This window comes from Shewanella maritima, from assembly GCF_043643735.1.
Taxonomy (GTDB): domain Bacteria; phylum Pseudomonadota; class Gammaproteobacteria; order Enterobacterales; family Shewanellaceae; genus Shewanella; species Shewanella maritima_A.
The window spans coordinates 57,672-115,342 of sequence record NZ_JBHZSM010000010.1; the positions used below are offsets into that span (position 1 = coordinate 57,672).

General features: G+C 42.1%; 46 protein-coding genes (2 of these 46 cut by a window edge). 22 read left to right on the forward strand and 24 right to left on the reverse strand.

Features of this window, described 5'->3' with window-relative positions:
- On the reverse strand, nt 1-642 hold the 5' portion of the coding sequence (locus tag ACHUGF_RS11965) for a S1 family peptidase (RefSeq protein ID WP_394131469.1). It extends 579 nt beyond the left edge of the window; 642 of the gene's 1,221 nt are visible here — the first part of the coding sequence; its start codon is at nt 640-642; its stop codon lies off the left edge, out of view.
- A 481-nt stretch (nt 643-1,123) separates the two neighbouring features.
- On the opposite strand from ACHUGF_RS11965, the gene ACHUGF_RS11970 reads away from it, so the two are divergent.
- The 4 genes from ACHUGF_RS11970 to ACHUGF_RS11985 all read left to right on the forward strand — a co-directional run bounded on the left by ACHUGF_RS11970 (nt 1,124) and on the right by ACHUGF_RS11985 (nt 4,924).
- Nucleotides 1,124-1,870, forward strand: a complete 747-nt coding sequence (locus tag ACHUGF_RS11970) for an MBL fold metallo-hydrolase (RefSeq protein WP_394131470.1) — start codon at nt 1,124-1,126, stop codon at nt 1,868-1,870.
- 176 nt (nt 1,871-2,046) lie between these two features.
- A protein-coding gene (locus ACHUGF_RS11975) for an IS3 family transposase (protein WP_394131472.1) occupies nt 2,047-3,188 on the forward strand; the annotation gives its coding sequence in 2 pieces (ribosomal slippage) (nt 2,047-2,308 and nt 2,308-3,188; 1,143 coding nt in all).
- A 717-nt stretch (nt 3,189-3,905) separates the two neighbouring features.
- Entirely contained in the window at nt 3,906-4,313 is a 408-nt protein-coding gene (locus ACHUGF_RS11980; RefSeq protein ID WP_394131474.1) for a tetratricopeptide repeat protein, read from the forward strand.
- A gap of 38 nt (nt 4,314-4,351) precedes the next feature.
- Nucleotides 4,352-4,924: a hypothetical protein gene (locus ACHUGF_RS11985; RefSeq protein ID WP_394131476.1), complete on the forward strand. Its 573-nt coding sequence runs from the start codon at nt 4,352-4,354 to the stop codon at nt 4,922-4,924.
- A gap of 106 nt (nt 4,925-5,030) precedes the next feature.
- Here ACHUGF_RS11985 and lysS read toward each other — a convergent pair whose 3' ends face one another.
- Nucleotides 5,031-6,533, reverse strand: a complete 1,503-nt coding sequence (lysS, locus tag ACHUGF_RS11990) for a lysine--tRNA ligase (protein ID WP_394131477.1) — start codon at nt 6,531-6,533, stop codon at nt 5,031-5,033.
- Nucleotides 6,534-6,545: 12 nt separating this feature from the next.
- Nucleotides 6,546-7,644, reverse strand: a protein-coding gene (gene prfB / locus ACHUGF_RS11995) for a peptide chain release factor 2 (protein WP_394131479.1) whose coding sequence is annotated in 2 segments (ribosomal slippage) — nt 6,546-7,568 and nt 7,570-7,644 — 1,098 coding nt in all. Because the reading frame shifts where the segments join, the coding sequence is not laid out codon by codon here.
- Between the two features lie 194 nt (nt 7,645-7,838).
- Here prfB and ACHUGF_RS12000 point away from each other — a divergent pair.
- Nucleotides 7,839-8,843: a pentapeptide repeat-containing protein gene (locus tag ACHUGF_RS12000; protein ID WP_394131480.1), complete on the forward strand. Its 1,005-nt coding sequence runs from the start codon at nt 7,839-7,841 to the stop codon at nt 8,841-8,843.
- A 66-nt stretch (nt 8,844-8,909) separates the two neighbouring features.
- Here ACHUGF_RS12000 and ACHUGF_RS12005 read toward each other — a convergent pair whose 3' ends face one another.
- Nucleotides 8,910-10,574, reverse strand: a complete 1,665-nt coding sequence (locus tag ACHUGF_RS12005) for a methyl-accepting chemotaxis protein (protein WP_394131582.1) — start codon at nt 10,572-10,574, stop codon at nt 8,910-8,912.
- 451 nt (nt 10,575-11,025) lie between these two features.
- Here ACHUGF_RS12005 and fdhF point away from each other — a divergent pair, with 451 nt between their 5' ends.
- The 3 genes from fdhF to ACHUGF_RS12020 all read left to right on the forward strand — a co-directional run bounded on the left by fdhF (nt 11,026) and on the right by ACHUGF_RS12020 (nt 19,039).
- Nucleotides 11,026-15,234 carry a formate dehydrogenase subunit alpha gene (fdhF, locus tag ACHUGF_RS12010; RefSeq protein ID WP_394131482.1) on the forward strand — a complete coding sequence of 1,403 codons (4,209 nt, stop codon included), beginning with the start codon at nt 11,026-11,028 and terminating at the stop codon, nt 15,232-15,234.
- A 370-nt stretch (nt 15,235-15,604) separates the two neighbouring features.
- On the forward strand, nt 15,605-16,762 hold the full coding sequence (gene bshA, locus ACHUGF_RS12015) for an N-acetyl-alpha-D-glucosaminyl L-malate synthase BshA (protein ID WP_394131484.1): 1,158 nt from the start codon (nt 15,605-15,607) through the stop codon (nt 16,760-16,762).
- A gap of 63 nt (nt 16,763-16,825) precedes the next feature.
- Nucleotides 16,826-19,039, forward strand: a complete 2,214-nt coding sequence (locus ACHUGF_RS12020) for a cation:dicarboxylate symporter family transporter (RefSeq protein ID WP_394131486.1) — start codon at nt 16,826-16,828, stop codon at nt 19,037-19,039.
- Nucleotides 19,040-19,106: 67 nt separating this feature from the next.
- On the opposite strand, the gene chrA is transcribed toward ACHUGF_RS12020, so the two are convergent.
- Nucleotides 19,107-20,273, reverse strand: a complete 1,167-nt coding sequence (gene chrA, locus ACHUGF_RS12025) for a chromate efflux transporter (RefSeq protein WP_394131487.1) — start codon at nt 20,271-20,273, stop codon at nt 19,107-19,109.
- A 141-nt stretch (nt 20,274-20,414) separates the two neighbouring features.
- The gene (ohrR, locus tag ACHUGF_RS12030) at nt 20,415-20,852 is read right to left on the reverse strand and encodes a transcriptional regulator OhrR (RefSeq protein ID WP_394131489.1); all 438 of its coding nucleotides are present in this window, start codon (nt 20,850-20,852) and stop codon (nt 20,415-20,417) included.
- 179 nt (nt 20,853-21,031) lie between these two features.
- Here ohrR and ACHUGF_RS12035 point away from each other — a divergent pair, with 179 nt between their 5' ends.
- On the forward strand, nt 21,032-21,217 hold the full coding sequence (locus tag ACHUGF_RS12035; protein WP_394131490.1) for a cytoplasmic protein: 186 nt from the start codon (nt 21,032-21,034) through the stop codon (nt 21,215-21,217).
- A 205-nt stretch (nt 21,218-21,422) separates the two neighbouring features.
- Here ACHUGF_RS12035 and ACHUGF_RS12040 read toward each other — a convergent pair whose 3' ends face one another.
- Together ACHUGF_RS12040 and ACHUGF_RS12045 are read right to left on the reverse strand one after the other, a co-directional pair.
- On the reverse strand, nt 21,423-21,809 hold the full coding sequence (locus tag ACHUGF_RS12040) for a glycine zipper family protein (protein ID WP_394131492.1): 387 nt from the start codon (nt 21,807-21,809) through the stop codon (nt 21,423-21,425).
- A 114-nt stretch (nt 21,810-21,923) separates the two neighbouring features.
- Nucleotides 21,924-22,625, reverse strand: a complete 702-nt coding sequence (locus ACHUGF_RS12045; RefSeq protein WP_394131494.1) for a DUF3581 domain-containing protein — start codon at nt 22,623-22,625, stop codon at nt 21,924-21,926.
- Between the two features lie 318 nt (nt 22,626-22,943).
- Here ACHUGF_RS12045 and ACHUGF_RS12050 point away from each other — a divergent pair, with 318 nt between their 5' ends.
- Nucleotides 22,944-25,127, forward strand: coding sequence for a TonB-dependent receptor family protein (locus ACHUGF_RS12050; protein ID WP_394131495.1), 2,184 nt, complete (start codon nt 22,944-22,946; stop codon nt 25,125-25,127).
- Nucleotides 25,128-25,273: 146 nt separating this feature from the next.
- On the opposite strand, the gene ACHUGF_RS12055 is transcribed toward ACHUGF_RS12050, so the two are convergent.
- On the reverse strand, nt 25,274-26,755 hold the full coding sequence (locus ACHUGF_RS12055) for a CYTH domain-containing protein (protein WP_394131496.1): 1,482 nt from the start codon (nt 26,753-26,755) through the stop codon (nt 25,274-25,276).
- Between the two features lie 233 nt (nt 26,756-26,988).
- On the opposite strand from ACHUGF_RS12055, the gene ACHUGF_RS12060 reads away from it, so the two are divergent.
- From ACHUGF_RS12060 to ACHUGF_RS12080, 5 genes are all read left to right on the forward strand, one after another.
- On the forward strand, nt 26,989-27,669 hold the full coding sequence (locus ACHUGF_RS12060; protein ID WP_394131497.1) for a TIGR00153 family protein: 681 nt from the start codon (nt 26,989-26,991) through the stop codon (nt 27,667-27,669).
- A gap of 24 nt (nt 27,670-27,693) precedes the next feature.
- On the forward strand, nt 27,694-28,962 hold the full coding sequence (locus tag ACHUGF_RS12065) for an inorganic phosphate transporter (RefSeq protein WP_394131499.1): 1,269 nt from the start codon (nt 27,694-27,696) through the stop codon (nt 28,960-28,962).
- A gap of 140 nt (nt 28,963-29,102) precedes the next feature.
- Nucleotides 29,103-29,681 (forward strand): TIGR04211 family SH3 domain-containing protein, encoded by a 579-nt coding sequence (locus ACHUGF_RS12070; RefSeq protein ID WP_394131500.1) that lies wholly within the window; start codon nt 29,103-29,105, stop codon nt 29,679-29,681.
- A 518-nt stretch (nt 29,682-30,199) separates the two neighbouring features.
- Nucleotides 30,200-33,394 (forward strand): bifunctional proline dehydrogenase/L-glutamate gamma-semialdehyde dehydrogenase PutA, encoded by a 3,195-nt coding sequence (putA, locus tag ACHUGF_RS12075; protein ID WP_394131502.1) that lies wholly within the window; start codon nt 30,200-30,202, stop codon nt 33,392-33,394.
- 320 nt (nt 33,395-33,714) lie between these two features.
- A complete protein-coding gene (locus ACHUGF_RS12080) occupies nt 33,715-34,494 on the forward strand; it encodes a substrate-binding periplasmic protein (RefSeq protein ID WP_394131504.1) in 780 nt (259 codons plus the stop codon).
- A gap of 429 nt (nt 34,495-34,923) precedes the next feature.
- Here ACHUGF_RS12080 and ACHUGF_RS12085 read toward each other — a convergent pair whose 3' ends face one another.
- The gene (locus ACHUGF_RS12085) at nt 34,924-36,537 is read right to left on the reverse strand and encodes a methyl-accepting chemotaxis protein (protein ID WP_394131506.1); all 1,614 of its coding nucleotides are present in this window, start codon (nt 36,535-36,537) and stop codon (nt 34,924-34,926) included.
- Nucleotides 36,538-36,864: 327 nt separating this feature from the next.
- Entirely contained in the window at nt 36,865-37,266 is a 402-nt protein-coding gene (locus tag ACHUGF_RS12090) for a VanZ family protein (protein WP_394131508.1), read from the reverse strand.
- 300 nt (nt 37,267-37,566) lie between these two features.
- On the opposite strand from ACHUGF_RS12090, the gene ACHUGF_RS12095 reads away from it, so the two are divergent.
- From ACHUGF_RS12095 to ACHUGF_RS12110, 4 genes are all read left to right on the forward strand, one after another.
- Entirely contained in the window at nt 37,567-38,910 is a 1,344-nt protein-coding gene (locus tag ACHUGF_RS12095; protein ID WP_394131510.1) for a Na+/H+ antiporter NhaC family protein, read from the forward strand.
- Between the two features lie 154 nt (nt 38,911-39,064).
- On the forward strand, nt 39,065-39,712 hold the full coding sequence (locus ACHUGF_RS12100; RefSeq protein ID WP_394131511.1) for a hypothetical protein: 648 nt from the start codon (nt 39,065-39,067) through the stop codon (nt 39,710-39,712).
- Between the two features lie 32 nt (nt 39,713-39,744).
- Entirely contained in the window at nt 39,745-40,461 is a 717-nt protein-coding gene (locus ACHUGF_RS12105) for a pseudouridine synthase (protein ID WP_394131513.1), read from the forward strand.
- A gap of 162 nt (nt 40,462-40,623) precedes the next feature.
- Nucleotides 40,624-41,244 carry a DsbA family protein gene (locus tag ACHUGF_RS12110; protein ID WP_394131514.1) on the forward strand — a complete coding sequence of 207 codons (621 nt, stop codon included), beginning with the start codon at nt 40,624-40,626 and terminating at the stop codon, nt 41,242-41,244.
- A gap of 441 nt (nt 41,245-41,685) precedes the next feature.
- Here ACHUGF_RS12110 and ACHUGF_RS12115 read toward each other — a convergent pair whose 3' ends face one another.
- The 8 genes from ACHUGF_RS12115 to ACHUGF_RS12150 form a co-directional block, all read right to left on the reverse strand.
- Complete coding sequence (locus ACHUGF_RS12115; protein ID WP_394131516.1) at nt 41,686-43,842, reverse strand: S46 family peptidase; 2,157 nt, start codon at nt 43,840-43,842, stop codon at nt 41,686-41,688.
- A gap of 296 nt (nt 43,843-44,138) precedes the next feature.
- Entirely contained in the window at nt 44,139-45,344 is a 1,206-nt protein-coding gene (locus ACHUGF_RS12120; protein ID WP_394131518.1) for an aromatic amino acid transport family protein, read from the reverse strand.
- Between the two features lie 344 nt (nt 45,345-45,688).
- Entirely contained in the window at nt 45,689-47,152 is a 1,464-nt protein-coding gene (gene katB / locus ACHUGF_RS12125) for a catalase KatB (RefSeq protein WP_394131520.1), read from the reverse strand.
- Nucleotides 47,153-47,609: 457 nt separating this feature from the next.
- Nucleotides 47,610-47,861 carry a hypothetical protein gene (locus tag ACHUGF_RS12130; protein ID WP_394131521.1) on the reverse strand — a complete coding sequence of 84 codons (252 nt, stop codon included), beginning with the start codon at nt 47,859-47,861 and terminating at the stop codon, nt 47,610-47,612.
- Nucleotides 47,862-47,936: 75 nt separating this feature from the next.
- Entirely contained in the window at nt 47,937-48,200 is a 264-nt protein-coding gene (locus ACHUGF_RS12135) for a YgjV family protein (RefSeq protein WP_394131523.1), read from the reverse strand.
- A 38-nt stretch (nt 48,201-48,238) separates the two neighbouring features.
- Nucleotides 48,239-48,676: a PaaI family thioesterase gene (locus tag ACHUGF_RS12140; protein WP_394131525.1), complete on the reverse strand. Its 438-nt coding sequence runs from the start codon at nt 48,674-48,676 to the stop codon at nt 48,239-48,241.
- A gap of 159 nt (nt 48,677-48,835) precedes the next feature.
- Nucleotides 48,836-49,504 carry a helix-turn-helix transcriptional regulator gene (locus tag ACHUGF_RS12145; RefSeq protein ID WP_394131527.1) on the reverse strand — a complete coding sequence of 223 codons (669 nt, stop codon included), beginning with the start codon at nt 49,502-49,504 and terminating at the stop codon, nt 48,836-48,838.
- Nucleotides 49,505-49,735: 231 nt separating this feature from the next.
- Entirely contained in the window at nt 49,736-50,332 is a 597-nt protein-coding gene (locus tag ACHUGF_RS12150) for a DUF2238 domain-containing protein (protein WP_394131528.1), read from the reverse strand.
- Nucleotides 50,333-50,482: 150 nt separating this feature from the next.
- On the opposite strand from ACHUGF_RS12150, the gene serA reads away from it, so the two are divergent.
- Nucleotides 50,483-51,715 (forward strand): phosphoglycerate dehydrogenase, encoded by a 1,233-nt coding sequence (serA, locus tag ACHUGF_RS12155; RefSeq protein WP_394131530.1) that lies wholly within the window; start codon nt 50,483-50,485, stop codon nt 51,713-51,715.
- 373 nt (nt 51,716-52,088) lie between these two features.
- Nucleotides 52,089-53,051 (forward strand): tRNA-modifying protein YgfZ, encoded by a 963-nt coding sequence (gene ygfZ, locus ACHUGF_RS12160; RefSeq protein ID WP_394131532.1) that lies wholly within the window; start codon nt 52,089-52,091, stop codon nt 53,049-53,051.
- A 134-nt stretch (nt 53,052-53,185) separates the two neighbouring features.
- Here the strand turns inward: ygfZ and ACHUGF_RS12165 are convergent, their stop codons facing one another.
- Nucleotides 53,186-53,905 carry an SDR family oxidoreductase gene (locus ACHUGF_RS12165; RefSeq protein WP_394131533.1) on the reverse strand — a complete coding sequence of 240 codons (720 nt, stop codon included), beginning with the start codon at nt 53,903-53,905 and terminating at the stop codon, nt 53,186-53,188.
- 152 nt (nt 53,906-54,057) lie between these two features.
- Between ACHUGF_RS12165 and ACHUGF_RS12170 the strand changes: the two genes are divergently transcribed.
- Nucleotides 54,058-54,960, forward strand: coding sequence for a LysR family transcriptional regulator (locus tag ACHUGF_RS12170; RefSeq protein WP_394131534.1), 903 nt, complete (start codon nt 54,058-54,060; stop codon nt 54,958-54,960).
- 111 nt (nt 54,961-55,071) lie between these two features.
- Here ACHUGF_RS12170 and ACHUGF_RS12175 read toward each other — a convergent pair whose 3' ends face one another.
- The 4 genes from ACHUGF_RS12175 to ACHUGF_RS12190 all read right to left on the reverse strand — a co-directional run.
- Nucleotides 55,072-55,941, reverse strand: coding sequence for a hypothetical protein (locus tag ACHUGF_RS12175; RefSeq protein ID WP_394131536.1), 870 nt, complete (start codon nt 55,939-55,941; stop codon nt 55,072-55,074).
- A gap of 300 nt (nt 55,942-56,241) precedes the next feature.
- On the reverse strand, nt 56,242-56,391 hold the full coding sequence (locus tag ACHUGF_RS12180; protein ID WP_394131538.1) for a hypothetical protein: 150 nt from the start codon (nt 56,389-56,391) through the stop codon (nt 56,242-56,244).
- Nucleotides 56,392-56,403: 12 nt separating this feature from the next.
- Nucleotides 56,404-56,751 carry an SEL1-like repeat protein gene (locus ACHUGF_RS12185; protein ID WP_394131539.1) on the reverse strand — a complete coding sequence of 116 codons (348 nt, stop codon included), beginning with the start codon at nt 56,749-56,751 and terminating at the stop codon, nt 56,404-56,406.
- 655 nt (nt 56,752-57,406) lie between these two features.
- Nucleotides 57,407-57,671 carry the 3' portion of a hypothetical protein gene (locus ACHUGF_RS12190; RefSeq protein WP_394131541.1) on the reverse strand. 152 nt of this gene lie beyond the right edge of the window, so 265 of the gene's 417 nt are visible here — the last part of the coding sequence; the start codon falls outside the window, past its right edge; the stop codon is at nt 57,407-57,409.

The window sequence follows — 57,671 nt, forward strand, 5'->3', positions numbered from 1 at the left end:
TTGACCATTTGCATTGATATAAAAGCCTGTTCCACTGCTCACCGGCTTTTCAAGATTGGCTAGCTGACGAGCATCGACTGTGTCCATCATTAAGTTGGCGGCATATTTTTCAGCCGTTGGCTTTAGCTTATTTAAGATATCCACCAGCATTAACTGAGTGGCACGCAAACTGGCGTTATAAAACGCTGTGCCATCAGAGATATTGCCTAAATTAGTATCGTACTTTTTCTCGCCTTTACGGATTTCTTGCTGATTAGCATCAAACACACGGTAAGTGATGGTCATTTCAGCTTCGCCACGATTGAACGACCATTTAGGGTCGATATCAATCAGCAGCCCCACCGTTGCATCACTGGTCAAATCTAATGGCTTCGCATCAGGGAAGTAGGCCTGCATGGCATTGTGCACCCCGTCTTTTACACCTTTGCCAGGGTCGACCCAGATATTCCACTGCTCTAAATAGAATCTGTGCTCTGTTGCAGCATTGGGTAAGTAGTAAGCCACTTGAGTCGTATTAGGTAGTTCGACTGACTTGCTGACGGCAACGCCTCTTGGGAGTTTGTTCGCTTTAATTTTTGTACTTTGACAACCGGTTACCGCTAAACAAAGTGATAGCGCAACCAATATGGCTGGTAGTTTCATGTTGTTCCCTTAACATTTTGTGGTAAGAGTCTAAGCTCTTTCTTATCACAACGCTTATTAGAAGATTACTGCGCATTTAGCGTGCTAATGTCTGCTAAAAACCTAAAAGTGAATGCTAATTACCGCACTCATGACCGTAATCGCCTATAAAACGTCCGAATCAATCTATCATCTAAGCACCTAACATCAAACACATTTGTTACAGAAATATAAAATTAACTAGAACTTTCTTACTAGGTTAAAATAGCGACGAGTGTGAACAAGCAGCCCTGTGTATTTGATTAAAGTTACTTGCATTGATAGCCGAACAGGCAACTGAGCGTATTCCGCCCAGAAAAAGAGTAATACAGTCTAGGAAACAGCTGCCAAAATACCCAGTTAACATCACGATGGGTAGGTCTGTTGGCGGTATTTAACTGAGTACAAATATTAACCACAACTTGTTACAATGCTGAAAATAATCAACAAAAATAGCTAATTAATGCAATTACTACACATGACTGGTTATATCCAGTCTATCTACTTTGCCGTGTATGACGATAAGATTTTATTGCTAGATGGCTGCTGTAAAGCCGATGTGGATAACATCTATCACTTCATTACTAATGAATTGCAACGCCCAATATCGCAACTCAAAGCAGTTGTCGTAACGCACATGCACCCGGATCATGCTGGCGCGGCTAATATTTTGAAAAAGCGCTATGGCTGCAAAATTATTACGGGTGCTGCACAAGGTCATTGGTACAGTGGCATTGATGGCATGTTGATGTATGTCACTGATATTTTACTTACTAAGTGGGTCGCGAGTCGCTTAAAAAAACCGAGAAAAAACATTTGGTATTGGCCACGTTTACAAGCTGACCATCTGCTCAATGATGGTGATATCATCCCCGACTTTGAACAATGGCAGGTGATCTCAACCCAAGGGCATACAGACAGGGATATTTCATTATTCTACCAACCATCAAAAACCGTGTATGTGGCCGATTTAGCCGTCAAAGTAAAGAATAAGTTTATTCCGCCCTTTCCAGTGTTTTACCCAAACAGATATAAAAACTCTCTCAGTAAGATAGAGCAACTGCGTCCCAAGAAGGTGATCTTGGCTCATGGTGGTGAAGTCATAATCACTCATGATGATTACCTACATCTTGTTAGCTTGGCGCCTAAAACACCCGCGACCCACTGGCGGGCAAGTAAGGCTAAATTAGCGAAATTGTTTAAGTCTTGAGGGAGTAGGTTTGCAAACTCCGTTTGGATTAACATCGTGGCGCTTCGCCCACACCCGACCAAGAGGGGAACAACAGCAATCCCCTCTTGGATCTCCCTGCCGCCCATATTGTGGCTTAATAAACCTGTACACCGATATGAGGTAAACTCTCCTTAATATGGAACGGTGTAAAAGTAATGAAGACTCAACCAACTTACTCAACAGAATTTAAGATTGATGCAGCTAACCTTGTCATTAATCAAGGCTATACCATTCGTGAAGCCTGTCAGGCTACCGGTGTAGGCCCAACAGCGATGAGGCGTTGGGTTATCCAACTAAAGCAAGAATTTGAAGGAATTACTCCAACAGCTAATGCTATGACTCCAGAGCAAAAGCGCATTCAAGAGCTTGAAGCTCAAATTAAGAAAATTGAATGGGAGAAAGACATCCTAAAAAAGGCTACCGCTCTCTTAATGCAAGACAGCATCAAACGATAGCATTAATTGAATCGTTATCGAGAGAGCAAAACAGTGTTAAACCACTTTGTGACTTATTTGAAGTTCCGAGAAGCAGCTATCATTACCACCTAAAACACCGTGAATTAATAAAACCAGAGCGTGAGTTATTGCTCAAAAAAGCGATTGATATACATAGTGATAGTCGCGGTTCTGCAGGAGCTAGAACGATAGCTGGTCAACTTAATCAACTGGGTGAAAATGTTGGTCGTTATAAGGCCGCAAGTTTAATGAGAGATGCAGGGCTTAGCAGTAGCCAGCCCAGAAAACATCGTTATAAGGTTGCAAATGACGGATCTAAAATTGCACCTAATTTATTAAAGCGACAGTTTAACGTTGAAGCCATAAACCAGGTTTGGTGTGGCGATGTAACTTACGTTTGGTCAGGGACAAAGTGGCTCTATCTAGCTGTTGTAATGGATTTATACGCCAGAAAGATAGTCGGCTGGGCGTGCTCAGATAGTCCAAATACTGATTTAACTTGTGCAGCTTTAAGAATGGCATTTGAACAGCGAGGACGTCCTAAAAATCTGATATTTCACTCAGACCAAGGATGTCATTACAGCAGCCTGCAATATCGACAAATGTTGTGGAAATATCAAATCACTCAAAGCATGAGCCGAAGAGGGAATTGCTGGGATAACGCGGTGATAGAGCGATTTTTTAGAAGCTTTAAAACAGAGTGGATGCCTAAATATGGCTATAACAGTTTTAAGGAAGCTGAGTTTGACTGCATCAACTATATCTTGAAACACTACAATACAAAACGGGGTCATAGTTATAATAACTACATGACACCAACAGCAGCCGAGATGGCCGCGTAAATACGCCCCCCCTGTTGGTGTACAGTTTTAGTTGACCACATCACCATCGCGAAATTTTCTGGAAAACGAAAGATTTCCATATGGGAATGATCCAGCTTTTTTACTTCATTTGCAGACTGCTTCGGCCAGCTCTTTATTGTTAAGAATGAAAATGCTAACGCTTCCGACGGGCCATCGCTTGTATAAGGATATACTGATGTCACGATTGCATGGATGCCACAGAGTGACCATGGCCCCGAAAGCTAGACTGACATCCATGTCAGCCTCACGTCATTTTCTCTGCGGCCTCAATTCAATGAGAACATTCAAATAAATATCTGAACAGAGCTAATGCGTCTGCAGGCTACCTATTCTCCGTTTGAAGTGTCCTGAAACAATAAGAAAGTTTGCGTGAGCTCGACATGGATGTCGAGATAGCCTCAGATGAGCCATGGATGGCGATTATGAGGCGTTAGTAAACTTTCTTAAATTGCTGAGGGATTAACACTTCAATGGAGCGCTGCGGGATTGTTAAGGGGGACAAGCGCTTTCCCCCTTGGCTCTGGTGTGGGCGAAGCGCCACGACTTGAAAAATCATAGGCTGCATCAATCTGTATCAATTTGAATTAATACAAGTTTAAATAGCCACTTTTATTGCAAGCACAAAAAATACACATTAAATTAACTATTTGTAAGTTGTAAAATCAAAATTAACTCAACAAGGAACCGAGTAATTTCATGGAAGTATCAGATTTCACACTACTAAATGAATCGATCAACAATTTAACCTCTCGTATTACATGGCTTGCTGCCGTTTTCTGGGCTGCCTTTATTTCTATTTTCGGCTTTTCTATATATATGTTTTTTACTGTAAAATTGTCTGATGAGTTGTCAGATTTTAGAGACGCTGACACTTTTTTGGAACAAGCAAAATACGAAAAGTTATTTAAAATCAGCCGTAGAGTTCTATCTCATCGCCCTAACAATGTACAGGCAAATTGGTACATTGCACTCTGTTATTACCACAAATCAAATTACAGTAAAGCAACTGAATATTTTCAAAAAACTCAAAAGGCTAACCCAAATTGGTCTGAACAAGTAAAGCCATATTTAGATTTCATCGAATCGTTAAATGAAGAAAAATAAACTTTGTAACTCATAAAATTATAATAAAGGTATTCAGAATGGAAAAACTACTCATAGCAATAATCGCCGTTATGCTTTTAGGGTGCTCTGCAGCAGGTGTTCCCTATACATCAAACCCAAATACTAAATTAAGCTATGCGTATCAATTAAAGAATACTGAAGGTCGTGGACTAGCTGCTGAAAAATTAGGTCTTGAAGCATTAAGTAGCTTTAAAGCCCAAAATGATAATTATGGCGTTGCTGAAGCCCATATATTTTTAGGTCTTTTTTATAAGAATTCCGCTTATCGCTACCATAAAGAGTTCTATATATCACAAGGGGAATACGACCCAACCGCATCAAAGTCGATTAGTCATTTACAAAAAGCTAAAGATGCTTTCATACTTGAAGGTGATTATTGGGGAGTATCAAAAGCCCTATTCGTAATGGGAAACTCATATGCCAGCGATAATGATTACATCAATTCTTGTAAGTATTTTAAAGAGTCACTTAAGGTATACAAAAGTGATAAGAATATATTCACCGGAAGAGTTCACCCACATAACCCTAAATATGAATCATTTGAATCAATGGTAACTGAGTTCAAAGATTATGCTTGTCAAAAAATTTAATTAAAAAAACAACTTAACTATTGTAAATGCAACAAAAAACCAGCCTCTCGGCTGGTTTTTGGTTTCTTACTCTAAAGCAAAATTAAGCCAACGGCTTAATCAACAATTACCCTTGTGGTCGCATTGCTGGGAACAAGATCACGTCACGTATCGTGTGGGTGTTAGTGAATAACATCACTAAACGATCGATACCAATACCTTGACCTGCTGTAGGTGGTAAACCGTGCTCTAGTGCAGTGATGTAGTCTGCATCGTAAAACATGGCTTCGTCATCACCTGCATCTTTTGCATCAACTTGCGCTTTAAAGCGGTTGTCTTGATCTTGTGCATCGTTAAGCTCAGAGAAACCATTAGCCACTTCACGGCCGCCGATGAAGAACTCAAAGCGGTCGGTGATGAAGTGGTTTTCATCGTTACGACGTGCCAGTGGCGAAATGTCAGCTGGGTAACCGGTAATGAACGTAGGTTGCATTAACTGTGGCTCAGCGGTTTCACCAAAGATTTCTTCAAGTAGTTGACCACAAGTCCAGAACTTCTCGATTGTCATGCCTAGGCTCTTAGCCAAGTTACGCATGAACTCAACGTCTTTCACTTCTTCATAAGTCATCGACTGAATGGTTTCGTTGTCTGGGTTGTACTGCTTAATCGCATCTAACATGCTCATACGTGCATATGGGCCGCCAAAATCAACGGTGTGCTCGCCGTATGGCAGTTGTGGTGAACCACAAAGCTCAGTTGCGATTGAACTTAGCATTTCTTCTGTTAAGTCCATTAGGTCGTTGTAATCAGCGTACGCCATATAGAATTCCATCATAGTGAATTCTGGGTTATGACGTGGCGATAAACCTTCGTTACGGAAGTTACGGTTCACTTCAAATACACGCTCAAAACCACCTACAACAAGACGTTTTAGGTAAAGCTCTGGCGCAATACGTAAGTACATTTCGATGTCTAACGCATTGTGATGTGTAATAAATGGACGAGCTGAAGCGCCACCTGGGATGCTGTGCATCATTGGAGTTTCAACTTCCATGAACTCTTTTTTCACCATGAAGTTACGAATAGCAGTAACGACTTTAGAGCGCATGATGAAGGCTTCACGTGAGTCTTCGTTAACGATTAAATCAACGTAGCGCTGACGGTAGCGCGTTTCTTGATCTGATAGACCGTGGAATTTTTCTGGTAGTGGACGCAATGCTTTTGTTAGCAATTGGTACTCTTCCATATTCACGTATAAATCGCCTTTACCTGAAAGGTGAAGTTGACCAGTTACGCCGACGATGTCACCAATGTCTAAACCTTGATACGTCGCTTTTAAATCTTTTTGAACGTCTTTTGCGGCATAAGCTTGAATGCGGCCAGATACGTCTTGAATAACCAAGAATGGACCACGCTTAGCCATCACACGGCCAGCGATTGAACGCTGGATGTTCATGCCTTCTAGCTCTTCTTTCGAGTAGTGGCCGTATTCTTTTTGAATATCAGCAGCCTTGTGTTTTCGATCGAAGCTGTTCGGGTGACCATTTGCTGGGCAGTTTTCGCGGATGTGATCTAATTTCGCGCGACGTTCTGCAATTAACTTGTTTTCGTCTTGGGTTTGTTCAGTCATCTTCTTCTCTCGTTAAAGGCCAGATTTCAGGCTAGCTTCAATAAACTTGTCCAAGTCGCCATCTAAGACGCTTTGGGTATTTCGGTTTTCAACGCCAGTACGCAAATCTTTAATGCGGGCGTCATCTAATACGTATGAACGGATTTGGCTACCCCAGCCAATATCAGACTTAGCATCCTCTGCCGCTTGCTTATCAGCATTTTGCTTCAGCATTTCGAGTTCATACAGCTTAGCTTTAAGTTGTTTCATTGCCGAGTCACGGTTCTTATGTTGCGAACGATCGTTTTGGCACTGCACCACAGTATTTGTTGGTAAGTGAGTAATACGAATAGCTGACTCGGTTTTATTCACGTGCTGACCACCCGCACCCGACGCACGGTAGGTGTCGATACGCAGATCAGCAGGATTGATATCAATCTCAATTGAGTCGTCAATTTCTGGGTAAACGAATACCGAACAAAATGACGTATGACGCTTGCCTGATGAATCAAATGGCGACTTACGCACTAAACGGTGAACACCGGTTTCGGTACGTAGAGAGCCAAAGGCATATTCACCACTAAACTTCACTGTCGCGCCTTTAATGCCGGCAACATCGCCGTCTGTCACTTCAATGAGTTCGGGCTTGTAATCATGTGCTTCCCCCCAACGCAAGTACATTCGCAGTACCATATTAGCCCAATCTTGGGCTTCGGTGCCGCCAGAGCCTGACTGAATATCAAGGTAACAGTCAGCTGCATCATTCGGGCCTGAGAACATACGACGGAACTCAAGTTCCTCAAGACGTTTTTCTAAATCGTCCAATTCACTGCTGGCATCGTTGAAAGTATCTTCGTCATCTTCTTCAACGGCAAGCTCGAGTAATCCTTCAATATCTTCAAGGCCGTTGTCCATATCATCAATGGTTTTCACAACAGCTTCCAATGAAGCGCGTTCTTTACCTAATGCTTGCGCATTATTTGGGTCGTTCCACACTTCAGCACTTTCTAACTCGCGGGTGACTTCTTCTAAACGCTCACTTTTGGCAGCGTAGTCAAAGATACCCCCGAAGAAGTTCGGTGCGCTCGGCAAGTTCCTTGATTTTGAATTTTACGGGATTAACTTCAAACATGAATTTTCAACTTAAATTAGCGATAAACAATACAATTAACCGCGCATTTTACCCCATGACTGTCAGTAAACATAGGGCGTGATGGGGTTTTCTGCACAATATTTTTAACCAGCAAAGCACTCTGCTTTCCCTTGGCTATACTGATACAGATAAAGCGAGAAAAATCACTGCCCTATGCGAGGTTAGAGACCGCCTTGACTGAATCAGAACACCCAGATAATACTCAGCCAGCCACTTGCTGCTATCACGAAGATGAAGGCTTTTCATGTCATGAAGTCGCTCTCGCCTCTGGCTTATGCTACTGGCACGACCCACGTGTTGTAAAAAACAAACCAGATGACAAAGCCAAACTAGAAGCCTTTGCCCGAAGCGGCGGCATGTTACGTGGTATCAGTTTAAAAAATGCTGACCTTGAGGGTATCGATTTGGTCAAGCATCACTCCAAAACTGGCTTTGATATGAGCCACGCCGAGCTATACCGCGCCAACTTGCAAGGCGCACATATGTTCAACCTCAATCTTGAGCATGCCAGTTTGATGAAAGCCGATTTACGTGAAGCCAACATTCATTGCGCCAATCTAGGCAATACCAATTTACTAGGGGTTAAGCTCAACGGTGCCAGAATTGAGAATATCTATACTGGCAAACGGCTCAAACAAGAGCGTATGGCGCTGCACGCTGAAAAGGTAGGCGAAATGGAAATTGCGCTGGATTACTATGAGCAATCTGAGGAAATCTACCGTAATTTACGTAAAACTGCTGACCGTGAAGGCTTGTTTGCTATGGCAGGGCATTTTATTCGTAAAGAGTTGGTGATGCGCCGTCATCAAATGCGCCGCTGGTCGTGGGAACGTATGATCTCTAAATCCATCGACTTATTTTGTGGTTATGGCGAAGCACCGTTGCGGGTAATTGGGTTTTCAATGGCGCTGATTTTCGTCTGTGCGGTATGTTACTTCTTTACTGGACTCAGTTACGACGGTAATGAACATGTATTCAGTTTGAGCCAAAGCTTTAGCCAAAATGTCATGCTGTTTCTTAACTGTATTTACTATTCAGTGGTCACCTTTACCACTTTAGGTTATGGCGATTTTACCCCTGTGGGTGTGTCGCGGGCGATAGCGGCAATTGAAGCCTTTACTGGCAGCTTTACCATTGCGTTGTTCGTGGTGGTATTTGTCAAAAAAATGAACCGCTAAGAAGCGGTTCATTTATTAAAGTCTCATTTATTAAAAGCTCATCTATTAAAAGAGCGGCATAGGCTGTTAAATTTTAAACTGGGATACCAGCTTACCGAGCTCTTCACCATCTTTGGCCACTTCCTGACTGACACCCGACGCCTCTTCACTGGCTTGCAGTAAATGACAGACAATTTCTTGTACCGAGTTAATGTTACGGTTAATTTCTTCTGTCACTGAGTTTTGCTCGGTTGCCGCTGTGGCAATTTGTGTACTCATATCATTAATACTTGTCACAGAAGATGTTACCGCCCCCAGACTCTCAGAAATCGCTTTTGATGATTCAACTGAGCTAATACAGCTTTGCTGACTTTGCTCCATTTCATCAACTGCGTTGGCCACTAACTTATGCAGCTCAGCTAGCATTTCATTAATTTCAACCGTACTGGTTTGCGTACGAGAGGCCAATGAACGGACTTCATCAGCAACTACCGCAAAGCCTCGACCTTGTTCACCCGCACGGGCGGCCTCAATAGCGGCGTTCAATGCAAGCAAATTGGTTTGCTCGGCAATACCGCCAATCACTGTCAATACAGAGTTAATTTTCTTCGACTGTTCACTCAGTAATTTAATGTTGGTAGCTGCACTGTCAATTTGCTGCATGAGCTGTGAAATTTCAGTCAGCGATGTATCAACACACGCCTGTGCTTCGGTGACATTGCCACTGGCGACATCTGTCGCATCTGCCACCATATTAGTATTTTGTGCCACTTCATTTGCCGTTGCAGACATTTCAGTAATCGCGGTGACAATCTGGTCAATTTCACTGTTGTGATTATTGAGCTGGTGAGACATATCCACCGTTTGACCATTAATGGTTTCAGCCGCACCTTTTACTTTGAACGTAGCTGATGACACATCACTGATAAGCCCGTGCAGCTTATCGACAAATTGGTTGAAAGCTAAACCCAACTGGGCAATCTCATCTTTGCCGGTCACAGTTAAACGTTTAGTTAAATCACCTTCACCTTTGGCAATATCATGTAAAGACTCAGCCATATTCTGTATAGGTTGCACCATTTTGTGCGAGGTAAATACCACTAGCATACCAGTCACGATAGCCAATATGACGGCTAGCAATAGAAACATTGCCACCTTTTCAGCCATTGCATCATGTTTGTACTGACGGTATTCATTGATTGACGATTCGATATCATCAATATACGCACCTGTACCCAGCATCCAGTTAGAATTGGGGATCATCACGGCATAACCGAGTTTTTCAACTAAATCGTTTGTACCAGGTTTACGGTAGAAATAGGTAAAGTTACCTTTGCCCGATTTGGCTGCATCTAATAAACCGACCACAATTTTGGTGCCATTAGGGTCAGCCATATCAATTTTATTTTGCCCTTCGAGTGACTGGTTAACCCCATGAAAAATACTCAAACCGGTATCATCATAAATATAAAAGTAACCGGCACTCCCAAAGCGCAATTTACGCAGTGCAGCTTTGAAATCACCGTTTTCGCCCAAACTGTGTTGGTATTCATATACTGCGGTGGCAATTTCTAACTGCTCTTTCATTTGATTGTTGCGTTCAGCAATCAACTCAGAGCGAAAATGCTGAATGTCCTCTTCCAGCGCACTACTTTCGGTAAAGTAAAAGATACTCAGCATGACAGCCAAAATGAAACTGAGTGGAATGAGCGCTAAGCCTAATAACTTATTACGCAGGGACAAGTTTGACATCATATTAAAACTCTCTCTCGATTCTTGTTATGCATCAATTATAGTTACAAAATAAGCCCCTGACCGATACATATGTAACTTTTTGGTTAACACCTCATGAGCTAGATCAAATAAGCCTCAATTTCCATCTCTATATTGATGTTTATCACTCTGATAATTACAGCCACTTTCAGAAATATTTTGCTCAATTAGTCGCTTTGCTTCATGTACAGATAATTCCGAACAAACAATTCGAGACAGAGCTCAAACAAAATAATTTTTTGAGACATCACAACAAACGCCTCCCCTTGAATATTAGCAAGTGCACATTTATGAAGCACGATGTGAGCCATGCAACAAAACCCAGCGGCATATGCCCCAGTTAATGTAGATCTGACAAAAATCGGTATATTTTATATGCCTAATAAAAGGTGTATCGGCACCCATAAGCATTACTCTACAAGGCCAAGCGATGATTACACTCAATATTGACGGCAAGACTGTCCAAGCAAATGCTGGGCAAAACCTACTGCAAGTGGCACAACAAGCTGGAATTGATATTCCTTGTTTATGCGATCCTAAGCTGCATGCAGACATTGACCACGATGATAAGATCTGTGGCCTCACCACAGTCGATATTGAAAATCATGATGGCAGTTATCGAAAAACACATGCCTGTAGCACACAGGTGAGTGATGGTATGACTGTTATCAGCCAAAATGCTGAACTGAGCCAAATTAGAAAACAGGCACTGAACCATATTCTTGCCGACCATTTTGCTGATTGCGAAGCACCCTGCCAACAAGCTTGCCCTGCTGGGGTCGACATCCAAAGTTACTTATTTCATATCTCACAGGGTAATCACACTGAAGCCGTAAAAGTGATTAAACAAACGCTCCCTTTACCATTATCGATTGGCCGCGTTTGCCCTGCATTTTGCGAAACTGAGTGCCGCCGCGGTTTAGTGGATGAGCCTGTCGCGATTAGACAACTTAAACGTCACGCTGCAGATTTAGATCTCAATGATGAGCAAAGTTATCAAGTCGAACGACAACCAGCGACTGGTAAGAAAGTTGCCATTATAGGTAGTGGCCCTGCAGGGTTAAGCGCGGGTTATTTTCTTTCAAACCAAGGTCATGAAGTCCGCATTATAGAATCCATGCCTAAAGCTGGCGGCTGGCTTAGATACGGTATTCCCGAGTATCGACTACCTAAAGATATTCTTGATAAAGAAATCGACTTACTCACTCATAACGGCTTACAAATAGACACCAATGTTCGCCTTGGTGATGATATACATTTAAAACAACTCACCGATGAATATGATGCAGTGTGTCTCGCCATTGGGGCACAAAAAGCCGTGCCAATGAATTATCCAGGTAGCGATTTAGCCGGTTGTTACCTAGGCGTAGATTACTTAAGAGATTATTGCACCGAAAAAAGCTTTACGATTGGCAAAAAAGTGGCCGTGATTGGTGGCGGTAATACTGCGATTGATTGTGCCAGAACAGCGGTGCGTGAAGGTCATGATGTGACGATTATTTATCGTCGTACTCGAGACGCCATGCCTGCTGAGCCTTATGAAATCCATGAGGCCGAAGTAGAAGGTGTAAAATTCCACTTCTTAACTAACCCTGTGCAAAATATCAGTAATCAGCATGGTCAAGTCGTAGCAATTGAGCTGGCAAAAATGGCATTAGGTGAGCCCGACGCCTCTGGCAGACGCTCGCCCAAACCGACTGGCGAAACCTTTACTGAAAGCTTTGATACTGTGATTGCGGCTGTATCACAAACACCTGACATGGACTTTTTACAGCACCCAGATAGCCACCTTACCAGTGGTGATATTGCGCTTTCACGTTGGAATACCTTTATTGGTTGTGAACATACCATGTCTGCAGGTGTTGAAAAGCTATTCGTCATTGGTGATTCGCGCACTGGCCCAGCAACGGCTGTCGCGGCCATTGGTGATGGTCGCAAAGCTGCCATCGCCATTGATAAGCAATTAACCCAAGGCTTGGTTTGCGAATTAACGCCGGCGGAATTTAATGCCACCAAAGCCCATAAAACTGCACAACTATCAGCCGAGCTTTACCCTAACGTTACCTCTGAGCCGCGTTACAAGGCTGCGGAACTCACCGCTATTCAACGCCAGCTTAATTTTGATGAAGTCGAGCAAGGCTTTAGCGATCAAGATGCCATGAAAGAAGCTGCCCGCTGTCTGGAGTGCGCTTGTCAGGCTAATACCGATTGTAAGCTGCGTGATTATGCCACCGAGTATCGGGTAGACAGCAAAACACTTGAGCCTCAGTCAATGCGTAAATTTGCAGTCGATAAAACCAGCCCATTTATTCAGTTTGATGCCAATCGCTGCATCAGTTGCGGTAAATGTGTCGATATTTGTGGTCAACGTAGTGGTCATAATGTGATTCAGTTTGAACAGCACAGCTTTCAAGCCCTGCCAGATACCAGCTCAAATACACGCAACGCACCGAGAGTAGGCTTTAATGTCACCATGGCCGACAGTGACTGCGTGCAATGCGGTAACTGTGTTCAGGTGTGCCCAACTGGCGCATTAGTGGATGCCCGCGATAAACGTCAAGGCGCGACAGAAACACTCAATACCACATCCACTATTTGCACATATTGCGGTGTGGGTTGTCGTATTAATGTCAGTGTCTCACCCAGTACTGGCAAGATTAGTCATGTAGAAGGCAACAAAGATTCAGAAGTCAATGAAGGCATGTTGTGTGTCAAAGGTCGATTTGGCTATGACTTTATCCAAAGTGACCAACGATTAACCACGCCACTTATTCGTAAAGATGGTCAACTGGTTGCTTGTTCTTGGGATGAAGCTATCAACACCATTGCAGTCCGTTTCAATGACATAAAACAGCAACAAGGTAACCATGCTATTGCGGCGTTGTCTTCAGCTAAAGCAACAAACGAAGACAACTTTGTCATGCAAAAGTTTGTTCGCACTGTGCTAGGCAGCAACAATGTCGATCATTGTGCGCGCCTTTGTCATTCCAGTACGGTTTCAGCACTGCAGCAAAGCATTGGTAGCGGCGCAATGACAGGCAATATTCCCGGAATTAAAGATTCAGATCTGATATTCATTTTGGGTTCTGATACCTGCAATGCCCATCCGATTATCGCCTCTAAAATCAAACAGGCGCTGCAACACCATGACGCACGTTTAATCGTAGCCGACCCTAAACGCGTCTCTATCGCTGATGAAGCCGAACTATATGTCGCCCAAAAACCGGGCAGTGATGTCACTTTAATCAATGCCATTATGGCTGAGATCATTCGCAATGATTGGCATGATAAGCACTACATTACTGAGCATACACAGGGATTTGATGCCGTTATCAATACGGTCATGCAACCACAATATAGCCTCAATGAAGCAGCAAAAGTCAGCGGCGTGAGTGCTGATGATATTGCTCATATGGCTAAACTCATTGGCACCGCGGAAAAAACAGCCATTTATTACGCCATGGGTATTACCCAACACACCTCTGGTCATGACAATGTTACCGCTATTTCTAACCTGCAATTGTTATGTGGCAATCTTGGTAAATCAGGTGCAGGCATTAACCCATTGCGTGGTCAAAGTAATGTACAAGGTGCCTGCGATATGGGCGCTTTACCTAACTATTACACGGGATACCAAAAAGTCACCGATGCCAGTGTACAGGCAAAGTTCGAGCAACACTGGCAAACTCAATTATCTGAACACATAGGTTTAGCTGCGACAGAAGTGATGCATGCTATCACTGACAAAAAAGTCCACGGCCTGTATGTGATGGGTGAAAACCCAGTGCTGAGCGATCCTGATCAAGCCCATGTTATTGAAGCATTTGAGCAACTTCCCTTTTTAGTGGTGCAAGACATCTTTATGACGGAAACGGCGCAATATGCTGATGTTGTATTACCCGCAGCTTCCTTTGCAGAAAAACACGGCCACTTTACCAATACTGAGCGTCGTGTACAGCGACTCGAACCAGTGTTAGCGCCACCAGCATCAGCTAAGCAAGATTGGCAAATCATTCAATCAATTGCCAACGCAATGGGCAGTGATTGGCACTATCAATCTGAGCGCGATATTTGTGATGAGATCAATCAACTGACACCACAGTATCATGGAATAACATGGGATAGGCTTAGCCCTGATGCTAATGGGCAAGCCCATAAAGGCATTCAATGGCCTTGCGTGAATGAACAAGATGCCGGCTCAGCAGTATTGCATCAAGATAAACCATTAAATGGTAAAGCACTTTTTACTGCCGTTGAGCATCGTCAATCCGCGGAGGGTACCTGCGATCAATACCCATTGGTATTATCAACCGGTCGCTTACTAGAGCAATTTCATACCGGCACCCTAAGCCGTAAAACAGAAGGCTTAAATGAGTTAGGCGCACCTAGAGTGATGATGTCAGTATTTGATGCCGAAAGACTGGGTGTCACTAATGGCGATAAACTCAAATTGAGTTCTCGCAGAGGTGAAATAGAAATTAACGCGTTTGTGACTAAACGTGCCCAAGCTGGAGTTCTATTCTTGCCATTCCACTTTGCTGAAGCCGCCGCGAACAAACTCACGATTAACGCGGTTGACCCCGTGGCGAAAATTCCTGAGTTTAAAGTCTGTGCGGTGAATGCAGAGCGCGTCGCTTAACTCACCGATAAACAACGCGCACTATTACAAGTCATACAAGCCTAACAAGTTTATTTGTTAGGCTTTTTTTACGCCAATTTTCTATTGTACCCCATACATTTACCACCTTGAGCCTAATACCCATTGGGGTATATAAGTGAGCCTATTATGCTAACGGGTATAACTGTCATATAAACCCGTTAGAGTCATAAATTTGAGAGAAAAAGTTATCTTTGGCGAAGCGGCTAACTTTTTTGCTGTGGCAAATAATGCATTGAAACCGATGAAAAATTGGCAAATCCCCCAAAGTTAACCTAAAAATAACTGTAGTTTTTTAAACAACCACCTCGTCTTTTTATAGCGTTGCAATTTGTAAGGATACTCGTGCACTATGATGAGCAAGTTAAGAATAGGAATTGTATGTCATCCCAGTATTGGAGGCTCAGGTTTGGTGGCAACCCAGCTCGGCTTAGGTTTGGCCAAGTTTGGTCATGAAGTCCACATTATTGCCCATAAGCGCCCTTTCAAATTACCCCAAGATGTCCCTAACATAGCATTTCATTGCGTTGATGAAGTGAACTACCCTTTATTTGAAGGCCCACTGCACACCTACTCGCTCACAGCAAAAATTGTTGAAGTCGTCGAGCAACACCAACTGGATATTGTGCATGCTCACTATGCCATTCCTCATTCACTGTGTGCTCACTTAGCCAGCAACGTTGCTAATTATCCTTTTCCCATTGTCACCACGGTTCACGGCACAGACGTATCTGTTGTCGGTCAAGATGATGCAATTAAGCGCTTAAACACCTACAGCATGAATCAAAGCGCACTATTAACCACAGTATCAGAGTTTCAGCGTCAATATATGTTGCAAGAGTTCGACATTCAGCAACCTATCAATGTGGTACATAACTTTATTGATGCTGACGATTTCACTCCAGATCTACAAGATGAAACATTAAGGCGAACACTGGCACAAGATAACGAAAAAATCTTAATGCATGTGTCTAATTTCAGGCCCCTAAAGAATACTTCAACTGTAGTGAATGCTTTCAGTCAATTAACCTGCAGCCTGCCAGTGAAGTTAGTGTTAGTAGGCGATGGTCCAGACATAGACAAAACCAAACAACAATGCCAGCAATTAGGCATACTCGATCGCGTTACCTTTACCGGTTCAGTCAATAAAGTAGAGCGTTATATCGCCAATGCCGATTGCCTCATCCAACCGAGTTTTATCGAGTCATTTTGCATGGTTATTCTAGAAGCCATGTCATGTGCAGTGCCAACCGTTAGCAGTAATGTGGATGGTATTCCCGAGGTCGTTGATGAAGGTGTGACGGGTTATTTATTTCCACCTGAAGATGCCAAAAGCATGGCGGCTTCAATTAGTCATATTTTTTCAGATAATTCAATACAGCAGCGTCTGGGACAGGCGGGACGTGAGCGGGCAATGACACATTTTAATAGCGACAACAAAATCAAACAGTACCTTGATTGTTATCAGCAAGCATTAGCGAGAAACAGCAACCAAGCAGCAGCAAGCTGAGCAATATTCAATGGGATAATGGCATAGAATCTAGCACAACCACAATCAGTAGAAGGGAATCATATGGCTAATGCCAGCGCGCAAACAGACAACTCATCAGACAATCAATCAGCGTCAAATAAAAAATCCAAAAAGATCAGTATGTCGAGTTGGGTTTTACTGTCATTTGCAGGCGGGATTATCGCAGGGTTATTTTTTGGTGAAATGTTGGCATGGATGTCAGTGATTGGTGATGCGTTTATCAAGCTGCTACAGATGACCATTATCCCCTATATTATCGTATCGTTAATCTCTAGTTTAGGTAGTTTAACCCTAGAACAAGCCAAGTCTTTAGGGGTGAAAGTCGGCAAGCTAATGCTAGTAATTTGGCTTTTTGGCCTACTAAGTATGTACTTGATCAAGTACACCTTTCCCGACTGGCAAGCGGGTGAATTTTTTAGTTTAACGGCATTACAAGACCCTAACTCCGTCAATCTGCTGGATTTATATATCCCTTCTAATCCTTTTTTCTCACTGTCTAATAGTTATATTCCTGCGATTGTACTGTTCTGTGTCGCAACAGGCATAGCACTGATATCCATTGATGATAAAGAGTCATTAATGCGCCCATTACAGTTACTTGGCGCGTCATTTAATAAGGTCACCCAAAGCATTGTTATGCTGATGCCCATTGGTATATTTGCCATGACTGCTGCGACAGCAGGCACGATGGATTTTGATGAATTTCAAAAGTTGCAGGTCTACTTTATTGCCCATGTCGTGATGACTGTTTTACTCACTTATTGGGTGCTACCCGCTATCATTATGGTGATCACGCCTTTCTCTTATCGAGACATAACAGGGATAGCAAAAGACGCTATGATTACCGCGTTTGCTGCCGGTAATATTTTTATTATCTTGCCACTGCTTATTCAGCGTACCAAAGAGTTATTCCATAAATACAAGATTGGTAATGCGCAAACCGATGACTACGCCAACATCATTATTCCTGTGGTATTTAGCTTTCCTAACCTTGGTAAATTGTTGACCATAGTCTTTGTATTATTTGCCGCTTGGTTTTCAGGAAAAGAGCTCGACTTTATTAGCTATTTCCCGATGTCTGTGAATGGCTTAATCAGTCTATTTGGTAGCGTGTATTTAACCATTCCTATGCTATTAGATTCGCTAGAGCTGTCTTCAGATTTATTCCAGTTGTATATGGTATCGAGCTTATTTACCAGTCGCTTTACCTCATTACTTGCTGCGATGAATATCTTTATTTTAGCCATTGGCGGCACAGCAATGCTGGCGGGAATCGCTAAAGTCAGTATGAAGAAATTGGTTATGTGCAGTGTACTTACACCTATCGTTTTGGGTGTCACTTTATTAGCGACCAGCTGGCTACTTAATCGCATTGTAGATACTGAATACAATATGGATGAGGTTGTGGCACAAATGAGCTCTGCGGCAGAGGTCCCCGAAGATGTCACCACTTTCAATTGGACTGAAGAATTAGTGGTTAATGGTCCCCGCTCCATTGAACAAATTAAACAAAATGGCACTTTAAGAGTGGGTTATAACCCTGTTCAAGTGCCCTTTTCATTTTTTAACGCCGAACATGAGCTTGTTGGCTTTGATATTGAATTAATGAAGAAGCTGGCAGCTGAACTTGATTTACAAATCGCATTCATCCCTTACTCAAGCGAAAATGCCTTGGAGTCAATTAATAGTGGCTTATTTGATGTCACCGTGTCCGGCTTACAAATGACAACTAAACGAATAGGTTTGGTCGACTTCACTAACCCTGTACTCCATCTGCATTATTCTTTTGTTGTTAAGGATTACCGCGCTGATGAATTTAAAACGGACATGCTGATTCATCAAGCTGGCAAAATCAGAGTCGCATCGGTGGGAGACTATTCAATCATCCCTCACCTACAAGAAAAGTTTAACAATATTGAGTTCACTTCAATCAATTCTGACAAACTCTTTTTTGAAGACGATGGTAAAACTTGGGACGGCCTGCTCATCAGCCTTGAAGCTGGCCAAACTTGGACCATTTTATATCCTGAATACACCACGCTGTATAACCGTGAGGAAATTAAATCCTTCCCCGCATCTTATGCGGTGGCAAAAGGCAATACATCGTTGCACACTTTCTTAAATAGCTGGCTGGCAATACAACAATCGTCGGGCTACGTAGACACACTTTATAGCTACTGGATCTTAGGCGAAAACGCCAAACCTAAGCAGCCAAGATGGTCAGTTATAAAAGATGTATTGCATTGGGTTGAGTAAGTTAAGTAACAGCCAAATAACATAAAAAAGCCTAGTTCAATCTAGATTTTTTTATTGATTTTCTGAACTAAATAAAGGCTAAACCACCGCCAATGACTGCAAAGCTCACAACTAATAAGACAATATGAGGCTTATAAATTTTGAGTAAACCAAAGCCAATAAGCACGAGCGCCATATCGAGCCCTGATATAACTGCAGAGCTGAAAACTGGCGCATAAAAAGCAGAAAACAATAACCCAACTACCGCAGCATTCACCCCAGCAATAGCCGCACTTATTTTTGGTCGCTGACTAATCGCAGTCCAACTTTTTAAGCCGACTAACATGAGTAAAAAGCCGGGTAAGAATATGGCTAGTGTCGCGATGGTTGCCCCTAAAATAGGTGACTCTAACCAGATATCAGCACCTAAGAATGCCGCTAAAGCAAACATAGGGCCTGGAATAGCTTGAGCTAACGCATAGCCAGTTAAAAATCGTTCCTGAGAAACCAGCTCACCCACTGATGTTTCAAGTAAAGGCAGCACCACATGGCCACCACCGAAGACTAAACTGCCAACTTGGAAAAACTGAGCGAAAATCTGACCGAGACTGTCATGCTGATTAATTAGTAAGAATGATACTGCAGCACCAACGGCGAACAATAATAACCAAATATAATTTAGGCGGATTGGCGTTGGAGTATAGTCGGCATCATCCACTCCTTGCTGCTTATTGAGCAATTGCCTTCCAAGCACTGCCGCAACGAGTAATACGATGACTTGGGTCGTCATGGCTGGACTTAATAGCAGAACAGCCGCGGTCATTATGGCAATTAATTTGGCATGTTGTTGCTGGCAGAACTGCTTGAACATAGACAAGGTGGCATCAGCAACCACCACAACGGCCAATAATTTAAGCCCATGAATAATGCCTGTGACCACTGAAGAATCAAACCACTTGGCACTAGTAACAGCAAACATGAATAACAATAAAAAAGAAGGTAAAGTGAAGCCGATAAAAGCAGCGAGGCCGCCCAATACACCACCACGATGATGCCCTATGGCAAAGCCAACCTGACTCGAACCAGGACCTGGCATAAACTGGCTTAATGCAACAAAACTGGCATATTGTTTGTCATCTAGCCAATGTAACTCTTCAACAAATGCTTTTCTAAAGTAACCTATATGTGCTGCTGGGCCACCAAAACTGACTAAGCCAAGCGCCAAAAAACGACTGAAAATCTGCCAATACAGCATAAATACAACACCTTCATTGTTGTCATCAAATTCTATTTATTTTCTCGATACCATTTTATGACAGCGATATGACGCTAACGTGACAGTTTAGCCAAACAGGCAGAACAAATGTCAGCAACATCCTGAAAGCACAAGGTAAGCTTATTCAGCCTTCATCTGTTTTAGCGCATTGTCACACAGTGCTTTTAATTGCTGTAAATCTTCGATACTCCCACCGACTTTACAGCGCATTTGTTGTGGAATTTTACTCGCTCGCGCTTTCAATGCTTGCCCAGCTTCTGTTAAGTGCAATACCCGTACACGCTCATCTTTGTCACTTCGACCTCGGATCACTAAAGATTTAGCTTCTAAACGTTTTAATAAAGGAGTTAACGTCCCTGAGTCTAAATGCACCTGTTCGCCAAGGGTTTTTACACTGATCCCTGAACGCTGCCAAAGCACCATCATCACAAGGTATTGTGGGTAAGTCAGTGACAATTCATCCAGTAATGGTCGATAAGCACGGATCATGGCATTGGTGACACTATAGAGCGAGAAGCACACTTGGTTTTCTAATATTAATGCGGGCTCAGAATTCATACATCCTCTAGCGTTAGGTTAACAAACAACAAACTGTGATCAGTATAACATAATTTAATTGTGCGCAACCTAATGTGATAATTGGATAGTTTGATTAGCTACAAATTGATACAAGCTATTTCTTCAGCTAATCTTTAACCAGCCGATAAACAAGTTATCCAAAACAACCTGAGGTCAATATGACAATTTCAGTCAACTCACCATCATCAATGCCGTCTAACATTGATTCGGCAAGCAGCTTAAAAGTCGCAGTTATGGCCAAAGAGCAGCAAAAAGTAGAGGGTGATATCGCTATGCAACTTATTGAAGCTGCAGTGCCACCACCAACGGGTAACGCTGGGCATAACATCAATACTAAGGCTTAACCTGCTCAATTGATGAAATAACGATGATTGCTATGACGCATGATTTGACGCCGAAATTATTCAAGCAGCTCTATTGAGTTGCTTGTTTTGTTTTCAGCACCAGAGCACCAACTAAAATATGATTTAGAAGCTAAAAAACAAAAAAGCCATGCAATGCATGGCTTTTTCATCGGTATTGAAGCCCCCATTAAAGGGAGATGAGTGACTAATTTAAAATGACGTAGCCACGGTTCGTCATGCAGTTGCGCATAACCGTTTGCTTTTCAGCTTCATAGTTTGCTTGATTTTCACGGCGATCTCTTGAACCACCAAGCGCGCCCGCTACTAAGCCAACACCAGCGCCCACTTTAGCCCCCTCTGAGCCACTGCCACCTGCAATTGCGCTACCTGCCGCACCTAAGGCTGCACCTTTAGCGGCACTGCCTACCGCGCCTCTAGACTCAGTGTTCTTTTGAACTTGATTGGCCATTTCAGTGCATTGATGTTGATCAAATATAAAATCTTTCTCTTCTACGCCAGATTTATCATAAATCAAATTTGCATGAGCAGAACTTGCTATAAAAGAAAGACCAATTAACCAAAGCTTTTTCATATAACCTCTATACTTAACGCTGATAACTTTTAGGTAAATTACCATTTCAAGTGTAGTCGATATATTCAAATTTGAGTTTGTTAACTGGACTTTAAGTCTGACAATACAAGTTGGTTACTTATTCAGTTTCCTGCTCTCATATTCAGCACACATATCTAACATTTTTTGATCATCAATGGGTCTTAACCCGCTTAACACTAAAGTTTTTATACCATGTCCCACCAATCTATCTTCCGCATATAGCTCGAATTTCAGTGTTACATCCCCACGCTTGCCATCGACTTTTAATGTTTGTTCAACCAATTCAAGTTGGATATCTGTGAAGTCAAAGTCATCAAGATGGAACGACATACTTTCATAGATAACTAATGGTCTGGCAGGGTTAATCATCACATCAGACTGCTTCATTAGCGGCACTAATACATGAATAAAGTTGTGCCCTGAAAATGCAACATAGCGCTTAATAAATGCTGCCTTTTGCGTATCACATTCACAAATATCGCCATCTCGCTCTACATTCAGATACTGTTTGTCATTGGTATCAACAATGGCAAAGTGGTCCGCTTGTGTTGGCTCAATGACCAGCTCAACACTGTCACCAACCATTCCTTCAAAATTGAACTGCATGTTTTGGCTTAAGCCATGCTCGGTTAACACCAAGGCAAAGAGTAAATCACCCGGCACACAAAACCGCTTCGCACCTACATCGTGAATAGGGTTAAAGTCACTGGCGACACGCTTAGCAAAATCACTGGCTTGCTGTGCACTAATACGAACGATGTTTTGGTTCTTTGAATAATACGGTGATAAAAACATGATTTCTTTTTCTTATTAATTGGTGAGTTCCTCTTGTTCAACAACTTAGCTCTCAAGCTGAACAGAGTACGGATAACAAACTGGCAAGAGTTTACGTGAAAAACAACAAAACACTCACCCGATGACTTATTTAGCGATATCAGTCGCCCAGCAAAATTGTGACCTAACTCACAGCAAAAGCAAGTAATTAGTAACAAATCAAACAAAGATGTTAACGAGATTGATTTTTAAACTCATTTAAGTAAAATCGCCACAACATAATATTAATGATAACAATTTTCATTCACATACTCACTTAATGTTTGATTGGAGACATAGATGTCACAAGTTAAAACTCAAGGGTTAACTCTTCTTGCAACCGCAATGCTGGCCGCATTTTCAGCTCAGGCTCAAGAAGTCGCACAGCCGGCTGAAATTGAGCAAATTACCATTTTCGGCTCACGCAACCCACTTGATACAACTCCAGGTAGTGCTCATCAGATTACCCAAGAGGAGATTGATACTTTCAAATACTCTGACATCATGAGAACAGTTGCTTCGATACCTGGTGTGTACATTCAAGAAGAAGATGGCTACGGCTTACGCCCAAATATCGGTATGCGCGGCACAGGTCAAAACCGCTCAGAGAAAGTCACGATAATGGAAGATGGTGTGCTTGCTGCCCCAGCGCCCTATGCCTCTCCAGCTGCTTATTACTTCCCGACTTCTGGTCGTATGCAAAGTGTTGAAGTGCTAAAAGGCAGCTCAACGGTTAAGTATGGTCCACGTACTACGGGGGGCGTACTCAATATGCTTTCTCGTCAAATACCACAACAAGAATTAGCAGGTAAGCTTGATGTGGCTGCGGGTCAAGATGGTTTTGGAAAAATCCACGCTTATGCTGGTGGGCAAAGTGATAGAGTCGGCGCGGTTGCAGAAGTATACCGTTACCAAGCAGACGGTTTCCGCGACATTAATGGTGTAGGCGGCGATACTGGATTTGTAAAAAATGACGCATTGGCAAAAATCAGTTTTGATAGTGCTAAAGATGCTAAATATCAACAACGTGTTGAACTTAAATTAAAGTATGCTGATGAAGTTTCAAACGAGACTTACATGGGCTTAACTGATGCTGACTATCAAGCAACACCTTATATGCGATACTCAGCATCTCAAAAAGATGAGATGACAACTGAGCATAAGCAAATTCAACTTAATCACATTATCGATTTCAGTGACAGCGTATCTTTAGGTACAACCGCTTATTACAATGACTTTCACCGTAACTGGTATAAAACCTCTAAAGTTGGCGGTTCAAGTTTAAGCAGTGGTGGCATTGACAATGCGGCTGCATTTGACGCCGATGCAAATCGCACCAGCATCGATGTAGATGTGAAAGCCAATAACCGTGACTATTTATCACAGGGGATTCAAACAGAACTGTATTGGATGCTAGAGAATCATGAATTAGCCTTCGGCGCTCGTTACCATGAAGATGAAATGGATCGCTACCAATGGGTTGATATTTACGAGCTAAATGCTAATCAAGTAATGACCCGTACTGAAAGTGGTATTCCAGGAACGGACTCTAACCGTATCGATAGTGCCAAAGCCCTAGCCTTATACATTCAAGATCAAATCAGTTTTGGTAATTTTGATATCACAGCTGGTATCCGTTATGAAGATGTTGAGACCAATCGCCTTGATTGGGGTAAAACAGATCCAGGGCGTGATAACGCGCCATCAAAAGATGTCAGCAACAGCTTTAGCGCTGTATTACCATCACTTTCAGCAACATATCAAATCAATGATGAGTTACTTGTATTAGCTGGTGTTCAAAAAGGTTTCGCACCAGCGGCACCAGGTAACACTGAAGGCACAGAAGAAGAAAGCTGGAACTATGAAGCCGGTTTCCGTTATAACCGCGCAGCGTTAAATTCAGAATTAATTGCATTCTATGGTGACTATAGCAATATGCATGGTGACTGTACTGCAAGTAATGGCTGTGACGATGACAATATTGGTAACCAATATAACGGTGGTGAAGTTGATGTTAAGGGCGTCGAATTAAGCCTAGGTTACGACTTCAATCAAAAAGGTGAAATTAACTTTCCAGTTAAATTAGCTTATACCTACACAAGCGCTGAATTTGGTAATGATTTTGTATCAGACTTTGAAAGTTGGGGCGAAGTGAGTAAGGGCGATAAACTAACTTATCTACCTGAAAATCAACTGTATGTGTCTGCAGCAGTTCAAGCTGAATCTTGGCAAGTAACCTTAGCTGGTCGTTATACTTCCGATATGCGAACTAAAGCAGGCCAAGGTGATATCCCAAGTGATGAACTTATCGAGTCAAAGACTATCTTTGACTTATCTGCTCGCTACTTTATCAATGACGCATCAGAAGTTTACTTAAATGTAGATAATTTATTTGATGAAGAGTACATCACTACCCGTGTACATGGTTCGGTGTTTGCAGGTAAGCCTCAGTCGGCAACTTTAGGTTATACCTACAAGTTCTAAGTTACTCAAAATGACAAAAATGCCAACCTTATCAGGTTGGCATTTTTATTTTCAGCCCTAAAGTAACTGTTTCAGCAGTGGATTGTTTATTTTAAACCTGTTAATCACCTGATTCAGCCGATAGGTTATTCAGCTATAAAGCAAGTTTACCAATAAGGTTTTTCTTTTAGCGCACTTTTACGTGAATGCTCCATAGCAAACACAAGGCTAGACTCTTTATTGTCTAACCAAGTGCCTATATCAATATCAGTATCAATTAAACTTTCTCGTAAACACTGGTATGCGGTTAACGTTTGAATACCCAATGCTAGATCTTGCCAAGGCGCACGGAAGCTCTCACGCTCCTGACTCAGATACAGTTCACCATAAGCGAAGCCGACCAGAATACTTTCATCAAGCGCTTGTGCTACATGTTGATAATCGAGGCTACTCATATCAGCTTTAATCGGCATTGCATCGACAATGCGCTGCCAAGAATCTTGTTGTAGATGATTGGCAAACAGTCCCAGCTGTGGGTAATCTACTAACTGGTGTTGGCCATTCGTTGTTTTCAATAACAGCTCGACTAGCGCTAACTGTAATTGGCCATATTGCGGTTTTTGCCACAAATCGGTTAAACGCTGAGCATAATGCTGCAGGGCAACCTGATGTTCAATCATGACTACAATCTTGCTTTTCTCACCAAGCTTACTCAGCATGTGGGCATCATTTTCAAGAATAAGATTTTGTGCCTGCATGGTAGGGATAAAAGCTAAATCTTGTTCTAATTCAGCGAACAGTGAAGCAACATGCTGACTCAATAAACCAAACTGATTTAATGTCAACTTGAGTAATCTGACACATGACAATAGCTGGCTCCACAACGCAGTTTGCTGTGCAATATCATCGGTTTCAATCAGCACGCTTTCAATTAACTGCCAACGTTCCAAACCTGTTTCAAGCAGCGTTGTGAGAGTTTTATCTAAACTTTTATCGGTTGGTAAGCAAATGTAATCAATATGCTCAATAGATAGAGGCTGAGTTTTCCCTGCCAGAATATAACCGCGCTGAGCCTTACTGGCTTTGCCTAATCGCATTGGAACGTCTTTAGCAAATTCGGTGGCCAATTGCAGCAATGCAGAGGTATCACCCGCAAGCAGTTCAAGTTCAACTTCACAGATGGGTTCATGTTGCTCAGAGGCGATCACCTGTCCATGGTCAAAAGCGACTTCGACTAGGCTATCGTCAATATAGATATGCCAAGTTTGACGGGTAAAATTGGTTTCAAAAACACACTCGAGTTGTGCATTTAATAGGGTAATATCGACAGTGTCTGGCCAAATGTCATTGGGGAACAAGGTTAAGTCGGGTGTTTTTTGTTCGATTGGCACATTGTATTCAGGACGAGAATGGATCCCTCCGATTACTTTTCCAGCAGTTTTTAGCGTTTGTTCACAAAAATTATCACTGGTTCTAACCCGTAATCCCATTAAATTTTGACGTAGAACTAAAGTTGCAGAATCAAAATACTGGTTGCTCAACTGACGTGTCGCTTGTGACGTAGCACCTGGGTAATTTTTGATCGTTTTTATTAGTAAATCAGTTAGTTGCGGAGGCAAAATTAGCTTTAGTTCTATTTCAGAATCCATTAAATCGTCGCTCTGTTGTCATCAAAGTTTAATTAATACGTCATAATTAATTCATATTGTCACATTGTTGTAATAAAAATCCCTTAGGATTGCCTCGCTTTGTTCATATATACTGAGCAAGAATTATTAAGCTGTGCAATAAAATTAAGAATTCACAGTTTCATTATGCGGACGCTTAGGTTAACATGCGCCCGCTTTTTCCAAATCGGAATTAACTAAATAGGTAAACGGCAATGCCAGTAAACTCTATTTTAGGTGTGTTTGCAAAATCACCTCTTAAGCCTTTAGAACAGCATATCGATAAAGTTGACGAGTGTGCATCACTTTTAGTCCCTTTTTTCGAAGCAACTATCGCAGGTAACTGGGATGAAGCTATCAAAGTCCGTAAGCAAATTAGCTTACTGGAAAATGAAGCTGATTCACTAAAACGGGAAATCCGTCTAACGTTACCAGGTGGTGTATTCATGCCAGTTGAGCGTACCGACTTGCTTGAGCTTTTGACTCAACAAGACAAAATCGCCAATAAAGCAAAGGACATTTCTGGTCGTGTAATCGGCCGCCAGTTAGTATTCCCTCAACCCGTTCAAGCCGCATTTAGTGCTTACCTAAAACGCTGTTTGGATGCCGTCGCACTTGCTAAGCAAGCTATCAACGAACTTGACGACCTATTAGAAACGGGTTTCCGTGGTCGCGAAGTTGAGTTAGTTGCCAATATGATCACCAAACTAGACGCCATCGAAGAAGATTCAGACGACTTGCAAATTCAAGTTCGTCGCCAATTACTTGCCGTAGAAGGTGAGTATAATCCTGTCGATGTAATGTTTATGTACAAAATTATCGAATGGGTTGGAGGCTTAGCAGATTTAGCTGAGCGCGTAGGTTCCCGCCTTGAGCTAATGTTAGCTCGTCACTAATAACAAGGTTATCAAGGACACAACATGGTTGATGTACTAGTCACCAACGGCACTACGCTGATTGCGATTGCCGCTGCATTTGGTTTTTTGATGGCATGGGGTATTGGCGCAAACGACGTCGCTAATGCTATGGGAACCTCAGTAGGTTCTAACGCCATCACAATCAAACAAGCCATCATCATCGCGATGATATTCGAATTTGCCGGTGCCTACCTAGCCGGTGGTGAAGTCACTAGCACTATCCGTAAAGGCATTATTGATGCTTCATACTTTGTAGATGTACCAGAATATCTGGTCTTCGGTATGATTGGCTCATTATTAGCTGCGGGTATTTGGTTAGTTGTTGCTTCTGCACTAGGCTGGCCTGTTTCTACCACTCACTCAATTATCGGTGCCATTGTTGGTTTCGCCGCGGTTGGTGTGAGTGCTGACTCAGTCGCTTGGGGTAAAGTCGGCGGTATTATTGGCTCGTGGGTTGTTACCCCTGCCATATCAGGCTTTATTGCTTACCTATTGTTCCAAAGTGTACAAAAGCTAATTTTCAATACTGATGATCCACTAAAAAATGCTAAGCGCTATGTGCCGTTCTATATGGCATTTGCAGGCTTCGTAATGTCGCTTGTGACCATCACTAAAGGTCTAAAGCACATTGGTTTGCACTTCTCTACATTAGAAGCTTACGGCCTAGCAGCATTAGTTGCCGTTATTATCGGCCTGTTTGGTAAAGTGGCTATTGCTCGCCTTAAAATGAACGAGACTGCCGACATTCAAACTCAGTATGGTAACGTTGAGAAAGTATTCGCTATCTTAATGGTTGTGACCGCATGTTGTATGGCATTTGCTCACGGTTCTAATGATGTAGCTAACGCGATTGGCCCGCTAGCAGCTGTTGTATCCGTTGTTGAGAGTGGTGGTGAAATTGGTTCAAAAGCGGTACTAGCTTGGTGGGTATTACCATTAGGTGCAACGGGTATCGTAATGGGTCTAGCTATCTTTGGTAAGCGTGTAATGCAAACCATTGGTAAAAACATTACTCACTTAACACCAAGCCGTGGTTTCGCTGCAGAGCTAGCAGCTGCATCAACAGTTGTGATTGCATCTGGTACAGGTCTGCCTATCTCAACCACACAAACCTTAGTGGGTGCTGTGTTAGGTGTGGGAATGGCACGTGGTATCGCCGCAATCAACATCGGTGTTGTTCGTAATATTGTCGTATCTTGGGTAGTTACACTACCTGCTGGTGCTGCACTATCTATCGTATTCTTCTTCGTGATTAAAGCTATTTTCACCTAGGCAGAGATAGATTAAGCTGACGCTTAGTCATAAATTCGCACTAAATGTGCACTTAGAAGGAAGTCTACGGACTTCCTTCTTGCATTCAGGCAGCGAAATAAATAGCATGACAGCAGGTTTTTTGGGTTTGGAATAAGTCAGTGTTTAGAGTATTAGTAATCATATCCCTGTTAGTTTTACCACTTAGCAGTGTTGCTCAAAGCAGCACTAATTATATTTCTGATGATGTCTACATCTTCATTCATGGTGGTCCGGGCAATCAATACCGTATTTTAGGTAGCATTGAAGCGGGTCAACCTGTCACTAATCTCGGCGTGACACAAGGTGACTACACCCAAGTCGTCGATCATAAAGATCGTGAAGGCTGGATTAAGAATGAGTTTTTATCATTTGAACCAAGTTTCAGAGAGCAAATCCCTGCATTAACCAGTGAGTTAGAAAGTACCAAGCAAGAATTAGCTAATATCACTAATAGCAGTTCAAATATGTCTGATGAGTTGCGTCAAGCTAAAGCACAAGTGGCTGAGTTAGAGTCTGCACTGACTCAAGCGCAGCAGCAGCGCGATACAGCTGAAGCAAGAGCCGAATCAGCCATTGATAATCAGCGTTACCATATGTGGCAGCAAGGCGGTATGATTGCCGGCATCGGCGTATTGATTGGTATTATTTTAGTGTACCTCCCTCGCCCTCGTCGCAAGCAAAGTAATCGTTGGATGTAGGCTTATCTATATAAATAATAGATTCGTAGCAACCTTAACGCGAAGCTTCATCTTGAATATGTGATTTTACAAAGCCAGTTTTGATAACTGGCTTTTTTATTGCTCGACTTAACACTGCTTGTCGATATCTGTTTCCTTAAACCATTAACCATTAACCATTAACCAATAACCTAGAATGTGAGAACAACATTAAGCGTCTATATCACATTTCAATTCGTGTGATAAAACTCATTTATCAGACAATGCTGACAGGTTGGGACTTTACTTAGCCTATTATAATCACTGCTCTGATCTCATCCATATTGTTACATTTTTGATCCCATTCTTTAGTCTAAATCTGCGCTGAAACTCAGACAGAGCAAGGTTTTTAGTCTAAGTTAAAATACGCAGTTCTCACTGTGCGGAAAAGGCTGTTCAAGATCACATTTTCAGGTATACTTTGCGCTGCTTAATCGTACATTGTATACAAAATAAAATACGCAAAAATACGATACGAAATACCATCCACACTGACCAAGATGGAAGTAACTAATATGTTCAAAGCAAGTGAAGTACTAGCAGGTCGTTACGATAACGCCACTCTCGACGAGCTATTTAATGCCATTACCGACAATTACATTGTTGATGAAGAGCAATATTTAACTGAGTTGGTCAAACTCATTCCCTCTTCTGACGAAGAAATCTCACAAGTTACCCAACATGCCCATGATTTGGTGAACAAGGTTCGCCAATATGAGAAAAAAGGCTTAATGGTTGGTATTGACGCATTCCTACAGCAGTACAGCCTAGAAACCTCAGAAGGCATTATCTTAATGTGTTTGGCTGAAGCCTTATTGCGGATCCCTGATGCTGAAACTGCTGATGCCCTCATTGAAGATAAACTGTCTGGCGCAAAATGGGATGAGCACCTAAACAAAAGTGGTTCTGTTTTGGTTAACGCCTCAACATGGGGACTGATGCTAACAGGTAAGATCGTCAAGCTTGATAAAAAAGTCGATGGTAAACCGAGTAACCTACTTAACCGTCTCGTCAATAAAATGGGTGAACCGGTTATCCGTCAAGCCATGCTGGCTGCCATGGTCATTATGGGTAAACAATTCGTGCTCGGGCGCGATGTAAAAGAAGCCCTTAAAAACAGTACCGCCAAGCGCAAAATGGGTTATACCCACAGCTATGACATGTTAGGTGAAGCGGCGTTAACTGCAAAAGATGCTGAAAAATACTTCGGCGATTACAGTAATGCAATCGCTGATCTCGGTGCGCAAACCTATGATGAAGCAGAAGCGCCTCGCCCAACAATTTCAATTAAGCTTTCTGCCCTGCACCCACGTTATGAAGTGGCCAATGAAGATCGCGTCTTGAGTGAACTGTATGGCTCAGTGGTTAAACTTATCCAACAAGCCCGCGAGCTCAATATCGGCATTTCTATCGATGCTGAAGAAATGGACCGCCTTGAGCTATCCCTGCAACTCTTTAAGAAGTTATACCAATCCGAAGCAGCTAAAGGCTGGGGGTTATTAGGTATCGTCGTGCAAGCTTACTCAAAGCGTGCACTGCCTGTGCTGTGTTGGTTAAACCAACTCGCTAAAGAACAAGGTGATGAGATCCCACTTCGCCTAGTAAAAGGTGCTTACTGGGACAGCGAGCTTAAATGGGCACAACAAGCTGGCGAAGGCGGTTACCCACTTTATACCCGTAAAGCCGGTACTGACGCATCCTATTTAGCTTGTGCAAGATTCCTACTTTCAGATGCAACTGTGGGTAATATTTACCCTCAATTTGCCACGCACAACGCGCAAACTGTTGCCAGCATTACCGCTATGGGCAACGACCGTATTTATGAGTTCCAGCGTTTACATGGCATGGGTGAAGAACTGTATGACACCATGCTAGCTGAAGCAGGCGCTAAGTCTGTACGTATTTATGCCCCAATTGGTGCGCATAAAGACTTACTACCTTACCTAGTGCGTCGCTTGTTAGAGAACGGGGCAAACACATCCTTTGTTCACAAACTTGTTGACCCAAAAACCCCCATTGAATCACTCGTGGTACACCCACTAACCACCTTGAGTAAATTCCGTACTCTTGCCAACCAAAAGATCGTTCAACCTGATGACATTTTCGGGGATGAGCGCAAAAACTCTAAAGGCATGAACATGAATATTATTTCTGAATCAAAACCCTTCTTTGCATCGCTTAAACAGTTTGATGATACACAATGGCAAGCAGGCCCATTGGTAAACGGTGAGACATTAACAGGCGAGGTACAGCAAGTACTGAGCCCTTATGATACTACCAAGCAAGTTGGTCGAGTCGCCTTTGCCGATGCAGCAGCGATAGAGCTGGCACTGTCTTCAGCACAGCAAGCTTTCCCTAGCTGGAATCGCACACCGGTTGAAGAGCGCGCCCAAGCATTAAATAAGCTAGCAGACTTATTGGAACAAAATCGTGCAGAACTGATTGCGCTATGTACTCGTGAAGCGGGCAAGAGCATTCAAGACGGTATTGATGAAGTGCGCGAGGCGGTGGATTTCTGTCGTTACTATGCGGTACAAGCACAAAAAATGATGGCGAAGCCTGAATTAATGCCTGGCCCAACGGGTGAGCTTAATCAGTTATTCGTTGAAGGTCGTGGCATTTTTGTGTGTATCAGCCCTTGGAATTTCCCACTAGCCATTTTCTTAGGTCAGGTGACAGCGGCTCTGGCTGCAGGTAATAGTGTTATTGCTAAACCTGCAGAGCAAACATGTTTAGTTGGGTACCGCGCAGTACAGCTAGCCCATGAAGCCGGCATTCCAGCAGAAGTATTACAATTCTTACCAGGTACTGGCGCCACTGTCGGTGCAAAAATAACTGCAGATGAACGCATTGGTGGTGTTTGTTTCACAGGCTCAACCGGCACTGCAAAGTTAATTAACCGTACCTTAGCTAACCGAGAAGGTGCGATTATTCCATTGATTGCAGAAACCGGTGGCCAAAACGCTATGGTAGTGGATTCAACTTCACAACCCGAGCAAGTGGTACAAGACATTGTCGACTCATCATTTACCAGCGCAGGACAGCGTTGCTCAGCATTACGTGTATTGTATGTGCAAGAAGATGTTGCAGAGCGTGTGCTTGATGTCATGCAAGGTGCGATGGATGAACTCAGCATTGGCGATCCATCTCTGGTGAAAACCGATGTTGGCCCAGTAATTGATGCAACGGCTCAGGCTAATTTGAATGCTCATATTGATCATATCAGTCAGGTAGGCAAGTTAATTAAACAAGTTCAGCTACCACAAGGTACTGAAAATGGGTACTTTGTAGCACCCACTGCAGTTGAAATAGATTCGATTAAAGTCCTTGCAAAAGAGCACTTTGGCCCAATCCTGCACGTGATCCGCTATAAGGCGTCTGAGCTTGCCCATGTGGTTGATGAAATCAACAGCACAGGTTTTGGATTAACGCTTGGGATCCACAGCCGTAATGAAGGTCATGCGCTTAATCTGGCTGATCAAGTGGACGTTGGTAACGTCTATATTAACCGTAACCAGATTGGTGCTGTGGTAGGTGTTCAACCATTTGGTGGCCAAGGTTTGTCAGGAACGGGCCCGAAAGCCGGTGGTCCACACTACCTAACCCGCTTTGTGACAGAGAAAACACGCACCAACAACATTACCGCAATTGGTGGTAATGCTACCTTGTTATCATTAGGTGATGCCGAAGATTAATAGGTTTCAGTCATGGCTTATTGAGCTGATGACATAAACAAGTAATAGATAAAGTCCGTAACTAAGGTTACGGACTTTTTTTACCCATAGATGAGTACGATTCAAACGACATTAAGCAACAAGAAGTACACATCATCATTTTGTTCGATACCTTTTGGTTATAGATGCTAGTCAACAGCCCCCCCAAAGCATTGAAAAAAAACATTAATCTAGCAGTACTATTCTTGTTATAGAATAATCATTTTGTGAATAATTACTCACATTATCACAAAAACCTTGTTAACATTGTGGGCTTATTCACCCTAATTGAGAAAAATTAATTGAAGTATTGGGTAATCGCTATCATTTGGCTCATTAGCTTTGTTGCCGAAGCTAATGATTTTAGAATTGTGACAGTCAATGAGGCACCAGCCAACTATATCAATGGGCAAGGAAAAATCGATGGCTATGTCACTGATGTAGTACAAGCCTTACAGCAAATTATCGGTGATGAAACCGTCATTGAGGTGATGCCAGAGGCAAGAGCTCTGTATACAGCAAAAGCACAAAATAACGTGTTGCTATATAGCTTCTCCAAAACTGACCAGCGTAATAAGAATTATCACTTTATTCAAAAGGTGTTGTCCAAACCTTGGTTTATTTTTACTCACAGAGACAGCAATTTACGCATCGGATCCCTTGAGGCATTACACCAATTGGAGTCCATAGGTGTTGTGATAGGTGATATCAGAGCCATCTGGCTAGAACAACAAGGTTTTCAAAACTTGCAGTATTCAGTGACCCATGAGCAAAATCTCAAAATGCTTCAAGCGGGTCGTGTTTCAGCCATTGCATCAGAACAACTTGCTGTGTCAATCGTTGCCATGGATTTAGGTTTTGAACCGGATGAGTTCTCCTCTCAATACCAATTTGAACAGTCAGATGTATACATAATGATGTCTCAAGCTTGCGACGATATACTAGTCGCACAATGGCGAGATGCCGCTAAACAGCTAGTAGAAAGTGGTGAGTTGCTGCAAATCGCCCTTCAATGGCAGTACCGAATTCAACATCAATATGGGCTATACGTCGACCTGATCGATGACATACTCCACTTTTAGTACTGCTCAATACGACGGTAACTAAGCCCATTCAAGCGCAATTGTTTGACACATAGCTTAAGATATTTAAGCCTCATCATGGCAAACGCTGTAACTCACAGATGCAAGTAAGTAACTATATGTTCAGGCATAGTGCCTAAAATCACTTTGATGTAGCGCATGCAAAAAGACTAACCCGAGGTGTTAAACCCAATGTGACCATTGCTATACACCCTCACACTTTACCTAAACCGCTTATTGATTCGGGCAGCGTGTTGATCTCATGCTTAAGTTTGGCGCCATGGGGAACTTCTGGCTCGTTGAAGCACTTGTGCGCAACCAGCTAGGCATTGCCAGTGAATGACAGATAGAGCGGATAATAGAGCAATCTCAAAATGAGGCTGAATGATAAGGACTAGCGCTCATTAGCTAGCCCTTAACTCAGTCCCCCTAAACCTTAAAACGCGATACTAACTGGCTTAGATTATTAGATAGCTCGAAGATCTCAGTGGCAAGTTGCTCACTGGTTTGCGCGACCGTACTGGCAGAGTTTGTCTGTTCATTAAGCTCAAATAGATTTTGACTAATTTCGTCTGACACCTTGGTTTGCTCTTGCGTTGCCTGAGCCGTTTGGGTCGACATCTCGTTAACTCTACCTGAAGACTGCTGTAAGTTTTTAAACACTTCACTCGCCTGCTCAAAGCTAAGCATAGTGGCGTCAGCCTCTTCCTTACCTGAACTAATCACGCTCGCAGAAAAATTAACATTGGTTTGCAACTGCTCGATCATGCCTTGAATATGGTCAGTACTTTCTTGAGTTCGGGTTGCTAAAGTACGCACTTCGTCTGCCACCACGGCAAAGCCGCGACCTTGCTCACCTGCGCGTGCAGCCTCAATAGCAGCGTTTAAAGCCAGCAAGTTGGTTTGCTCAGCAATCGAGCGAATAACATCCAGTACCGAGGCAATATCTTCTGAGCTTTTTTGCAGATCTTTCGAACTGATAAGCGCTTTATCCATTTGCTTTGACAGCGCGGCAATACTGCTGCTTGAATCACCGACCACTTTAATACCGGTAATCGCCATTTCAGTAGAAGTAACCGCTTCATCCGCAGATATGGTGGCAATATCCGCCATCTCTTTACTTGACGCACTCATCTCATGCACGGCGCTAACAATCGTTTCAGATGCGCTATTAAGGGTGTCATTAATGGTTTTGGTTTTGACCGCTGAGTCAGACAATACATGGGTCAGAGATTTAAGCTCTTCAGACTGACTCAAAATCGCTTTAATAAGCTCATTTAGGTTTGCAACAAAACGGTTAAACTCGGTGCCTAACTCGCCAAACTCGTCTTTAGATTTAATGTCAACGCGAGCGGTTAAATCACCGTCGCCATCAGCAATATCTGCAATCTGATCGGTGAGAAAACGAATTTGCGAGGTCAAATTTTTCGGTACGACGTAGCTAAACCAAATAGAAATACCCGCCACAATCACAATAATGACAAAAGCGATACCCTGAAATGTACTGACATCTTCTGCAAGTTGTTGCTGTAGTGCTTGCGATTTAAGCTCTGCGGCTTCACCCGCCTGATCAAGCACATCACGAAGCGCATCAAAATTGCTGTCAGCTTGCTGCTGCAATGCACTAGTATCTTCACCCGCTCGCGCTGCTGTCACTAGCTTATCTGATGCTGACTTCCAATTAGCAAAGGTGCTGTCAAACTGATCAAAGCGTCCTACTAAGTCTTGATAGTCACTCAAGCGGCGCTTGTATTCTAAAAAGCGGTCTGTCACTTGTTTGGCGTTTTCCGCTCTTTCTTGTTCATTAGCATCGCGATTGCCAATGCCAGTAACGATATATGTTTGTGCCATCGCCGCTTGGTATAAATCACGGTCAGCATTCAGCACTAACGACACGGCTTTAAGTAATTTCTCAGATTGGGCTTCAAGGGTTTGTGATTGCATTCGTATCAAGGCTGATGCGGTAAAAATAGCAATGATGAGAGTAAACCCTAATAGAATGATGGGGATACTGCTTTTGACTCTAATACTTTGAAGATTCATAGGCCACCTAACTGTAAAATTGGACATTCGTAACGATGCTGTAGCGTTCGCGACCCAATCCTTTGTAAACACGATGGCAGTAAAGTTTAGTTGGCGGTTAAAGCAACTTTTGTTTTAAACGCCGCGCCATAGCAAAATCAAACTTGTTACTACATCCATATTAAACAAAGGATTTTGATTTGCTTGCTAGTTCTAATCTACTGTTATTAACCAATAAATCCATAGATCTTGTTATCAATTTGCAACCGAGATGTGAACGGCGTATAACTGGTACACAACCAGAGTATAGTTGCTCATGAAAATTTGTTAGGAATGAAGCAGGCTTAATTAACTAACTGGCTGTTTTAACCCAAGCCTTAACTGTAGCTTGCGACACACAAAGGCAGACAGCCCAATGCCAATGGCATCAAACAACAAATCAGCTAAATCAAATGTACGAGTAGCGATAAAGGCTTGCGAGACTTCTTCAACAATGACAAACAAACTTACTACTATTGCGCCGAGAAATACTTGTTTGCCAAATAAAGTAAGGCGATAGAAACGACTAGCAATAGTCACTATGCAAGATAAACTGCCAAAAATCGCAAAGTGCCCCAGTTTATCGCCATAGGGAATACTCGCGACTAAGCTGAATATCCAAAGCTCTTCCCCTTTGTTGGCCTGTGAGATAACCCAAGCTATCAACCCCATCATCCCAGCGGTAAGCACCCATACTATCTTTGTAAACACAAAAACTCCCTTTAACTTTGCTCACTTAACTTCAATCTGCTGTTAACTTAAACGAGCCTAGCTTATCCCTGTGTTACACCAGTTAAAAGTTAATAAAACTTCACCAAAGTCACACTATTGCAGCATTAACGCTAACAACATGTAAAAAAGCAAAAAGAAGCAGAGAAGTCTAGACGTCTAGATTGACAGTGTTATTTAGATCTCCTAAGCTGGCTCCACTTGCTATCATGTGATAACAATATTAGTGACTGAAGATATAAGCCAAACAAATGGCTATCAACAATAAGAGAGAGAATACTTTTGACCCAGCCAACCAATAACCAAGCGGCAACAGCTGCAATTAGTCCAGCGTCATTTATTGCGTTGCTACCTTTATTTGTATTCTTAGCCCTATTTATTGGCGTGGGTTTGTATTACCAAAGCCAGGGCGTTGATTACGCGTTTTATCAATTACCGAGTGTGATTGCGATTCTTCCAGCCATTGTTTTAGCGCTATTAATTTCAAAACAAAAACTCAATAACGCTATCGAGACCTTCATTGCTGGTATTGGCCACAGCAACATCATTGCAATGTGTTTAATTTACTTGCTTGCAGGAGCTTTCGCTTCGGTAGCAAAAGCTACTGGCGGTGTCGATGCTACGGTTGCAATGGGGTTATCTTTCATTCCATCTAACCTTTTACTACCAGGTTTCTTTATCATTGCAGCCTTTATTGCCACTGCAATGGGAACTTCAATGGGTACCATTGCTGCGGTTGCCCCTGTCGCACTGGGTGTTGCAGACCAAGCACAAATTGATTACGCCTTAATGGCTGGTGCAGTTATGTCAGGTGCATTATTTGGTGATAACTTATCGATTATTTCTGACACGACCATTGCTTCAACCCGTACCCAGGGTTGTGAAATGAAAGACAAGTTCCGTGAAAATATTATCTTCGCGATCCCTGCTGCACTATTAACACTGGTAGCCTTCACCTTTGCTGGCCAAGGCCAAGCAGAAATCGCTAGCCAAGAATACAGTTTCATTAGTGTGCTGCCATATCTCACTATTCTATTTTTAGCTGTCGCGGGTCTAAACGTATTTGTGGTATTAAGTGTGGGGATTGTGCTTGCGGGCTTAACCGGTCTTGCAACCTCTGACTATGCCGTTGTGACTTTCGGCCAAGACATTTATGCCGGTTTCACTAACATGCAAGAAATCTTCATCCTGTCTATGTTAGTTGGTGGCTTAGCAGCCCTGATGCAGCAACAAGGCGGTCTAGCATTTGTCAGCAACAAGATTGAAGCCTTAATTGCACGGTTCTCAAAAGCTAAGGGCGAAGCATCTAGTCGCGCTGCAGAATTAGGTATGGCAGGTATTGTGGCGGCAACTAACACTTGTGTGGCTAACAACACGGTATCAATTGTCGTCAGTGGCGGTATTGCTAAAGACTTAGCGCAGAAAAATGATGTAGAGCCAAAACGTGCAGCCAGTATCCTCGATATCTTTGCTTGTATTATCCAGGGTCTTATCCCGCACGGTGCACAAGCCTTATTACTAGCATCAACCTTCGCAATCAGCCCATTAGCTGCTGTGTCATATGCTTGGTACTGTATGTTATTAGCCTTAGTGGCTGTGGCAATCGTTACTTTTCGTAAACGCTAATCAAAACCCGTTAGTTTACCTATAGCCCCAACAAGTGTTGGGGCTTTTACTTTGTGCCATATAAAGTTACTATTTAACAAAATGCTCACATAAGAATAAGAATAAATTGCCAAGGTCACACCCCAACTTCGACTTACATTTAGTGATTGTCTTTATGTCGCTAATTGCAGCAGCAATATGCGCTGTTGGCGTGGGTAGTGCTTTGTTTATGGAGGCTGACAGTATTAGCCTGCAAGCCTTAAGTATCCGTCCTGATACCCTAGGTAATTATCTCACCTCGTCATTCGCAATTGTGTTTAACCTCTCTTTATTGGCAGCAGGCTTTTGTGTCATGTTGGCCATGATCAGCGTTTTCTTTGCCTTCCAAGATTTACTTAGCCGATACCTTGCTATGACAGGTTTCATTATGGGTGTATCCATTCTATTGATGGGTATTTTTCCAATACACTTTCTCGATATGCACCGTAAAATCTCAACCGTCTATCTACTCGCATCTTCATTGCTGCATGTTTTGTCATTGATCAGCCATACTCGTGCGCAAAATAACTTGAGTATTGCAGTGTTAATACTCTCGATTTTAGGCGTGACTTGTACCGCGATTTTGATGTTGCAATTAGACTGGTCAATCTTGGATTTCCCACCGTGTGATCATGCTGACAACAGCCCATGTTTTGTTGCTTTAAACATGTGGGCGCTGACTCAAATCAATATCGCTTGGTGTGTTTTACTCAGCTTAGGTGTTCGTAAACTGATAAAAGCGCAGCAATATAGCGTTATGCATTCTCAATACGCTAATTTATAATTGCAGCTATCTTTTCTCGGATAGAACTGAATATGCCTGAGTATCGACTGGCTCATTATCTTGCACTTTGCGGTGTAGCTTCACGAAAAAACGCGTCTCAATTAATCACCCAAAAACGTGTATTGATCAATGATGAACTAGCAAACCACACCCATAAAGTCGACACATCTGCATTGCCACAACTTAAAGTCGATGGCCAATTCGTTCCACCTATGGAAGCTAAGCAATACTGGATTTATCACAAGCCTGTTGGCATAGATTGCAATCTCAACCCTGAAAAGCCCAGCAGCCTGATACATCACTTACCCCAAACAGGCCGTATATTTCCCGTGGGGAGGCTGGATAAAGACTCGCGGGGACTATTACTGTTAACCAATGATGGTGATTTCTTGCAGCAATTAATGCACCCACAGCACCACTACCCTAAAACCTATTTAGTCGAAGTCGACAAACCGATTACGGAGCAATTTGTTGCAACGATGGCCAATGGTGTGCGTTACAAAGATGTACTGACTCGCCCTTGTGAAGTCAGCGCAGTTAGCGATAAACACTTTCAGATCCGCCTCACTCAAGGGATGAATCGGCAAATTAGAAGAATGGCTAAAGCATTAGGGTTTCGCGTGGTTGATTTATGCCGCTGCGCCATTGGTGACCTTAGTTTTAGTGATGTAACTGAAGGGCAAATGCGACCACTGAGCCATCAAGAGTACATTGCTTTATTGCCAACGATCCAACCAATCACCGAGTAACCCCATTAACCTAGGCGCACCGAGCGCCAACGCTAGAAAAAGTGCTGTTGGAGTTTGTATTTTTACAATAGTCTGTTGGTGGCTCAGCACAAATATCATGTCTAGTTTCAGTCTATAGATACAAAATTGAATATTGCATTGGCATACTTAACAGGAATTTATATGCGACTTTTATACGTTTTAGACCCCATGTGCAGTTGGTGCTATGCCTTTCAACCCGAGTTAGAGGCATTATTAGCCGCTCACCCGACAGCAAACATTGAATGGATAATGGGTGGTTTAGCACCTGATAGCCAACACCCCATGGACGATAGCCTTAAGCAAACTATTGCCTCCTATTGGCATCAGATAGAAAGCAAAACGCAAGTCAGCTTTAATCACGATTTCTGGCATCTCAATACGCCTTATCGTTCAACTTATCCCGCTTGTCGTGCAGTCATCTCTGCGGAGCAACTGTTGCCTAACAGCGCTCAAATAATGGTAAAGGCAATACAGTCAGTCTATTACTTAGATGCTAAAAACCCCTCTTTAGAAGCAACACTGATTAACTGCGCTAACGCGATAGGGTTAGATGAAAATCAATTTGTTGAAGTGTTTAAATCTGATGAAACTGAGCAGCATTTGCAACAACATTTGCAGCTTACTCGCCAATTGCAGGTGAGAGGATTCCCAGCCTTATTCTATATCGATGAGGAAAATCGCGCCCACCCTGTTGCAATGGGCTTTAGTCAATTTGCTGATTTAGAACGTAACTTACGATTAGTCAGTCAAAGTAAGCGCTAGCCATTCCTATAGAGATAAACGTTTATCACTGAGGTTCATTGAATAACTCGGCAAAGCGCCAACGAAGCGTGCCTAAAGCACTGCCCAGAAAATTTAAGTAAAGAATCCACCTTCTGAAGAAGGTAGCTTTGTATTAGCCCCCTAAAAGGGGGGCGTTTCAGTTATTTTGTAGCCTCAGTAGCATCTATGAGTAATGATATTTAAAGCCGTTGAAAACATGGATGTTTTCGTCGAGCCCACAGGGATGTGCTTGCTGCGTGCTTTAAATATCATTGCATAGCTGAATCAACCTCAAGCTGGCATGCCATACAAACAAAGATACAGGCAAACCCTAATTGATGATAACCACCTACTGAAGTAGGTGGTTTAGGGCTGAAAACAAAAATGCCAGCAAGCTTGCTGGCATTTTTGCACTCTAACGTTAACTTAATACACCATCAGTTAATGCACGATTTCCATTTCTTCAAGTAAGTTATCTGCGTTATCTAGGTACTTCATTACCCATAACATGTAACGGCTATCAACTTGAATAGAACGGTTAGTTTGCGGATCGTAGCCCCAATCACCAATGATACTTTCATACACACCATCAAACAGCAGTCCCACCAGTTCGGCACGACCATTTAAGGTAGGCGAACCTGAGTTACCACCTGTGGTATCCAGTGTAGAAAGGAAGTTCACCGGTACAGAGTCAATTGATTTCATATAAAAATCGCCGTATTGCTTTTGCTTAATCAGCTCTAATTGCTTGGCGGGTGCATCAAACGGATCTTCACCCGTGTCTTTTGCCACAATACCTTCAAGGCGTGTAAATGGTACAGCCACTAATCCATCTTGAGGTGAGTAGCCAGTCACATTACCAATCGAAACACGTAGGCTTGAGTTAGCATCAGCATAAACAGGCTTACCTTGCTCACGGTTATAGGCAATGATGGCGTCCATGAACTGTGGACGGACTTTCATTAAGTCACCCGCGAGTTCTTTTGCTTGCTTCTCACGCTTCATACGCTCGTCATAAGTACTGACAGCTAACTTGATAAATGGATCTTTCGATTTTTTGAAGTCTGCAACCGACTTATCCATCCAAGCTAAACGGGTGTCATTGTCACCTAACTTGGTCTTGGCGTACATTTTGTCTAATGTTTTCTCAAGCTTTGCTGCATCAAACTTTTTACCAATGCCAAAGGCTTTATCAAAGTCAGCTAAACGCTCACTTGCTGGCAATGCTGCATAACGCTTTAGTAAATCAAGCAACATGGCTTTATCAACACTAGCGGCATAACGTCTATCGATACGCTCCATGCTTGATTTAAAGCGTGTCATATCACGATCTTGATAACCGGGTTCACGGGCCATATCGTCTAAGGTTTTCTCATTAGCAAGACGGTACAAACGCGTCGCTGTGCTTAGCATGCTTGAATAACCCATGTAGCTCAGTAACAAGTCACGTTCTTGGCCTTGCTGATCTTTTTCAATTAAACGATCTAACTCAGCTAATGTTTTGCCGTATTTAGATTTGCGCTTGCTGTCAGCTTCAATCCATTTAGCAAGGTTTTGCTCAAGGGCTTTACGGTCATCCAACATGGTAGATTTACCGTAGAACTCAATCATTGAAGTGAAGTTTTTCGCATAGTTAGCTAAGCCCGCGATAGCACTTTCATACTTAATGCGCTCGTCGCTGCCTTCAGGGGCTGTCGTCTTGATGATATCAATCAAGGTTTCACGTAGCACTTTCCCTTCAGGGTAAGCCCACTCAAACTGGTTTTGCACTTCATTTGCCGTACGGTAGCGGTTAGTGCGCCCTGGATAACCCGTTACCATCACGAAATCACCGTCACTCACGCCTTTAGCAGAGACTTTTAAGAAGCTTTTTGGCTCATAAGGTACGTTATCCTCACTGAAATCAGCTGGCTTACCATCTTTACCTACGTAGGCGCGATAGAAAGCATAGTCGCCAGTGTGTCGTGGCCACATCCAGTTATCGATATCACCACCATACTTACCTACGCTACCCGCAGGGTTATAGGCTAAGCGAACATCACGGATTTCCATTTGCTTAATAAGGTAGTACTCAAGACCGCCATGGAAGCTATACACTTTACAACGGTAGCCATCTTCAGCTTCGCACTCAGCGACTAAGGCTTTTTCTTTTTGTTCAATACCTTTATAAAAGTCGTTACCTACTTTGCCCATTTGACCGTCTTTAACTTTATCAGTCACATCGGTCACAGACTCAGTCACAAAAATACGTGAACCTGGTGTGGCAGGTAATTCATCAGCATAGGTTTTAGCTAAGAAACCATCTTTAAGTAGATTTTTCTCAGGGGTAGAGTTGTATTGAATTGAGCCATAAGCACAGTGATGATTGGTTACCACTAAGCCTTTAGGTGAGACAAATGACGCAGTACAACCACCAAGGCTGATCACGGCATTCATTGGAAATTCAGTTAATTTCGAAATTGATTTAGCATCAATTTCCAAACCTTTTGCTTTTAGTTCATCCGCCATCGCAGGTAGCTGATGAGGCTGCCACATACCTTCGTCGGCATGAGCACCAAAGCTTGCAGCAATTGCTGCAGTCAGAAGCCATTTTTTCATAGTGTAAAATCCATTTAAGCCGTTGCGGCTCTTTTTTGTAATAGTGACAAGGATGTCATTGTGTTAAACCAATATGGTAACTGGTCCGTCGTTAACCGATTTTGCTTGCAAAATCTTCGACGCCAAAAATAAAAAAGTCAGGCGATGCCTGACTTTATCAAATGTTTTGTTAGGTTAACAGCGTGCTGAAACTTGCTGTTACAAGGTTAATAACTTTTTAATAACACCCCACAGCACCTCAATGTGGCACTACTACGCTAGGCCCCAAGCAAGTGCTAAGAGTTAAGCGCTAAGAGTTAACTTAACGCGACAACTAATTGAGCTAATACAATGCCAATACCAACAACACCCGTTGCAGCTAGCGCTCCGTTACCACCAGCAACCTGATAGCCTTGGGTATTCTGGCCACGGGTCTTAAATGCCATTGCAATTGGTAAAAAGATAATCATGACAACTAATGGAATCGCTGCAAAACCTAATACTTGGAAGAAGCCGTCTGGGTAGTACAGCGCACATAATAAAGGTGGTACAAACGTAATCAACCAAGTTTTGATACGGCCTGAGATATCTTCTTTAGCGCGAGTCAGCTCGGCAATGTAATCAAACAAGCTCATGGTCACACCGAGGAAAGAGGTAATTAATGCTAGGTTTGCAAAGAAATCGATAAACTGACTGACAACAGCAGAATCTGCAACATCTTGCAGCGCATTGACCAATAATGGTAGTGAGCCCTCAAAGCTGTGTACTGTTGCACCGCCTAATGTCCCTAAGGTCACTAACAACCACAGTATGTAGCACACTAATGGAATAGTAGAACCAATCAATAGAACTTTACGCAGTGTCATTGCTTCACCATCTAGATAGCGAACAATAGTGGCAATACATACATGGAAACCAAATGAGGTAAATACCACAGGGATAGCCGCTAACCATAAGTGCGCTAACTCGCTACCTTGGGCTACTTTTTCAAGATTTTGTGCGGCAATATTGGCGTAGTTGACCTCAGGTAATAAGAAGGTCACCACTAATACCAACAACACCACCATGGCACTGAACAACAAGCGAGACACCTTATCAATCCAGCTCACACCAATTAAAATGATGCCACCAAAAATCAAGGTAAATAATAGCACCGCAACTTGGTTGTTCATCTCAACACCCAGTAACGGCTCAAGACGAGACTCCAATAATGAAGAGCCTCCCATCAGATAAACCATGGTCAAGGCAAACAATAAACTTAAAAATGAACCACCTTGAATAAGCTGTCCAACTTTACCAAGTGTTTTACCGGTAATGCTGTGGACATTGTCACCCACGCCAACGTGTAAATTAATCTCTAACATCAATAATGCGGTATACGCAGAAATGGCCCATATTGCGACCAGTAATAAAATGGCAGGGAAAATGCCTAATGCTGCAGTTGCCAATGGCAATGCCAGCATCCCACCACCAATCGCTGTCCCCGCAACGATTGAGATTGATCCTAGAGTTTTGAAGTTCACTGAAAATACCTTGTCATCATTTTTATTGCATTTGACAGTAACAGAGGCATTTTAGTCTCGCAACAAACTTCCTATTTAAAAGGGTTTGCGCGTTGTTTATAAACAATTACATAACATTTAAACTAACAAGTTAGCAGGGATTAATTTGCAATGGCGAAACATTACACCGCTACACTAGTGCAATAGGACAAATCAAGTTAATTGAACAGTGCATGAGTATGCACCTCGAGCAGAATAACAAAAAACAGAGCAAAGATGCTCTGTTTTTTTCGGGTAATTTAGCCTTACTTATCGACGCGATTTATCACTATTCCAACCATTTCACTCTCCTATCATAGTCTTAGTTATAAACCCAAAGTTGATTTGATTCGCTGGCCATAATCTGCATCAGCTTGCTCAAAGTGCTCAACCATCTTCAATTGAATATCTTGCGTAGCTTGACCCAATGTTGAACAAATCGTTTCAACTAAACGCTGTTTCTCTTCTTCAGAGAAAATACGGTACAAGTTACCTGCTTGCTCATAATCGTTTTGGTTATAGCGACTATAACGGTCAGCTTCGCCGTCTAAACGTAATGGTGGCTCTTTAAAGTCAATCGTTTCAGTTAATGCTTGAGGGGCAGTATTTGGGCCATAGTTACTACTTGCATCACCACCAGTTTGGCTACCATGGTAAGGACACGATGTACCTGCCATTGCACCGCCACGTTGATGGTGATTCGCTTTTGCTGCATGTGGACAGTTAACGGGTAACTGGTTGTAGTTAGCACCAATCCGGTAACGTTGAGCATCAGCATAAGCAAACAAACGCGCTTGCAGCATTTTGTCAGGCGATGCACCAACACCTGGTACAAGGTTGCTTGGTGCTAGTGCTACCTGCTCGACTTCAGCAAAGTAGTTTTCAGGTAAACGGTTAAGTTCTAGTTCACCGATTTCAATTAGTGGGTAATCGGCATGTGGCCAAACCTTAGTTAAATCGAATGGATTAATGTGATAATCATTTGCCTCAGCTTCAGGCATGATTTGCACATTCACTGTCCACATAGGGAAGTTACCATCTTGAATCGCCACCACCATATCGCGTTGTGATGAATCAGGGTCGATACCTTTAAGCTTGTCCGCTTGCTCACCCGATAAATTAACGACACCTTGTTGCGATTTGAAGTGAAATTTCACCCAGAAACGTTCACCTTTTGCATTCCAGAATGAGAATGTGTGTGAACCATAACCATGCATTTGACGGTAGTTAGCAGGAATTCCACGGTCAGACATTAAAATCGTTACCTGATGCATTGCTTCAGGGTTAGCAGCCCAAAAATCCCACATGGCCTGTGGATCTTTTAAGTTTGTTTGCGGGTTACGCTTCTGAGTATGAATAAAGTCTGGGAACTTAATGCCATCGCGTAAGAAGAAAGTCGGTGTATTGTTACCCACTACGTCATGGTTGCCACGTGTAGTGTAAAAACGTAAACCAAAACCTCGAGGATCGCGCTCAGCATCTGCTGAGCCCATTTCACCACCGACGGTAGAGAAACGTACGAAAGTCTCAGTTTCTTTGCCCACACCATTGAAGTGATCAGCAATCGTAAAATCACTTAAGTCTTTAGTTAGAGTGAATTTACCGTAAACACCTGTACCTTTTGCGTGTACCACACGCTCTGGAATACGCTCACGATTAAAATGCGCTAACTTTTCAATTAAATGCCAGTCTTGTAACAATACTGGACCACGTTCGCCAGCAGTTAATGAATTTTGATCATCTGCGATCGGCGAGCCACTTTGACTTGTTAGATAGTGTTGCTGAGACATAATTACATTCCTTCCTGTTTTGGACTTAACCATTGTTCTATTACATCGACGATAGTCACAATAAATACCTCTCTCGTCGTGATTTGATGGGTTCATACTAGACAACAATCACAAGCAAATAAATCGATTAAATCAGATTTGAACAATCTATTTTTACGATTAAAAGTGTTGCTATCTCTAAAATGAGGCAAGATTTTCTATTTATAGAAATGATAATGTTTGATGCCGAACGATAAGAAACTGATAGGTATTAAATAATACTCAGAAAGTAATTTAGTGTGTCTATGCTATTTAACATGCATGGAATGTGGGTGAGTCAAGGGTTAACAACGGGGAATAGCAAGTCACTAATGATCGCTAAAGTAAAAACTTCAACTGACAATATTGTGATGTACTGGGGGTAAATTATGCAGCTTGAGGTTTTACAGTTAGATCGTAGGCGTCTAGATTTCTGTGGCTATGTCTCACTTGATTCATCTTCGTTTTTAATTTGCTCTTGCTTGATGCGTTCAAGCTTTTTGATTTCTTGCCCTGGAATTGGAAAGAGTGAAATTAATGGAAAAATAGCTAGGAAAACAAATGTCCCTTTGGGCATTCTTTTACCCCAAAGCACCAAGTTGAACATGGCTCGAAACAGCATCAATATAATCGCGATGAGTAAACCATAATACATAGCCTTGCTGATATCGATTACATATAAAAATTCCATTTAAACTCCCCCCACCTTTCCGACTTAATAGATGGGGATTTTTTGAGCAATATTCAAGTGTGATTGTGAGAGGAATTACTCTGCGCCTTGGTTGTCTTTATTCTTAGTCTCTTTGGCTTCGCGATACATTTTTTGCAGGTAATAAATATTAATCAGCATGATGAAAAAGTTCACTAATGCGACAGGTATCGCACCAATGGCAAGGCCGTAAGCGACAAATAACGTGGCCCCAGTTAAATTCCACCAGCGAAGTTTCTTAATATCAGACATCATTAATGAAACAGCCACTAATACCGATGCTAGATAGCCAACCCACTCCCAGATAGTTGCTGTGTCCATATCAGCTCCCTTTTTAAACCATTCCTAATGATTGTAGTTCAACGCTTGACGACTGCCGCTGTCATTCTTGAAATACAGCAAAGGTCATTGGCACTGTTATAAATTAATATTTCCCAAACTGAGCTACGTTTACCCAAGTGAACAGGTTTTGCCGTCGCGGTTAACACACCTTTACGGGATGCCTTCAAATGGTTGGCATTGATCTCTTGGCCAACACAGTAGTAGTTTTCAAAATCCACAACAAAATTAGCCGCATAACTGGCTACCGTTTCCGCTAACGCTACATTTGCACCACCATGCACAATGCCTAATGGGTTATGCACAGATGGATCGGCTGGCATGGTTGCTGTCATATAATCATCGCCAATCTCGGTCACCTTGATACCTAAAGTGGTCATTAAAGTGCCTTTGCCGCCCATGCCTGCATCTAAACGTGCACAATCTTCTAAGGTGACATCTTTAAACCAAATACTCATGCTAATCCTATAATGCTAAGTTTCTATTATCGCGCTTAAGTGTCAGTCAACACTTAATATTACTTGTTGCTGCTATTAGACTCAGTTATCAAAAAAATCGCAATAAAAAAGGCTGCACTTTTGCAGCCTTAACAGAATTTTTAGCCTTAATAATCGCTATTAACTTACTAATTCAAAATGCGTTTGATAGGTTTGTGCCCAGCGTAATAGTTCTACTCTATTACGTGATTGGGTTTTACGGAAAATAGATGATATATGTGCTTTCACTGTATGCTCACTAATACATAAGCGGTCAGCGATTTCTTTGTTACGTGCACCACTTGAAACAAGCTGGATAATAGTACGCTCACGGCTAGTGAGCATTTCCAGCATGGCTGCAGTTTCTTCTGGAAAATCAGATTTAGTATCCACATTTTGTACTAAACGGCGGAAGATTTTGCTGATTAACGGGCGGTCGTACCACAGCTCATCGGACACCATTTTGCGTAAGCCGGTTAACATGAGGTCCATTCGCTGATCGCTGTACAACAAACCTCTTACGCCAAGCAATAAAGCTGATTCTTGATCTAATGAGCCACGCTCAACCTGATAAATAGCCACTGGAACATGCCCAGCAATTCGCGATACGATTAATGGAATACCATTGCTATCAAGCGCAGCACCATCTTGGGCGATAAGAAAAAAACTGTTGACGTTTTTCTCAAGTTCTAAATCACCCGCATGCTTTACAATACGTGTTTTCATGCCAATGGATTCGGCCAAAATAGCAAGGTGGCAAGGCGCTGAAACTTGATGTAAAAAAACTAACTCATCAATATTGGAGCTCATCGATTTTTCTCCCTGAAAAATACTCACTTCACGAGCTGTGAAGCGTGTCGTCCTGATATGTCAAATGAACTAAAAAATCCGTTCCTAAAAAAACGCTATCAAATAGGACTTTCGTTTTATCCAACAATAGTAGTAGAAATCTCCTAGGTCAAAAGTAAAAAACCTAGAACTTTAGTATGAATAAACAAAAAATATCCGAATGATTTTATTATCCTCTATTAAATAGTCAAATCAACAATACTTTAACTGTTTATTATGAATATTTGTAAGTACTAATAAACCCACTATACCACCAATTAATGCGAGGAACATATCCGACTGGGTATCCCAAACATAACCTTGAGTACCTAAAAACGCTTCGGCATCCTCACCAGAAGCTGCACCAACCCACCATTCAATCAATTCATAAAAAGCAGAAAAAGCCAGTACAAAGCACACTGACAAGAACTGACACCAAGCACCAGGCTGCAACACATTATTTCGTAACATCACTTCTCTAGCTAAAATCACGGGTATAAAGCCTTGGGCGAAATGACCGACTTTATCGTAATTATTTCTTTCGCTGCCCATCCATTGTGCTATCCAATCAAATAATGGCACTTCAGCGTACGTATAGCGTGCACCGACCAATAACACGCAACAATGGATCAGAATTAATACATAAGCCAATGTGGTTAACGGGAAGCGTTTACGGGTAAACAATAGGATAGGCAAAGCTAATAAAGCCGGTAACGCTTCTAGCCACCAAGTGAACATATCTTTCGGGTCAAACACAGACCAAATAATCGCACCAAAGTAGATGACTAACCAAATCCCTGTCTTTGTCACTGAAATCTCCTCAAGTTGCTCACTGTTCTGCAAAAAGAACGTCAATTTTAGCCATCTAGCCCTCCTAAACATGTTAAAAAGGTGGTACTTTGACAGCTGCTAGGATCAGCATAACATACGCACACTTTAGATTAAGAGGGTACCCATATCATGGCGAAACATTCGCTTAACAAGGATAAGATAAAAATCCTGCTGTTAGAGGGCGTCCACCAAACTGCGGTAGATGTACTAGAACGTGCAGGTTACACCAATATCGAATATCACAAAGCATCATTACCAGAAGATGAACTGTTAGCATCGATTAAAGATGCGCACTTTGTTGGTCTTCGCTCCCGCACGCAATTAACTGAATCCGTGCTTAACCATGCTGAAAAACTGGTTGCTATTGGTTGCTTCTGTATTGGTACCAATCAAGTTGACCTCTCTGCCGCCGAAAAGCTCGGTGTGCCAGTATTCAACGCGCCGTTTTCCAATACACGTAGTGTCGCTGAGCTAGTGATTGGCGAAATTATTATGCTCATGCGTGGTATTCCCCAGCGGAATGCCATGTGTCATCGCGGTGGTTGGCTTAAAAGTGCCAATGGCAGCGTTGAAGTACGTGGTAAAACCCTCGGTGTGATTGGTTACGGTCACATTGGTACTCAGCTAGGCATTATGGCTGAGACCTTGGGTATGCGTGTGAGGTTTTACGACATTGAAGACAAACTGCCACTAGGTAATGCATCTCAAAGCCCAAGTTTAACGGCACTACTCGCAGAGTCTGACGTGGTGAGCTTGCATGTGCCAGAAACACCGCAAACTAAAAACATGTTTGCAGCAAAAGAAATGGCACAAATGAAACCAGGGGCATTTTTAATTAATGCTTCACGCGGCACTGTGGTAGATATCGATGCACTGGCACAATCGCTAAACAGCAAGCATATTGCAGGCGCAGCCATTGACGTATTCCCTGTTGAACCAAAATCCAATGACGATGAGTTCATCAGTCCATTGCGTGGCATCGACAATGTACTACTCACGCCTCATATTGGTGGTAGTACAGCTGAAGCACAAGAAAATATCGGTATTGAAGTAGCAGGCAAACTGGCGAAATACTCTGATAATGGTTCAACATTATCAGCAGTCAACTTCCCAGAGGTTTCTCTGCCACAACATACGGGTACATCACGCTTATTACATATTCACCACAACCGCCCAGGTGTGTTGATTAAGATTAACCAAGCGTTTTCTGAAAAAGGCATCAACATCGCTGCACAGTACCTGCAAACTACGGCAGATATTGGTTATGTGGTCATGGAAGTGGATTCAGACCAAGCCCAAGAAGCATTAGGTGAGCTAAAATCGATTGAGGGGACGATTCGTTCTCGCGTACTATTTGATTAGAGCTATTCTTTGAGAGAACAATGTTTGATTAACTGAACTGCTTGATTAAACGAGTTTACTCACAGTAATGAAATAAGCGATCTGCTCATCGGGTCGCTTTTTTTATTGTATTTTCAAATTTTGCCCACATTATTAAGCTATCAAGTAGTGCAATATATTCGTTAAGCTCGCTAGTTTATTTTTATTACGCTAAAGCTTCATGCAGTAAGACCCTAGCGACTAGCGACTAGCGACTAGCGACTAGCGACTAGCGACTAGCGAAAAAGATTAGGCTTTTATTGCCCATATCAATCTGTTTTATTGCATTGTGGACAACCAAATTACATGGCATTTTCATGCACAGACTGACTGTGCAACTTATTTAGGGATCATTATGACCATTTCAGCACAACAAGCCGACTGGCAAATTGGCGAACAACCGGCTCTAGTTTTGTCGCAGCTTTCTCATTTGGGATTAATTGAAGTAACAGGCGAACAAGGTCGCAGCTTCATTCATGGTCAAGTCACTACCGATGTCACCTCACTTGAGGCCGAACAGTGGCGCTGGGGAGCACATTGCGACGCTAAAGGTAAAATGATCGCCAGCTTCAGAACCTTTGCTATTGCCGATAAGTTAATGATGCTGATGCCACAAAGCGCAGTTGAAGTTGACTTACCGCAACTGAAAAAATACGCCGTATTCAGCAAAGCTGAGTTAACTGATGTATCTGATTCAATCGCATTAATCGGTGTCAGTGGCGAGCAGGCAACAGCATTTGTGAGTCAACACATTGGTGAAGCCAATGCCGAGGTTAGCCAATTTGAAGGTGTCACTGTTTTAAAAGATGCGCAGCGCTATATTTTAGTATTAGAAAACGATCGCGTGGCAGATCTTGTGGCAAAAGCCAATGTTGCATTAACCGATACAAGCCATTGGCAAGCGCTTGAAATCAATAGCGGCTACCCAAATATCAGCGCCAATGCAGCCAGCCAATACGTGCCGCAAATGTGTAACCTTCAGGCGATTAACGGTATTAGCTTTAATAAAGGCTGTTACATGGGACAAGAAACCATTGCTCGCATGAAATACCGTGGTGGCAACAAGCGCGCGCTATATATTCTTAAAGGCTCAGCGAGCATTCAACTAACAGCAGAATCACAAGTTGAAATTGCTGATGAAGATGGCTTCCGACGTGGTGGTAATGTGATTGAATATGTACAACGTGACGATCAAGTTCTGCTAACTGCAGTCTTAGCTAACGACACACCTGACAGCGCCCAATTACGCGTGAAAGATGATGAAACGTCTGTATTAACGATTACACCACTACCTTACTCACTAGAAGACGAAGCGTGAGTTTGAGCTTAAGTAGTAAGACTTAATACGCCCCATAACAGAAAGGCTTCCTCGGAAGCCTTTTTAGTTACTCGCAAATATAATACGCTTGTTAGCCACATCATCAGCTTAGAAGGCTGGATGCGCATTCTTAATTAAGGTTGTTGCTTCGTCGGCGCCAGTGCAATTTCACGAATACAAACACTCTGCGGTTGACTATAAGCAAACGCCACTGCGCGAGCCACATCATCTGCAGCTAATACGCCGCCCATATCTTGTTTCCACGCATCATAACCGTCTTTAATTTCTTGAGATGACGTGTGCGATAACAATTCTGTCTCTACCGCACCAGGGGCAATTGTGGTAACGCGAACATTTGACAGAGCCACTTCTTCACGGACGTTTTCAGAAATAGCATGTACCGCGAATTTCGTCCCACAGTACGCAGCATGATTAGGAAAGGTTTTCTTACCAGCAATCGAGCTAACATTAATAATGGTACCGTGATTACGTTTAATCATGGGCGCCAGAACCGCTTGCATCCCATTAAGTAAGCCGATTACGTTAACATCAAACATGCGTTTCCACTCTGAAGCATCTTGAGTATCTATTTGTCCTAACAACATGCAGCCAGCATTATTGACTAAACCATCAACTGGGCCATACTGCGCTTCTGCTTTTGCAATTGCTGCGTTAAATGCCGCCTGATCAGTCACATCTACCTGCTCACATAAGGTGTTCGGCAAACCTAACGATTGCAAACGCTCAACACGACGAGCAATAAGCAGTAGAGGGTAACCTTCATTACTTAAACGTTTTGCGATGGCTTCACCGATACCTGAACTTGCGCCTGTGATTACAATTAGTTTTTTCATGATGTCTATCCTCATAGCTTTAGTTTCAGCACCCTTCGCTGTATGGGTAGGCATAATAAATGACTAAGCTTTGTTGATATATATCACTCCAATTGAAACACTGTTGCTATACTGCAACAATTGATCATCCATTACCTTGAGAAATTATCGCGATGCTCGATCAAATCAATCTCGCTGATATTCGATCATTTGTATTGATCGTACAAAAAGGCAACTTTACTAAAGCCGCAGAGACACTGGGGGTGTCCCGTTCACATGTCTCACGCCAAATTAGCCAGCTTGAACAAAAGATGGCGGTAACCTTATTAATAAGAACCACACGAACACTGAGATTAACTCACGCAGGCCGCCTGCTTTATGAGCAAACTGAACAGGCCTTAAACGATATCGACCAAGCATTGTTAGCAGCGGTTGATGATGTAGAACAAGTCAACGGTGAGATCAGAGTGAACTGTGTTGGCGGTTATCTTGGTGAAGACTTAGTGGCACAAATTGCCTGCGAGTTTATGTCGCAGTATCCCAAAGTGGTGATCAATCTGGATTTCAGTAGTCATCGCATTGATCTCATTGAAGATGCCTTTGATGTCGCGTTCAGAATGGGCAAACTGGAAGATGCACGTTTTATTGCACGTAAACTCATGAGTATTAAAATGAACACGCTGGCTAGCCCGGAGTATCTCAAACAGCATGGTCAACCGACACACCCGCGTGAGTTAAATGAACATCAATGTTTAACCGGTTCAGTAAAGCGCTGGAGCTTTGTACACAAACATGATCAAAGCCATTATGACTTAAGCTTAATAGGGCAAATGCAATGTAAAAATGGGCGGGTATTAGTCAAAGGCGCCTTAAACAGAAATGGCGTGATAAGAGTGCCGCGAATTTACTGTGAAACAGAAATCCAGCAACAACAACTAGTAGAAGTATTTCAAGACTGGGAAATTCCACCAGTCGATTTCTCCATGATTTATCATCGCGACAGATTTCAGCCAAACCGTATACGACAGTTTGTTGAGTTCACCAAAAGCTACTTTGATACGATTAACCGAAGCTAGGGCTGTGAAAGAATGACACTTAACTCTCATTTGTTATAAATTGCCATAAGAATAACGTCTAATCTAATTTAGGAATCTACAGATATTTTTTAATTGAGATAAAAGGTGCATCTAATCGCTATTCATTAACTCCAAAGCTGACTTTGCTTTGTCATAACCTTTTTCTGCCGAGATAACCATGTTGGAGTAAAACAATTCGTCATCCCCAGTTTCTAAATAGCCTAGCGCTAGATAGTAGTACAACTCAGGGAGATCACGATACTCTAAAAACTTTTTGGCAAAAAATAGCATTTTTTGTGGATCTTCATTAAAAGGACCATAACCTGTGTACCATGCAAACAACAAAAATAATTCAGCGTCGATACTGTCTCCTCTGTCAACAATTTCTAATAAAAGCGGCTTCATTTCATTGTCATTTTGCTCACTGTCACCCATCTTGGCCAAAATCAACTCAACTTGAGCATCTACATGACCTAATAGAGCAGCTTTTTTTAAAAAACTTATGCGACTAGTGTTATCTGATGTGAAATTTGCAGCAGCCCAAACAGCATGTGGGAGATCTCGTTTTACATAAGGCAATAACTGCTCATGTGTACAACCATTGTTCGTCGAAAAATGTGTCCAAATACAATATTCAATTGCCCCATGTTCAGTTTTGGCAAATCTATTTCTGACTTCTGTCAAATATTTCTGCTGTTCAAATAACCTCGATAAGCTAACCAAAGTAGCAACTTTATATTTATCAACAACTGAATCATCACCATTGATATAGAGGTGCTTAACTCTTTTATTTACTTCATGATAAAAAGTTCCCTTCCCTACACCACAAGTTGCAAGTGCTTTTTGAATGGTCAATTCATCTTTAGCAAGTTGAATCGTACTATTCACATTTTCAAACTCACTTACACCGCAAGCTGTAGCAGTGTTTGTAAAAAAAATACTAACGACTAAAATAAGACAATTCACTGAGGTTATTTGCAAACTATCAACTCCCTGTTTTTTTAGTTTGTAATAAAGGTGTTTAAAAAATGATTCCTGACAAACATTAAAATATACAGCAAAAAGATTAACAAGCTAAATCCAAAACCTAATTATATAGCGACAGCCAAAGGATCATATTGAGTACTTCCCAGCCATTTGTTCAATATCATCAGACACTACACCATCTACATTATAAGAAACGTTAGTAGCTTTAAATCCATTTATTAGCTTTGTAAAATGTTAATATAGCTAATCCATAAAAGATAACAGCTAAGATAGTTGCAGTCCCTCATAGTAACGTTACTCTCTACCATTTAATTTATCTATAAGTGCTCTTGCTTGTGCGTTTCCTAACTTTGCGGCTTCTGTCAAATGGAATTTCATTTTCTCAGCATTTTGCTCAGATTGAAAAATAACAACTAAATTCATATGTGCTCGATCAGATTTCATATTTGCAGCCTTTTAATAATATTCTTTTGCTAGCTTCCAATCCTTATCCAGTTTTCGTCCATCTAAATATAAATCAGCGTATAAAATAATAGCATTAGAATTATTATCTTCTATAGATTTATGCAAATAGCCCTGAGCCTCACTCAAATTTTTATCTAGTAAATCAAATGCTAAGAAGTAATAAACAGTTCCAGTATCATCGACACTGCAAATTTCCTTAAACAAGCGAATAGCTTCTTCTTTATCTTCGGCATCAGGCACCCCTAAATACATATGTTGGGCATATAACCTAGCCCAACCAACATAATTTACAGATGGATATTTATAATTAAAATCACGCTCTAAATTTAGGTAATACATGCTTTTTTCAAAGTCTTCTTTAAAAAATACAATTCAGCTAAATTATGTACAGCAGACTTAGAGCCTTCTTTATATGCTTCGTGAAGAAACCTTTCCGATAAACGAATACTTTCAGGGTCCTTCTTAATCAAGTATAGCGATCCTAGAATATTATTTTTCCAAAAAACATTATCATTCAAGTTGTCAACATTCTTAATAACTGAATCGATATTAGTAACATCATTATTATCTATTATTGATCCAGCAACATATTTTATAAAATCAGGATCACTGTGTGTTAATGCTGACTCACTAGCTGTACTACAAAAACTAAAACCGAAAAAGTACGGCTAACTTTTTAAATATATTCATATTAATACCCTCCCCAGCTTATACCTCTTCCATAAAACCATTGTTATTCCATTAGTTACAAAGCCATTTCAGCTTTACACACCTAATATTAGCTAAGAAGACCATGTTTGAAAAAGAAGTTAATCACCCACAGTTTGCTTACATCATTGAGTTAATAAATCATAAATCCTGAAGAAAATACAATATTCTAGACAATCTTTTTCAAGAAAAAATCACTTTTACTGGTAATAATCCAACTCGAATAATCAATGTGAATAGTTAGCGAAAATTTTAAAAGTAAAATAGTAGATAAACATCAACCTCATTAAGTTCTTACTGGGCTTTTAAATTCTAGATCATACAAATCACGGCACTCTTTGAACAATAAGTATGCAAATTCAACTGTATCCACTTTATTTTTCAGCTTACTTTTAACACTCTCTAAATGTATATGGGGTTTCTGTTGAACTATCTCGGAAGCTTCATCCAAAAGCATGCAAATAGCATTTACATGAGCCCCTTTTAAGTCAACAAAGTTGATTTTCATATGATCAACACGCTCGAGATATTGCTCTATTCTTACTAATCGT

What these genes read in the sequence shown, in the direction of transcription:
- ACHUGF_RS11970 (WP_394131470.1), top strand. Translation starts at nt 1,124, where the DNA reads ATGCAATTACTACACATGACTGGTTATATCCAGTCTATCTACTTTGCC.
- ACHUGF_RS11980 (WP_394131474.1), top strand. Translation starts at nt 3,906, where the DNA reads ATGGAAGTATCAGATTTCACACTACTAAATGAATCGATCAACAATTTA.
- ACHUGF_RS11985 (WP_394131476.1), top strand. Translation starts at nt 4,352, where the DNA reads ATGGAAAAACTACTCATAGCAATAATCGCCGTTATGCTTTTAGGGTGC.
- lysS (WP_394131477.1), bottom strand. Translation starts at nt 6,533, where the DNA reads ATGACTGAACAAACCCAAGACGAAAACAAGTTAATTGCAGAACGTCGC.
- ACHUGF_RS12005 (WP_394131582.1), bottom strand. Translation starts at nt 10,574, where the DNA reads ATGTCAAACTTGTCCCTGCGTAATAAGTTATTAGGCTTAGCGCTCATT.
- fdhF (WP_394131482.1), top strand. Translation starts at nt 11,026, where the DNA reads ATGATTACACTCAATATTGACGGCAAGACTGTCCAAGCAAATGCTGGG.
- bshA (WP_394131484.1), top strand. Translation starts at nt 15,605, where the DNA reads ATGATGAGCAAGTTAAGAATAGGAATTGTATGTCATCCCAGTATTGGA.
- ACHUGF_RS12020 (WP_394131486.1), top strand. Translation starts at nt 16,826, where the DNA reads ATGGCTAATGCCAGCGCGCAAACAGACAACTCATCAGACAATCAATCA.
- chrA (WP_394131487.1), bottom strand. Translation starts at nt 20,273, where the DNA reads ATGCTGTATTGGCAGATTTTCAGTCGTTTTTTGGCGCTTGGCTTAGTC.
- ohrR (WP_394131489.1), bottom strand. Translation starts at nt 20,852, where the DNA reads ATGAATTCTGAGCCCGCATTAATATTAGAAAACCAAGTGTGCTTCTCG.
- ACHUGF_RS12035 (WP_394131490.1), top strand. Translation starts at nt 21,032, where the DNA reads ATGACAATTTCAGTCAACTCACCATCATCAATGCCGTCTAACATTGAT.
- ACHUGF_RS12040 (WP_394131492.1), bottom strand. Translation starts at nt 21,809, where the DNA reads ATGAAAAAGCTTTGGTTAATTGGTCTTTCTTTTATAGCAAGTTCTGCT.
- ACHUGF_RS12045 (WP_394131494.1), bottom strand. Translation starts at nt 22,625, where the DNA reads ATGTTTTTATCACCGTATTATTCAAAGAACCAAAACATCGTTCGTATT.
- ACHUGF_RS12050 (WP_394131495.1), top strand. Translation starts at nt 22,944, where the DNA reads ATGTCACAAGTTAAAACTCAAGGGTTAACTCTTCTTGCAACCGCAATG.
- ACHUGF_RS12055 (WP_394131496.1), bottom strand. Translation starts at nt 26,755, where the DNA reads ATGGATTCTGAAATAGAACTAAAGCTAATTTTGCCTCCGCAACTAACT.
- ACHUGF_RS12060 (WP_394131497.1), top strand. Translation starts at nt 26,989, where the DNA reads ATGCCAGTAAACTCTATTTTAGGTGTGTTTGCAAAATCACCTCTTAAG.
- ACHUGF_RS12065 (WP_394131499.1), top strand. Translation starts at nt 27,694, where the DNA reads ATGGTTGATGTACTAGTCACCAACGGCACTACGCTGATTGCGATTGCC.
- putA (WP_394131502.1), top strand. Translation starts at nt 30,200, where the DNA reads ATGGAAGTAACTAATATGTTCAAAGCAAGTGAAGTACTAGCAGGTCGT.
- ACHUGF_RS12085 (WP_394131506.1), bottom strand. Translation starts at nt 36,537, where the DNA reads ATGAATCTTCAAAGTATTAGAGTCAAAAGCAGTATCCCCATCATTCTA.
- ACHUGF_RS12100 (WP_394131511.1), top strand. Translation starts at nt 39,065, where the DNA reads ATGTCGCTAATTGCAGCAGCAATATGCGCTGTTGGCGTGGGTAGTGCT.
- ACHUGF_RS12105 (WP_394131513.1), top strand. Translation starts at nt 39,745, where the DNA reads ATGCCTGAGTATCGACTGGCTCATTATCTTGCACTTTGCGGTGTAGCT.
- ACHUGF_RS12110 (WP_394131514.1), top strand. Translation starts at nt 40,624, where the DNA reads ATGCGACTTTTATACGTTTTAGACCCCATGTGCAGTTGGTGCTATGCC.
- ACHUGF_RS12115 (WP_394131516.1), bottom strand. Translation starts at nt 43,842, where the DNA reads ATGAAAAAATGGCTTCTGACTGCAGCAATTGCTGCAAGCTTTGGTGCT.
- katB (WP_394131520.1), bottom strand. Translation starts at nt 47,152, where the DNA reads ATGTCTCAGCAACACTATCTAACAAGTCAAAGTGGCTCGCCGATCGCA.
- ACHUGF_RS12130 (WP_394131521.1), bottom strand. Translation starts at nt 47,861, where the DNA reads ATGGAATTTTTATATGTAATCGATATCAGCAAGGCTATGTATTATGGT.
- ACHUGF_RS12135 (WP_394131523.1), bottom strand. Translation starts at nt 48,200, where the DNA reads ATGGACACAGCAACTATCTGGGAGTGGGTTGGCTATCTAGCATCGGTA.
- ACHUGF_RS12140 (WP_394131525.1), bottom strand. Translation starts at nt 48,676, where the DNA reads ATGAGTATTTGGTTTAAAGATGTCACCTTAGAAGATTGTGCACGTTTA.
- ACHUGF_RS12145 (WP_394131527.1), bottom strand. Translation starts at nt 49,504, where the DNA reads ATGAGCTCCAATATTGATGAGTTAGTTTTTTTACATCAAGTTTCAGCG.
- serA (WP_394131530.1), top strand. Translation starts at nt 50,483, where the DNA reads ATGGCGAAACATTCGCTTAACAAGGATAAGATAAAAATCCTGCTGTTA.
- ygfZ (WP_394131532.1), top strand. Translation starts at nt 52,089, where the DNA reads ATGACCATTTCAGCACAACAAGCCGACTGGCAAATTGGCGAACAACCG.
- ACHUGF_RS12165 (WP_394131533.1), bottom strand. Translation starts at nt 53,905, where the DNA reads ATGAAAAAACTAATTGTAATCACAGGCGCAAGTTCAGGTATCGGTGAA.
- ACHUGF_RS12170 (WP_394131534.1), top strand. Translation starts at nt 54,058, where the DNA reads ATGCTCGATCAAATCAATCTCGCTGATATTCGATCATTTGTATTGATC.
- ACHUGF_RS12180 (WP_394131538.1), bottom strand. Translation starts at nt 56,391, where the DNA reads ATGAAATCTGATCGAGCACATATGAATTTAGTTGTTATTTTTCAATCT.
- ACHUGF_RS12185 (WP_394131539.1), bottom strand. Translation starts at nt 56,751, where the DNA reads ATGTATTACCTAAATTTAGAGCGTGATTTTAATTATAAATATCCATCT.